Source organism: Vibrio bivalvicida, from assembly GCF_001399455.2.
Lineage (GTDB): Bacteria > Pseudomonadota > Gammaproteobacteria > Enterobacterales > Vibrionaceae > Vibrio > Vibrio bivalvicida.
In genome coordinates this window covers 1-57,671 of sequence record NZ_LLEI02000013.1, presented here as the reverse complement: position 1 = coordinate 57,671, position 57,671 = coordinate 1, and the positions used below count along the sequence as shown (strand labels likewise).

The 57,671-nt window shown below is 44.6% G+C and carries 47 protein-coding genes, 1 rRNA gene and 1 other annotated feature (1 of these 49 running past the window's edge); of the genes, 28 read left to right on the top strand and 20 right to left on the bottom strand.

The window, feature by feature from the left end:
• The 3 genes from lysS to APB76_RS01585 form a co-directional block, all read left to right on the top strand.
• On the top strand, positions 1–1,454 hold the 3' portion of the coding sequence (gene lysS, locus APB76_RS01595) for a lysine--tRNA ligase (RefSeq protein ID WP_054962738.1). 79 nt of this gene lie to the left of the window's left edge; only the last 1,454 of its 1,533 coding nucleotides appear in the window; its start codon lies off the left edge, out of view; the stop codon is at positions 1,452–1,454.
• 319 nt (positions 1,455–1,773) lie between these two features.
• Positions 1,774–3,108, top strand: coding sequence for a cyclic-di-GMP-binding transcriptional regulator VpsR (gene vpsR / locus APB76_RS01590; RefSeq protein WP_049845687.1), 1,335 nt, complete (start codon positions 1,774–1,776; stop codon positions 3,106–3,108).
• A 498-nt stretch (positions 3,109–3,606) separates the two neighbouring features.
• The gene (locus APB76_RS01585; protein WP_049845688.1) at positions 3,607–3,858 is read left to right on the top strand and encodes a hypothetical protein; all 252 of its coding nucleotides are present in this window, start codon (positions 3,607–3,609) and stop codon (positions 3,856–3,858) included.
• A 47-nt stretch (positions 3,859–3,905) separates the two neighbouring features.
• On the opposite strand, the gene APB76_RS01580 is transcribed toward APB76_RS01585, so the two are convergent.
• Positions 3,906–4,940 carry an NADP(H)-dependent aldo-keto reductase gene (locus APB76_RS01580; protein ID WP_049845689.1) on the bottom strand — a complete coding sequence of 345 codons (1,035 nt, stop codon included), beginning with the start codon at positions 4,938–4,940 and terminating at the stop codon, positions 3,906–3,908.
• A 128-nt stretch (positions 4,941–5,068) separates the two neighbouring features.
• Between APB76_RS01580 and APB76_RS01575 the strand changes: the two genes are divergently transcribed.
• Positions 5,069–5,380: a DUF6482 family protein gene (locus APB76_RS01575; RefSeq protein WP_049845690.1), complete on the top strand. Its 312-nt coding sequence runs from the start codon at positions 5,069–5,071 to the stop codon at positions 5,378–5,380.
• Here APB76_RS01575 and mutH read toward each other — a convergent pair.
• Positions 5,377–6,042, bottom strand: coding sequence for a DNA mismatch repair endonuclease MutH (gene mutH / locus APB76_RS01570; protein ID WP_049845691.1), 666 nt, complete (start codon positions 6,040–6,042; stop codon positions 5,377–5,379). The two genes, APB76_RS01575 and mutH, sit on opposite strands and share 4 nt — an antisense overlap.
• A gap of 621 nt (positions 6,043–6,663) precedes the next feature.
• Here mutH and rppH point away from each other — a divergent pair.
• Genes rppH through APB76_RS01545 form a run of 5 tightly spaced genes read left to right on the top strand, consistent with a single transcriptional unit; the run spans position 6,664 to position 11,971 of the window.
• On the top strand, positions 6,664–7,182 hold the full coding sequence (gene rppH, locus APB76_RS01565) for an RNA pyrophosphohydrolase (RefSeq protein WP_049845692.1): 519 nt from the start codon (positions 6,664–6,666) through the stop codon (positions 7,180–7,182).
• A gap of 2 nt (positions 7,183–7,184) precedes the next feature.
• Entirely contained in the window at positions 7,185–9,431 is a 2,247-nt protein-coding gene (gene ptsP / locus APB76_RS01560; RefSeq protein ID WP_054962737.1) for a phosphoenolpyruvate--protein phosphotransferase, read from the top strand.
• A gap of 35 nt (positions 9,432–9,466) precedes the next feature.
• On the top strand, positions 9,467–10,231 hold the full coding sequence (locus APB76_RS01555; protein WP_371717951.1) for a sulfite exporter TauE/SafE family protein: 765 nt from the start codon (positions 9,467–9,469) through the stop codon (positions 10,229–10,231).
• A 57-nt stretch (positions 10,232–10,288) separates the two neighbouring features.
• Entirely contained in the window at positions 10,289–11,110 is an 822-nt protein-coding gene (gene lgt, locus APB76_RS01550; protein WP_049845695.1) for a prolipoprotein diacylglyceryl transferase, read from the top strand.
• Positions 11,111–11,119: 9 nt separating this feature from the next.
• Positions 11,120–11,971, top strand: coding sequence for a thymidylate synthase (locus tag APB76_RS01545; RefSeq protein WP_054962735.1), 852 nt, complete (start codon positions 11,120–11,122; stop codon positions 11,969–11,971).
• Between the two features lie 45 nt (positions 11,972–12,016).
• On the opposite strand, the gene APB76_RS22880 is transcribed toward APB76_RS01545, so the two are convergent.
• Together APB76_RS22880 and APB76_RS01540 are read right to left on the bottom strand one after the other, a co-directional pair.
• On the bottom strand, positions 12,017–12,247 hold the full coding sequence (locus APB76_RS22880) for a hypothetical protein (RefSeq protein ID WP_157633175.1): 231 nt from the start codon (positions 12,245–12,247) through the stop codon (positions 12,017–12,019).
• A 141-nt stretch (positions 12,248–12,388) separates the two neighbouring features.
• Positions 12,389–13,534 (bottom strand): Na/Pi symporter, encoded by a 1,146-nt coding sequence (locus APB76_RS01540; RefSeq protein ID WP_049845697.1) that lies wholly within the window; start codon positions 13,532–13,534, stop codon positions 12,389–12,391.
• A gap of 410 nt (positions 13,535–13,944) precedes the next feature.
• Between APB76_RS01540 and nhaR the strand changes: the two genes are divergently transcribed.
• On the top strand, positions 13,945–14,835 hold the full coding sequence (nhaR, locus tag APB76_RS01535) for a transcriptional activator NhaR (RefSeq protein ID WP_049845698.1): 891 nt from the start codon (positions 13,945–13,947) through the stop codon (positions 14,833–14,835).
• A gap of 171 nt (positions 14,836–15,006) precedes the next feature.
• Positions 15,007–15,309, top strand: a complete 303-nt coding sequence (locus APB76_RS01530) for an ArsR/SmtB family transcription factor (RefSeq protein WP_049845699.1) — start codon at positions 15,007–15,009, stop codon at positions 15,307–15,309.
• A gap of 92 nt (positions 15,310–15,401) precedes the next feature.
• On the opposite strand, the gene rpsT is transcribed toward APB76_RS01530, so the two are convergent.
• Complete coding sequence (rpsT, locus tag APB76_RS01525) at positions 15,402–15,662, bottom strand: 30S ribosomal protein S20 (RefSeq protein WP_004410238.1); 261 nt, start codon at positions 15,660–15,662, stop codon at positions 15,402–15,404.
• Positions 15,663–15,909: 247 nt separating this feature from the next.
• Between rpsT and murJ the strand changes: the two genes are divergently transcribed.
• The 7 genes from murJ to APB76_RS01490 all read left to right on the top strand — a co-directional run bounded on the left by murJ (position 15,910) and on the right by APB76_RS01490 (position 26,591).
• The gene (gene murJ / locus APB76_RS01520; RefSeq protein ID WP_054962734.1) at positions 15,910–17,472 is read left to right on the top strand and encodes a murein biosynthesis integral membrane protein MurJ; all 1,563 of its coding nucleotides are present in this window, start codon (positions 15,910–15,912) and stop codon (positions 17,470–17,472) included.
• A 92-nt stretch (positions 17,473–17,564) separates the two neighbouring features.
• Complete coding sequence (gene ribF / locus APB76_RS01515; RefSeq protein WP_054962733.1) at positions 17,565–18,509, top strand: bifunctional riboflavin kinase/FAD synthetase; 945 nt, start codon at positions 17,565–17,567, stop codon at positions 18,507–18,509.
• 55 nt (positions 18,510–18,564) lie between these two features.
• Positions 18,565–21,393: an isoleucine--tRNA ligase gene (gene ileS / locus APB76_RS01510; RefSeq protein WP_049845702.1), complete on the top strand. Its 2,829-nt coding sequence runs from the start codon at positions 18,565–18,567 to the stop codon at positions 21,391–21,393.
• Between the two features lie 66 nt (positions 21,394–21,459).
• A complete protein-coding gene (gene lspA / locus APB76_RS01505; RefSeq protein ID WP_049845703.1) occupies positions 21,460–21,963 on the top strand; it encodes a signal peptidase II in 504 nt (167 codons plus the stop codon).
• Positions 21,964–22,200: 237 nt separating this feature from the next.
• Positions 22,201–22,632, top strand: a complete 432-nt coding sequence (gene fkpB / locus APB76_RS01500) for an FKBP-type peptidyl-prolyl cis-trans isomerase (RefSeq protein ID WP_054962732.1) — start codon at positions 22,201–22,203, stop codon at positions 22,630–22,632.
• Between the two features lie 26 nt (positions 22,633–22,658).
• A complete protein-coding gene (ispH, locus tag APB76_RS01495; protein WP_054962731.1) occupies positions 22,659–23,624 on the top strand; it encodes a 4-hydroxy-3-methylbut-2-enyl diphosphate reductase in 966 nt (321 codons plus the stop codon).
• A gap of 201 nt (positions 23,625–23,825) precedes the next feature.
• On the top strand, positions 23,826–26,591 hold the full coding sequence (locus APB76_RS01490) for a M16 family metallopeptidase (protein ID WP_054962730.1): 2,766 nt from the start codon (positions 23,826–23,828) through the stop codon (positions 26,589–26,591).
• 102 nt (positions 26,592–26,693) lie between these two features.
• Here the strand turns inward: APB76_RS01490 and APB76_RS01485 are convergent, their stop codons facing one another.
• Positions 26,694–28,178 (bottom strand): carbon starvation CstA family protein, encoded by a 1,485-nt coding sequence (locus tag APB76_RS01485; RefSeq protein WP_054962729.1) that lies wholly within the window; start codon positions 28,176–28,178, stop codon positions 26,694–26,696.
• Positions 28,179–28,383: 205 nt separating this feature from the next.
• Between APB76_RS01485 and APB76_RS01480 the strand changes: the two genes are divergently transcribed.
• Positions 28,384–28,725, top strand: coding sequence for a DUF2799 domain-containing protein (locus APB76_RS01480; RefSeq protein WP_054962728.1), 342 nt, complete (start codon positions 28,384–28,386; stop codon positions 28,723–28,725).
• A 49-nt stretch (positions 28,726–28,774) separates the two neighbouring features.
• Here APB76_RS01480 and murQ read toward each other — a convergent pair whose 3' ends face one another.
• Positions 28,775–29,701: an N-acetylmuramic acid 6-phosphate etherase gene (murQ, locus tag APB76_RS01475; RefSeq protein WP_054962727.1), complete on the bottom strand. Its 927-nt coding sequence runs from the start codon at positions 29,699–29,701 to the stop codon at positions 28,775–28,777.
• Positions 29,702–29,709: 8 nt separating this feature from the next.
• Positions 29,710–30,825 carry an anhydro-N-acetylmuramic acid kinase gene (locus tag APB76_RS01470; protein WP_054962726.1) on the bottom strand — a complete coding sequence of 372 codons (1,116 nt, stop codon included), beginning with the start codon at positions 30,823–30,825 and terminating at the stop codon, positions 29,710–29,712.
• A 99-nt stretch (positions 30,826–30,924) separates the two neighbouring features.
• Between APB76_RS01470 and nagZ the strand changes: the two genes are divergently transcribed.
• On the top strand, positions 30,925–31,911 hold the full coding sequence (gene nagZ, locus APB76_RS01465; protein WP_054962725.1) for a beta-N-acetylhexosaminidase: 987 nt from the start codon (positions 30,925–30,927) through the stop codon (positions 31,909–31,911).
• Between the two features lie 50 nt (positions 31,912–31,961).
• Here the strand turns inward: nagZ and btsR are convergent, their stop codons facing one another.
• Positions 31,962–32,681 (bottom strand): two-component system response regulator BtsR, encoded by a 720-nt coding sequence (btsR, locus tag APB76_RS01460; protein ID WP_054962724.1) that lies wholly within the window; start codon positions 32,679–32,681, stop codon positions 31,962–31,964.
• A 9-nt stretch (positions 32,682–32,690) separates the two neighbouring features.
• On the bottom strand, positions 32,691–34,367 hold the full coding sequence (locus APB76_RS01455) for a sensor histidine kinase (RefSeq protein ID WP_054962723.1): 1,677 nt from the start codon (positions 34,365–34,367) through the stop codon (positions 32,691–32,693).
• Between the two features lie 237 nt (positions 34,368–34,604).
• Here APB76_RS01455 and APB76_RS01450 point away from each other — a divergent pair, with 237 nt between their 5' ends.
• On the top strand, positions 34,605–35,678 hold the full coding sequence (locus tag APB76_RS01450; RefSeq protein WP_004744837.1) for a 3-deoxy-7-phosphoheptulonate synthase: 1,074 nt from the start codon (positions 34,605–34,607) through the stop codon (positions 35,676–35,678).
• Between the two features lie 22 nt (positions 35,679–35,700).
• Positions 35,701–36,828: a bifunctional chorismate mutase/prephenate dehydrogenase gene (tyrA, locus tag APB76_RS01445; RefSeq protein WP_054962722.1), complete on the top strand. Its 1,128-nt coding sequence runs from the start codon at positions 35,701–35,703 to the stop codon at positions 36,826–36,828.
• A gap of 63 nt (positions 36,829–36,891) precedes the next feature.
• On the opposite strand, the gene APB76_RS01440 is transcribed toward tyrA, so the two are convergent.
• From APB76_RS01440 to ettA, 3 genes are all read right to left on the bottom strand, one after another.
• Complete coding sequence (locus APB76_RS01440) at positions 36,892–37,884, bottom strand: M23 family metallopeptidase (RefSeq protein ID WP_054962721.1); 993 nt, start codon at positions 37,882–37,884, stop codon at positions 36,892–36,894.
• 12 nt (positions 37,885–37,896) lie between these two features.
• Positions 37,897–38,268 carry a PilZ domain-containing protein gene (locus APB76_RS01435; RefSeq protein ID WP_054962720.1) on the bottom strand — a complete coding sequence of 124 codons (372 nt, stop codon included), beginning with the start codon at positions 38,266–38,268 and terminating at the stop codon, positions 37,897–37,899.
• A 166-nt stretch (positions 38,269–38,434) separates the two neighbouring features.
• Positions 38,435–40,102, bottom strand: coding sequence for an energy-dependent translational throttle protein EttA (gene ettA / locus APB76_RS01430; protein WP_049845717.1), 1,668 nt, complete (start codon positions 40,100–40,102; stop codon positions 38,435–38,437).
• A 258-nt stretch (positions 40,103–40,360) separates the two neighbouring features.
• On the opposite strand from ettA, the gene sltY reads away from it, so the two are divergent.
• The gene (gene sltY, locus APB76_RS01425; protein WP_054962719.1) at positions 40,361–42,316 is read left to right on the top strand and encodes a murein transglycosylase; all 1,956 of its coding nucleotides are present in this window, start codon (positions 40,361–40,363) and stop codon (positions 42,314–42,316) included.
• 14 nt (positions 42,317–42,330) lie between these two features.
• On the top strand, positions 42,331–42,627 hold the full coding sequence (gene trpR / locus APB76_RS01420) for a trp operon repressor (protein ID WP_054962718.1): 297 nt from the start codon (positions 42,331–42,333) through the stop codon (positions 42,625–42,627).
• 26 nt (positions 42,628–42,653) lie between these two features.
• Here the strand turns inward: trpR and yjjX are convergent, their stop codons facing one another.
• From yjjX to APB76_RS01385, 7 genes are all read right to left on the bottom strand, one after another.
• Complete coding sequence (yjjX, locus tag APB76_RS01415; protein WP_049845720.1) at positions 42,654–43,187, bottom strand: inosine/xanthosine triphosphatase; 534 nt, start codon at positions 43,185–43,187, stop codon at positions 42,654–42,656.
• On the bottom strand, positions 43,153–45,498 hold the full coding sequence (locus APB76_RS01410) for a putative bifunctional diguanylate cyclase/phosphodiesterase (protein ID WP_054962717.1): 2,346 nt from the start codon (positions 45,496–45,498) through the stop codon (positions 43,153–43,155). Before APB76_RS01410 ends, yjjX begins: the two co-directional genes overlap by 35 nt.
• Complete coding sequence (locus tag APB76_RS01405; RefSeq protein ID WP_054962716.1) at positions 45,482–46,522, bottom strand: polyamine ABC transporter substrate-binding protein; 1,041 nt, start codon at positions 46,520–46,522, stop codon at positions 45,482–45,484. The genes APB76_RS01410 and APB76_RS01405 overlap by 17 nt, the downstream gene beginning before the upstream one ends.
• Before the next feature lie 170 nt (positions 46,523–46,692).
• Positions 46,693–47,871 carry a prephenate dehydratase gene (gene pheA / locus APB76_RS01400; RefSeq protein WP_049845723.1) on the bottom strand — a complete coding sequence of 393 codons (1,179 nt, stop codon included), beginning with the start codon at positions 47,869–47,871 and terminating at the stop codon, positions 46,693–46,695.
• A gap of 13 nt (positions 47,872–47,884) precedes the next feature.
• Positions 47,885–48,005 (bottom strand) — a sequence feature (Phe leader region).
• Between the two features lie 113 nt (positions 48,006–48,118).
• Positions 48,119–48,445: a ribosome hibernation-promoting factor, HPF/YfiA family gene (hpf, locus tag APB76_RS01395; protein ID WP_054962715.1), complete on the bottom strand. Its 327-nt coding sequence runs from the start codon at positions 48,443–48,445 to the stop codon at positions 48,119–48,121.
• Positions 48,446–48,790: 345 nt separating this feature from the next.
• Positions 48,791–50,212 (bottom strand): MltF family protein, encoded by a 1,422-nt coding sequence (locus APB76_RS01390; RefSeq protein ID WP_054962714.1) that lies wholly within the window; start codon positions 50,210–50,212, stop codon positions 48,791–48,793.
• 115 nt (positions 50,213–50,327) lie between these two features.
• Complete coding sequence (locus tag APB76_RS01385; RefSeq protein ID WP_054962713.1) at positions 50,328–51,053, bottom strand: outer membrane protein assembly factor BamD; 726 nt, start codon at positions 51,051–51,053, stop codon at positions 50,328–50,330.
• Positions 51,054–51,188: 135 nt separating this feature from the next.
• On the opposite strand from APB76_RS01385, the gene rluD reads away from it, so the two are divergent.
• The 4 genes from rluD to APB76_RS01365 all read left to right on the top strand — a co-directional run bounded on the left by rluD (position 51,189) and on the right by APB76_RS01365 (position 57,664).
• Positions 51,189–52,169, top strand: a complete 981-nt coding sequence (rluD, locus tag APB76_RS01380; RefSeq protein ID WP_054962712.1) for a 23S rRNA pseudouridine(1911/1915/1917) synthase RluD — start codon at positions 51,189–51,191, stop codon at positions 52,167–52,169.
• A gap of 4 nt (positions 52,170–52,173) precedes the next feature.
• The gene (gene pgeF / locus APB76_RS01375) at positions 52,174–52,902 is read left to right on the top strand and encodes a peptidoglycan editing factor PgeF (RefSeq protein ID WP_054962711.1); all 729 of its coding nucleotides are present in this window, start codon (positions 52,174–52,176) and stop codon (positions 52,900–52,902) included.
• A gap of 111 nt (positions 52,903–53,013) precedes the next feature.
• Positions 53,014–55,587 carry an ATP-dependent chaperone ClpB gene (gene clpB / locus APB76_RS01370; RefSeq protein WP_054962710.1) on the top strand — a complete coding sequence of 858 codons (2,574 nt, stop codon included), beginning with the start codon at positions 53,014–53,016 and terminating at the stop codon, positions 55,585–55,587.
• Positions 55,588–56,111: 524 nt separating this feature from the next.
• Positions 56,112–57,664, top strand: a 16S ribosomal RNA gene (locus APB76_RS01365).
• Positions 57,665–57,671 lie beyond the last annotated feature (7 nt).

Below are 57,671 nucleotides of genomic sequence, written 5' to 3'. Positions count from 1 at the left end.
GCAAACTGGATCATATCCGCCAAAGCTGCAAAGCAAACGGCCACCCAAACGACTTCCGTCGTGACGCACTAGCGGGCGACCTTCAAAAAGAGTTCGGTGAAAAGACTAAGGAAGAGCTGGAAGAACTAAACCATGTAGTCGCGATCGCGGGTCGTGTTATGGCTAAGCGTGGCCCATTCCTAGCGATTCAAGAAACATCAGGCCGTATCCAAGCGTATGCAGCGAAAGATGTTCAAAAAGTACTAAAAGAGAAGTACCAAGGCTTAGATATCGGTGACATCATCGGAGTTAAAGGTGCACTACACAAGTCAGGTAAAGGCGATCTTTACGTGAATATGGAAGAGTTTGAACTGTTAACCAAAGCACTTCGTCCTCTACCAGAGAAGTTCCATGGTCTGACAGACCAAGAGATGCGTTACCGTCAACGTTACGTTGACCTGATCGTGAACCAAGATTCTCGCGAAACTTTCATCATTCGTTCTAAGCTCGTTTCTTCTATCCGTAACTTTATGAGCGCAAAAGGTTACCTAGAAGTAGAAACGCCTATGATGCACGTGATTCCGGGTGGTGCAACGGCTCGTCCATTTATCACTCATCACAATGCACTTGATATCGACATGTACCTACGTGTTGCGCCAGAGCTTTACTTGAAGCGTCTAGTGGTTGGTGGTTTTGATCGTGTATTTGAGATCAACCGTAACTTCCGTAACGAAGGTCTTTCTCCACGTCACAATCCAGAATTCACTATGATGGAATTCTACCAAGCGTACTCTGACTACAAAGATCTAATGGATCTGACTGAAGAGATGCTAAGCACAGCGGCTATGGACGTTCTTGGCTCTACTTCAATGCCTTACGGTGACGAAACGGTAGAGTTTGGTGGTAAGTACGCACGTATGAGCATGTTCGATGCGATTAAGCACTACAACCCTGAGCACGCTGAGATTCAAGCGCTAACAGAAGCAGACCTACAAGACCGTGAGAAGATGCTAGCAATCGCGAAATCTGTACACGTAGAAGTAGAAACGTTCTGGACATGTGGTCAGCTTCTTGAAGAGATCTTTGGTGAAACGGCTGAGCCTCAGCTAATCCAACCAACGTTCATCACTGGCTACCCAGCGGACATCTCTCCTCTAGCACGCCGTAGCGATGACAACCCGTTCTTCACAGATCGTTTTGAGTTCTTCATCGGTGGCCGTGAAGTCGCGAATGGCTTCTCTGAGCTTAACGATGCACAGGACCAAGATGAGCGTTTCAAAGCGCAAGTTAACGCGAAAGACGCAGGCGATGATGAAGCAATGTACTACGATGCAGACTACATCACAGCACTAGAGCACGGCCTACCGCCAACAGCGGGTCAAGGTATCGGTATCGACCGTCTAGCAATGCTATTTACCAATACGCACACAATCCGTGATGTGATCTTATTTCCGGCAATGCGTCCTCAAGCTTAAATTTGAGCAACAATAAGACAGTAAAAGTCACCTTCGGGTGACTTTTTTGCTTTATGCAATCTACAACTTTAGTTGGCTTGTATAACCGCAATGAATTTGGAGCAGCGTGTTGATGGCCTTTTACTAAGCTTTTGAGTTCGTTGAGAAAGAATTTTTTTTACGAGTAGCCTCTCACAACGTATGGAAAAAGTATCATTCCCTAGCTAGTCTTATATTTGAGACAGATTATCTCTTCAAGTCTCTATAATGTAACGACATATATTTTTATGTGTGTTTAAGCGCACAGCATTTACATTATCAATAAAAAGGAACTAGCTTCATGGGTAGTCAATTCCGGATGGATTCCGTTCCAGGTTCATTGGTTGTTGTGGGGGGGACCTATGAGCCTTGGCTGTCAGTTTTAGAGCAAGTAGGTTGGAGGTGTACTCAGTGCGGTGATTTGCGTAAAGCCGATGCATTGTTTACTGAAACAGGTCCTTGTATCGGTATTGTTGACCTCAGTCATGATGAGTTTAGCCTCAATGGTATTGCTAATTTGGTGAGTAAGCATAAACAGGTGCGTTGGTTAGCATTCATTCGTGAATCTCAATTAAGCTCAGATACGATTTGCCAATTTATCGTTAACTTTTGTATCGACTTTTTTACCGCTCCAATTCCAGATGCCCAGCTTCTAAGCACTATTGGTCACCAGTTGGGCATGCTTAAACTAGAGAAGAAAGTCTGGCCACATTATGGCAATCAGAGTGACATGGGGCTAATTGGTGATTCCATTCCAGTTAAGCGCTTACGAGATCAGATTAAGCGTATTGGACCAACCGATGTCAGTATTTTGATTTATGGTGAAAGCGGTACAGGTAAGGAAACCGTTGCCCGAGCGGTACATCGAACCTCTGCGCGAGTAAACAAAGAGTTTATTTCGGTCAACTGTCGTGCAATGTCGGAGCGTCGTATCGAAAGCGATCTGTTTGGTATCAACCGCGAAGACACCAGTGCGCCCTCTATCTTAGAGAAAGCTGATGGTGGCACCATATTGCTCAATGACATTCTGACTTTACCTAAATCGCAACAGTTTAATCTGCTGCGTTTTCTCCAAGAAGGTATGGTCGATACTGCGTCTGGACGCAAAGAAGTGGATGTGCGTGTGTTAGCCGCAAACTCGGCTGATATTGAAAAAGCCTTGATTGATGGCGACTTCAATGAAGAACTGTATCACTACATCAACGTACTGCGTATTAACGTCCCAAGTCTGAAGGAGCGTGCTGGTGATATCACTATCCTTGCGCGTCACTTCTTACAGGAGTACTCAAAAGAGTACAACGCTCAAGCGCGCAGTTTTACTGAAGAAGCAGCAAGAGCACTTACTAGGTATCACTGGCCTGGCAACGTCCGAGAATTAATGAACCAGATAAAACGTATTGTTCTGATGTCAGATACAGTCATGCTTGATGAGCTACATTTAGATTTGCCTAAACGCAGTGATAGCCGTCGTAGTTTAAAGAGTATCCGTGAGCGAAGTGAGAAAGATGCCCTATTGCTTGTGTTGGAGTCTCATGCAGGTCAGGTGTCTATGGCAGCCAAAGAATTAGGTGTATCTCGTGCAACTATGTATCGATTGTTAAACAAACACAACTTGATCTCTGATATTCCTGTATAGCTGGCTGATTTGTAAATAAAAAGCCGTACTATAATTGGTGCGGTTTTTATTTATATAACCGACACGATCTATCGATTGATATATATTCCTTGGTTGAATATCTTATATGAAAAAGCTTGTAAGGGGTGTTTTTAGGTTAAAAAATTGTTTTGTAATTTGGGCGAATAAAGTGGTTGAAATATCACCGTGCATGCATAGAATTTAACCATGAGCTAAGGCTCGAACCCATCAAACCATTTTGGATTAATACATTAGTTAGGAGGCGCACAATGAAACATTTCACCGTTAAATCATTTATCTGTGCGTCTAACGATCAAGCCGTCTCTGCGATGGATGCTACAAAAAACAATGCCTTTGTAGCTGATCGAAACCTAGATAAAACAATGTAATTAATCCGTATCCTTTTTTAATTGGCTGCGGAAAAGCAGCGAATTAAAACACTCTCGATCTATCGATTCGTTGATCTTTTCCCAGCTTAAACTCAACTGGAGAAAACTCATGAGTCATTCTGTATATCTAAAACTAGCCACTCTTTTGGTAAAAGCGGATCTTCGCCGAGAAGAACGTCAATGGAAACGTAAACTGCGCCGCAGTGCCTTTGATATTCCATGGAATAACGAACATCTATTGCGTGACATTGGTCTTGAACAAGATGGTCGTCCAGTCGGCTTTTCAGAGCCTGATAGTGTCAAAGCCGAACGTCGCATTCGTCATCTTCGCCGTGTGTTAAGTGCGCGAATACCAACGTAACAAAAGGGGCAGGCGCTTCACCTGCCCCGCTATTCTGCAACGACAGATTATGGACAAGGGTTGGAGTAAGTCGTACCAATGTCTTGAATCCCTTGAAGCAATTCCTCTGTTAGTACGACATCTAAGCTATCAATATTTGATTTAAGCTGTTCTAAGTTCGTCGCTCCAATTATGTTGGATGCGACAAACGGCCGTTGGTTAACAAAAGCCAACGCCATTTGCGCTGGATCTAAACCGTGCTTTCTCGCGAGATCGACATACGCTTGAGTGGCTTGTTTTCCTTGCGGGGTAAAATAGCGAATAAAGCGTTCGAATAGAGAGCATCTAGCCCCTTCAGGACGCGCTCCATTGAGGTACTTACCACTTAAGCAGCCAAACGCGAGTGGAGAATAAGCAAGGAGCTGAACCCCTTCATAATGGCTAATCTCAGATAAACCAACTTCAAAACTACGATTGAGTAGGTTGTACGGGTTTTGAATCGATACAATTCGTGGTAGCTCGTGCTTTTCAGCTAAACGAAGCAAAGTCATAACACCCCAGGGAGTTTCATTAGAAACGCCGATATAACGTACCTTACCCGCTTTAATCAGCTCTGCGAGCGCTTCGAGAGTTTCTATTAAGGTGACTTCTTCCTGATCGTCTGGGTAGGGATAGTTGAGTTGGCCAAAACAGTTGGTTTGTCTTTGCGGCCAATGCAGTTGGTAAAGATCAACGTAGTCTGTCTGTAGGCGTTTCAAGCTTTCATCAATGGCAAGATGGATATTTCTTCTATCTAAGCACGTATTGTCGCGGATATGCGGAATGTTTCGTGGTCCTGCGACTTTGGTTGCTATGACGACCTTTTCACGATTCGCTGATTTTGCTAACCAGTTTCCAATGTACTGTTCAGTCAATCCTTGCGTGTTGGCTTTAGGCGGTACAGGGTACATTTCCGCAGTATCAATAAAGTTTACACCTCGCTCAAGTGCGTAATCCAGTTGACTAAAGGCATCTTGCTCAGTGTTTTGTTCACCAAATGTCATGGTGCCAAGACAGATCTTACTCACTTCCAGAGTGGAGTGGGGTAACTTGTTGTATTGCATCGATCTTCCTTGTCGTTACGGGCATGAGATCCCACTATAGGGGATTTGACTACGATTAGAAAAGAGCGTGTGGTAACAAATTCGCAAATTTTGCAAAGTTGGCTAATACTGATTTATGGAGGTGAACTATGCAAAAAAGTCAGTTAGATAAGTGGATTCATGGTCATCATAAAGATAGCTACCAGCCGCCAAAGGTGTTTGTCATCGGTTGCTCAGATCTGTCACAGTATCTTTTAGCTGTCGAGTATAAGCACAAATTAGAGCCAGTTAAAATCGATGATGAACCGGTACACTTTGAGTCGCTAGAGCGAGTAAAAGAAGAGCTACTGCGGTTAGGAGTAGAGCGGGCTTACTTGCGTTTACACAATGCTTACGATGAGTGCGGAGCTGGTGATGGCCCACTATATCATGATGTGGAGATGTCACTTACTACGCACTAAACATAGTAATCTTGCAAAATACGCGCTGTGAATTGAGTCCTTAGATAGAACCCTCTTGGCAGCGTTTTTATTGGCTTGCCACTTGCCCCATAGGCTTCAGTTAACACACGGCTATTTGCCGCTTTGGGGCGCAGTTGCAATACTTCACCATGGCGAGCGTTGATCTGTTCAACACGGCCCAATACGATGAGTTCCATTAACTCTTCCCAATCGGCTTTTAACTGCTGCTCTTCTTCTTGGCTAGGAGACCAGATCAAAGGCGAACCAACGCATCTTTCTGCCAATGGAATCTCTCTTTCTCCTTCGACCGGAATCCACAATACCCGTGAAAGCTTATTGCGCACATGGCTGGTTTCCCATGTCAGTCCATGTACACCGATCAAAGGAGCAACACAGACAAAGGTGGTCTCTAGAGGTTTACCAGAGTAGCCAATAGGGATGGTTTTTAGCTCTATACCTAGTCTTTCGAAGTCTTGAGTCGGTTTGCTGCCAGCGGTGGCGCCCAAGTGCCATTCCAACAATTGACCCACCCAGCCTTTGTCACGACGAAGGTCTGGTGGAACATCTATATCAGCTTCTGCGGCGAGTTCGGCAAAGTTGACACCTGCGATGCTTTTAGCGCGATCCAGCAGTTCTTGTTCGGAGGATGGTTCTGGCTTCATTGTGGTTTCGTGCGATTGGACAGTGTACTCATTGTAACCTAATGGAAGAAAAATTCGACTGTAGAGAGATTGATCATTGTGAGTGAAAGATCGTCACTTTTATGGTTATCCACAGCTTGGTTGTGAAAATTTGCAATCTAACACTGTTATGTATGAATAAACAGGGGTTTGGTGGTGAGAAAATACTTGAAATTTTAATCATATACCTAGCTTTGACTTAAGTGGTGTGGATAAAATCAACTATGGTTGATCTTTGACCGATCTGTGTGAGGGAGGGGCAGAAAGAGCTATTGTATAAAGTTGCTTAGTTCATGTGTTTATTAAGTTATTGTTTTTGAAGCATCTGCTCTTATCTAGTTTGATCCTTTTAGGCGACCAATTTTGTCGTTGCTTAGCTATTGATCACTTTCACATTGATTTTTCACATAGTTATACACAGAAAAGGTGAATAAATGTGGGCTATGTCTCACTGCGGTGTGAGTAACCTTTGTTTCGGTTAAAAGTTATCCATTGGTGGGTGGGAAAGCAATATTTTCTGCCCTAGTCACACTAGTAAGTTTGCTCCTACTGGGGATATGTGGAAAAATCACTGTAATTAAAGATTTTATTAGAGGTTGGCCAGTGATAGATGGCGATGGTTACCGCTTAAACGTGGGAATTGTAATCTGTAACAGCCATGGTCAGGTCTTCTGGGCTAAACGATACGGACAACACTCTTGGCAGTTTCCTCAAGGTGGAATTGATGAAGGTGAGACCCCTGAACAGGCAATGTATAGGGAGTTGTATGAAGAGGTTGGTCTTACAAAGAAAGAGGTTAAGATCGTTGCGACAAGTCGTCATTGGTTGAGGTACAAGCTACCAAAACGTCTTGTTCGTTGGGATTCAAAACCTGTTTGTATCGGACAGAAACAGAAGTGGTTTCTGCTACGACTCGATTGTGATGAATCACGAATTGATATGTTGCGTGGCAGTTCCCCTGAATTTGATGGCTGGCGTTGGGTAAGTTATTGGTATCCAGTCAGACAAGTGGTTTCTTTTAAACGCGATGTATATCGTCGTGCGATGAAAGAGTTTGCATCAATGGCAATGCCATTTAAACAACGTAAAGTAAAAGGCAAACGTAAGCACCGAAGAGGATAGACATGCTTTCTCAACTAAGGGAAATAGTTGAACAAGTATCTAAGGTAGAAGAAGTTCATCAAGCCTTAGATATTTTAGTTAAACAAACGTGCAGTGCGATGAGTACTGAATGTTGCACTGTCTATCTTGCTAACGAAGAAATGCAGCGTCTTGAGTTAATGGCTACTCAGGGGCTGCGTTTTAAAGGCGACAAAATTCATATCCAATTTAACGAGGGCTTAGTTGGTCTTGTTAAACGCAGCGCTGAACCGCTCAACTTAGCGGAAGCATCTAAACATCCTAACTTTAAGTACTTCTCTGAGCTTGGCGAAGAAGTCTACCAAAGCTTTCTTGGCACCCCGATTATTTACCGTAAGCAAGTACTTGGTGTTCTCGTTGTGCAACAAAAAGCACCACGTCAGTTCGATGAAATGGAAGAGTCTTTCTTAGTTACACTTGCCGCTCAGCTTGCTGTCATTATCGCTCATGCTCAAACTCAAGGTCATTGGCGACTAGAGAAAAAGCAGCAAGCGATCCGTGGTGTCCCAGCTTCGTCTGGCGTTGCAATTGGCGAATTTTGGTGGGATGACACTCAGCCTGAACTGAGCAATGTTTATCCCGCATCAACGTTAGATATTGAACGTGAGCAGGAGTGGTTGTTACTGGCGATAGAAGAAGCGTTGAATGATTTTCGCCGTATGCGTAAAAAACTCGATAGCGAGATAAACAAAGACGCTTTAGCAATATTTGACCTTTTTACCCATTTGCTTAACGATCCCATGCTACGTAAAGATCTTAAAGCGCAGATTCAAAAAGGCGATCGCGCCGACTGGGCGCTTAGACAAGTGGTTGAGAGTTATTCAAATCGTTTTGCTCGCATGTCTGATGTTTATTTGCGGGAGCGAGCACAAGACATTCGTGAGCTAGGCCAACGGTTACTGTTTTTTTTACATAATACTGACCAAGAGAAGCAACTCTTTGATAATCCGGTTATTCTGGTCGTTCGCGAGCTGACCGCAAGTTTACTAGCCTCAATTCCTAAAGAAAAAATTCTTGCCGTTGTCTCCTTAGAAGGAGCGGCAAATTCACATGCGGCAATTCTGTCTAGAGCATTAGGGATCCCTGCGGTGATGGGGGTTGCCCTGAATCTCAAGGCGCTGAATGGGAAGCGAGGAATTGTTGATGGCTATAGCGGTAAGATTTTGGTCTCGCCAAATCGGCAACTGCTACGTGAATATCGCTCACTTGCAAACGAAGAACGTGAATTGGCCAATATGGTCAATCAGCGCATTGAAGAGCCTGCGTTCACTAGAGATGGTCAACGTATTGAGGTAATGCTTAACGCAGGGTTGAGTGCCGATACTAATATTGCCATTAACCAAGGGGTTGATGGGGTTGGTCTGTATCGAACTGAAATTTCTTTTTTGCTTCAGCATCGATTCCCATCAGAGGAAGAACAAACCCAACAGTATCAGGCGGTGTTGAGTAGCTATCCCAATAAACGCGTGGTAATGAGGACTCTTGATGTTGGTGGTGACAAAGCCTTGCCTTATCTCCCTATTGAAGAAGATAACCCATTCTTAGGATGGCGTGGTATTCGCTTTACCCTCGATCATCCTGACATCTTCTTAATGCAGATACGCGCGATGATGAAAGCGAGCTCAAAGCATCAGAATCTAAGTATTTTGTTACCTATGGTCTCTGGCGCCCAAGAGCTCGATGACGCGATTGAACTGATTACTCGCGCCTATGAAGAGGTGGCAGAGCTTGATGATCAGATTACGATGCCTCAGATCGGTGTCATGATCGAAGTTCCGTCAATGATCTATTTGCTGCCATTGATTGCCAGTAAAGTTGATTTTGTTTCTATCGGCACTAACGATTTAACCCAGTACCTGCTTGCGGTTGACCGAAATAATGCTCGAGTTGCAGATGTTTATGAGTCAATGCACCCATCGGTTATTATGGCTTTAAGTCATATTCATCGTACCTGCCAGCAGTTAAACCTGCCTGTATGTATCTGTGGTGAACTCGCTGGTGATCCAATTGGCGCGCTTTTAATGGTTGGCTTAGGCTACCGTAGCCTGAGTATGAACACTTCGAACGTGGCAAAAGTAAAGTACCTGTTGCGTCATACTGAAACGGAAGAATTACGTTCGCTTGCTGACAAAGCGCTGATGCAATCTTACGGCCGCGACATTTATGCTATGATGCAATCATTTTTTGAAAGCAAAGGCTTTGCTGGCTTTATTCGAGCAGGCAAAAAATAAGGATTATTGTGTCTATAGAATTACTTGTTTCTTTTATGCTGCTGGGTGCCTTTGTTGGAGTGATGGCAGGATTACTGGGTATTGGTGGTGGCTTAATCGTTGTACCTGCGCTGTTGTTTCTGTTACCTGCTGCTGGTATCGATGCCAATATCAGCATGCAGATTGCGCTAGCAACATCGCTGGCCACTATTATTGCTACCTCTGGTTCCTCCGCGTTTAATCATTTCAAGCTCGGTAACGTCGATATGTTTGTTGTTAAATGGTTAATGCCGGGCGTTGTGGTGGGAGGTTTCTTAGGTGCCAATGTTGCCGAGTGGATTCCCGCTCAATACCTACCAAAAGTCTTTGGTGTGATTGTGTTGTTACTTGCTATTCAAATGCTATTTTCTATCCGAGGTAAGTCACAAAAAAACATGCCTGGCAGTACCTCTACTATGGTTTATGGCACTGGGATTGGCATCGTTTCGAGCTTAGCAGGTATCGGTGGCGGCTCGTTGTCAGTGCCGTTTCTCAACAGCCATGGCATTGAAATGCGCAAAGCGGTAGGCTCTTCTTCGGTTTGTGGTTGTATGATTGCTATCTCTGGCATGGCGGGTTTTATCTTACATGGCTACAAAGTTGATGCTCTACCTGACTACAGCATTGGTTATGTTTATCTACCAGCCTTGGTGGCCATTGCCTCGACCTCTATGTTAACCACGCGTATTGGCGCGAGGTTGGCGACATCATTACCTACACCAACATTGAAAAAAATATTTGCAGTTTTTTTAATGTTTGTTGCCGGAACTATGTTGTTGTAGTGCACTCTCATCTATACAAATTAAAATTGTCAGAACTTCAAAAAGAGTAATCCTCCTATGTCTCAGGGATATCTAACTTTTCCAAATATTGATCCTGTACTTGTTTCCATTGGGCCGCTTTCTATCCGTTGGTATGGCCTAATGTATCTTGTAGGCTTTGCTTTCGCGCTATGGCTTGCGAATCGCCGTGCCGATCAGGCTGATAGTGGCTGGACGCGTGAACAGGTCTCAGACCTGCTTTTCGCCGGCTTTCTTGGTGTAGTAATTGGTGGCCGCGTTGGCTATGTGATCTTCTATAACTTCGATCTTTTCCTCCAAGATCCGCTTTACCTGTTTAAAGTGTGGACGGGGGGGATGTCATTCCATGGCGGTTTGTTGGGTGTTATCAGCGCAATGTTCTGGTATGCAAAAAAGAACGGTCGAACTTTCTTTGGTGTCGCTGATTTTATCGCTCCTCTTGTTCCTTTCGGTTTAGGGATGGGAAGATTAGGTAACTTTATGAACAGTGAGTTGTGGGGACGCGTAACTGATGTTCCATGGGCATTTGTCTTCCCTAATGGTGGGCCACTTCCTCGTCACCCATCTCAGTTGTATGAAATGCTTCTCGAAGGTATCGTTCTCTTCTTTATCTTGAACTGGTTTATTAAGAAGCCTCGTCCTCTTGGTGCGGTATCAGGGCTATTTTTAGCGGGTTATGGTACATTCCGTTTCCTAGTAGAATATGTACGTGAACCTGATGCACATCTAGGTCTATTTGGTGGGTTTATCTCAATGGGACAAATCCTATCCCTACCTATGGTGCTGATTGGTATCCTGATGATGGTTTGGGCGTATAAGCGCGGCCATTACAAAGATGAACTACCACAACAAACGAAGTAAGGAATTGGTGTGAAACAGTATTTAGATCTCTGTCAGCGTATCGTTGAGCAAGGTGAGTGGATTGAAAATGAGCGCACCGGCAAGCGTTGCCTAACGGTGATCAATGCAGATCTAACTTACGATGTCGCGAACAACCAGTTCCCTTTAGTGACGACACGTAAAAGCTTCTGGAAAGCCGCGGTTGCTGAGTTACTAGGCTACATTCGTGGTTACGACAATGCCGACGATTTTCGCAATCTAGGAACCAAAACTTGGGATGCCAATGCAAACCTCAATGAAGCTTGGCTTAATAATCCTTACCGTAAGGGTGAAGATGATATGGGGCGCGTATACGGCGTTCAGGGGCGCGCATGGGCTAAGCCTGATGGCGGTCATATCGACCAGTTACGTAAGATAGTTGATGACTTAACGCGCGGCGTCGATGACCGGGGTGAAATCCTAAACTTCTACAACCCAGGTGAGTTCCACATGGGCTGCCTGCGTCCATGTATGTACAGTCACCATTTCTCTCTATTGGGTGACACTCTGTACCTAAACAGTACGCAGCGCTCTTGCGATGTTCCTCTAGGTCTTAACTTCAATATGGTTCAAGTATATGTGTTTCTTGCGATTATGGCTCAGATCACGGGTAAGAAAGCGGGGCAGGCATACCATAAGATTGTTAACGCGCATATCTACGAAGATCAACTAGAGCTAATGCGTGATGTTCAATTGAAGCGTGAGCCACTCCAGGCTCCGACCTTCCATATCAACCCTGAGATTAAGTCTTTAGAAGATTTGGAAACTTGGGTAACACTGGATGACTTTTGGGTTGAAGGGTATGAACACCACGATGCTATTAAGTACCCGTTTTCGGTATAGCGAATACGCTTGATTGTCTAAGCCGCCCAAGATAGGGCGGCTTTTTTATACGTGATAGAACGGACTGCGCCCTGTGGAACGCTGCGCTTTTGGAAAACGGGAACGGACTTCGTCCTGATTGAGGTGATCAACACCATATTGGGTCATTCCATAGAGTGACGAAGGAGCGAGTAGGGAATCTATCAAGGTTTTCAACTTGCTATAAGAGATCCCCAACTCTTTCGTTCCTCGTTCTTGAGGATGACGGTAATAAAAACAAAAGGTTGGTATGTACATTGTGCCAACCCTTTAGGTTCTCTCCAGCTCCCCGTAGGGCGAAGCCCGTTCCCTTATCCCTCTTTCCATAGCGCAGCGTTCCTAAACGCAAAAAGCCCGCTACCTTAGTAGCGGGCTTTCAAATAAGCGATGGTCTTTGTATTAAGCTGTTAGCGCTAGGATTGTGCCTGGCAGTGCAACGAACACTGCTAATAAGTAACCAGCTACAACCGCTTTGTTCTTCACAGCCATGTCAGAGATTATGTCTGCACCTTTTACAGGTAGTTCACGTAGGAACGGAATACCGTAGATGAATACTGTCGCCAAGATGTTGAACACTAGGTGTACTAGAGCAATCTGTAGTGCGAATACCGCAAACTCACCTGATACTGCTGTCGCTGCTAATAGAGCGGTAATACAAGTACCGATGTTTGCACCTAGAGTGAACGGGTAAACGTCACGCACTTTAAGTACACCAGAACCGACCAGTGGAACCATTAGACTTGTAGTCGTAGAAGAAGACTGTACAAGTACTGTTACGATAGAACCAGAGAAGATACCGTGGATTGGGCCACGACCAATTGCGTTCTTTAGAATCTCACGAGCACGGCCAACCATTAGGCTCTTCATTAGCTTACCCATTACAGTGATTGCTACGAAGATAGTCGCGATACCTAATACGATAAGTAAGATACCACCCATTTGGTCACCAAATGTTGCTAATGGCTCTTTAACTGCGCTTACGACTGGTTTAGTTAGAGGCTTAATGAAGTTCAAACCTTTAATGCTCATATCGCCAGTTGCTAGGAATGGAGATACTAACCAGTGTGAGATCTTATCAAGAATACCAAACATCATTTCGATAGGTAGGAAGATCGCTACCGCTAATAGGTTAAAGAAGTCGTGGATAGTCGCACTTGCAAATGCGCGCTTAAATTCTTCTTTGCAACGAACGTGACCTAGAGAAACTAGAGTGTTGGTTACTGTTGTACCGATGTTCGCACCCATCACCATAGGGATAGCTGTTTCTACCGGAAGACCGCCGGCCACTAAGCCCACGATAATTGAAGTTACTGTACTTGAAGATTGGATAAGTGCTGTTGCGACTAAACCGATCATCAAACCTGCTACAGGGTGAGAGGCAAACTCAAATAGAACCTTGGCTTGATCACCTGTTGCCCATTTGAAACCACTGCCTACCATAGATACCGCTAGAAGTAGCAGGTACAACATGAACGCCAAGTTAGCCCAGCGCAACCAGCGAGTAGTGCTCGAAATTGGTGCCGCTGCAGTAGTAGCTTGGTTCATAATCATTTTCTCCGTGGACCGTTAATGTCTTAGTTATGGTCTGTTGTTGAAACTGAGGGCGATGTTAGAGGGGAAATATTTCAGTAATATTACAGTTATATGTAATGAAATTTTTTTTATCTAGATAGGCGATTGTTAACTGTCTTTTGAAATTTACAATGAGCTTAAGTATTTGTTATTAAGCCTTTTTTCTGTGGCTTTTAGGCCAAGTGTAAGATGTGATTAGAATCGAAAAAATCGCAGAAAAATTTCGACTATCGACAGCTTTATGACAGTTAATTGTCATATTACCAGTCCTGATTTCGGTAAAAGTTACAATAAGCAAAATTAATGTAGGTATTCTCGAGTTATTGTTGTCATGCGCTGCATTTGCTATAACCTACTCACTAAAATAAGAAGAGTATTTCTCTATGTCACACTTAAACTACAACCACCTTTATTACTTTTGGATGGTATGTAAACAAGGCTCTGTTACCAAAGCTGCCGATGCGCTGTTTCTGACTCCGCAAACTGTTACTGGTCAGATTAAAGCACTCGAAGAGCGTATGGATGGTAAGCTCACCAAGCGCAATGGGCGAAGTGTCGAACCGACAGAACTTGGCCAATTAGTGTTTAAGTATGCTGATAGAATGTTTGGCCTTAGCTATGAAATGCTCGATATTGTTAACTACAGTCAACGCTCTAACATTCTGTTTGATGTTGGAGTCGCCGACGCGCTATCTAAAAGGCTAGTCAGCAAGGTATTGCTAACAACGGTTCCAGATGACAACAGTATCCATTTACGCTGCTTTGAATCGACTCACGAAATGCTATTGGAGCAACTAGCGCAGCATAAGTTAGATATGATTCTATCGGACTGCCCGGTTGATTCGAGTCAAAGCCCTGGCCTCTACAGTAAGAAGCTTGGTGAATGTAATATGAGTTTCTTCTGTTCGGGTAACGTTGACGATGTGAGTTTTCCTGCGGTATTAGAGCAACGCAAATTGCTGATTCCGGGCAGCCGGACTGCGATGGGGCGTAAAGTTCTGCAATGGTTTGATCGTCAAGGCTTGCAGCCAAATATCTTAGGTGAGTTTGATGATGTGGCTTTGATGAAGGCCTTTGCTCGCTACCATCATGACGTAATTTTCCTAGCTCCCTCTATCTACATGTCTGAAGTTGAAAGCGACCTTCCTCTACAACTTATCGGCCATATTGATGAGTTAAAAGAAGAGTACTATGTCATATTCGCAGAGCGAATGATTCAACATCCAGCGGTGAAGAATGTTTGTGATGCAGACTTCCCAACCCTATTTAATTAGACGACGATCTATTTGAACAAATAGATTAGTTGTTACAATTCGATTAATATCTGAAATAGTTCACTCTAAAATAATTAAATATACAGTGAATCTCGTAACCGTTCGACAGCGTTACTTATTGTGTAAGGCTGATGTTTGTAGAAGTATTGTTGTAGGAAGAGGTAGTGGCCGATGAATCTACAAGAGATGGAAAAGAACTCTGCTCAGGCTGTAGTCCTGCTTAAGGCGATGGCCAATGAGAGGCGTCTTCAGATCTTGTGCTTATTACACAATCAAGAGCTGTCAGTAGGGGAGTTGTGCAGTAAGTTGGAGTTAAGCCAATCAGCGTTGTCGCAGCATCTAGCGTGGCTACGTCGAGACGGCTTAGTGCACACTCGTAAAGAGGCGCAGACAGTTTATTACACTTTGAGCAGTGAAGAGGTGAAGGCAATGATCCAATTGCTGCACGATCTTTATTGTTCAGAAAAGCAATAAATGTATCGAGGTTTGTAGTTTAACCTCGAAATTTTGATATAAAAAAACCGGCTAATGCCGGTTTTTTCTTTCACTGGGTAATCAGAGTTCTATTAAAGAGCTTTGATTGCAGCAGCGAAACGAGACTTATGACGTGCAGCTTTATTCTTGTGAATAAGGCCTTTAGTTGCCATGCGGTCTAGGATTGGTGTAACTGTAGCAAACGCTTCAGTTGCAGCAGCTTTGTCGCCTGCTTCGATAGCAGCAACAGTTTTCTTCATGTAAGTACGCATCATTGAGCGACGGCTAGCGTTGTGCTGACGACGTTTCTCAGCCTGGATAGCGCGCTTCTTAGCAGATTTACTATTTGCCAAGGGTCTAACTCCCAAAAACTTAGTTCAGTGACAATTTAAGGGCGAGGAATATCCCTCATTTGCGCTTAAATGTCAAATAATTTGTGCAAAAACCAATCGCGTCAAACTAATTTTGGTTTGAAAGGTCTTCACGGTTAAGATGGCGGGGATTCTAACAGCATTTTTTTTTCAATGCTAATACTAATCTGCTCTGGTTATGACATTCCTGTTGTAAAGTAGAGCAAATTTTTTGATTCCCGAGGTAAATGTGAGTAAACGCCTACTCAAGTCAGGCATGATAGTCAGTGCTATGACCTTGATCTCTCGAGTTTTAGGCTTAGTTCGAGATGTTGTTGTTGCCAACCTGATGGGGGCAGGAGCCAGTGCCGATGTCTTCTTCTTTGCTAATAAGATTCCTAATTTTCTAAGGCGCCTATTTGCGGAAGGCGCGTTTTCACAAGCCTTTGTTCCGGTTTTGACGGAATATCATGCCGCTGGGGATATGGACAAAACTCGTCAGCTTGTCGCAAGAGCTGCGGGTACATTAGGTGTTATTGTCTCTATTGTCACTGTGCTGGGCGTACTGGGGTCAGGCGTGGTGACGGCTCTGTTCGGCTTTGGCTGGTTCTTGGATTGGTTAAACGGTGGACCTTCGGCAGAAAAGTTTGAGCTTGCAAGCTTAATGCTCAAAATTACCTTCCCTTATTTATGGTTTATAACCTTTGTTGCTTTATCGGGAGCGATTCTCAATACCTTAGGCAAGTTTGCGGTTTCTTCCTTTACCCCTGTTTTCCTTAATGTAATGATTATTCTGTCGGCGTGGTTTATTGCTCCGCAGTTATCTCAGCCAGAAATAGGGCTCGCGATGGGGGTATTTCTTGGAGGCTTAGTTCAGTTTTTATTCCAGATACCATTTCTGATTAAAGCTGGCGTGATGGTTAAACCGAAATGGGGTTGGCGCGATCCTGGGGTAGTAAAGATTCGCACCCTAATGATTCCTGCCCTGTTTGGCGTATCGGTGAGCCAAATTAACCTGTTATTTGATACATTTATTGCCAGTTTTCTTCAAACGGGCTCCATCAGTTGGCTTTACTATTCAGACCGCCTGTTAGAGTTTCCACTGGGTTTGTTTGGGATTGCAATCGCAACAGTCATTCTACCGGCGTTATCTCGTAAACATGTCGATGACCATAGTGATGGTTTTGCACAAACCATGGACTGGGGGATACGCATGGTTACATTGCTCGGTATTCCTGCCATGCTGGGTTTAATGGTATTGGCGAAACCTATGCTAATGGTGCTGTTTATGCGCGGTGAGTTTACCCCTCAGGATGTTAATCATGCCTCGATGTCTCTTGTTGCTTATGCTTCTGGCTTGCTCAACTTTATGTTGATTAAAGTACTGGCACCTGGTTACTACTCTCGTCAAGATACTAAAACGCCTGTTAAGTACGGCATCATTGCTATGGTAACCAACATGGTCTTCAATGCCATCTTGGCATGGTTTTATGGTTACGTGGGTCTTGCTATCGCAACGGCGCTGTCTGCCTTCGTTAATATGTCTCTTTTATATAGAGGGCTACATATTGCAGGTGTGTATCATCTGACCAAAAGAACCTTGTTATTTATCGGCAGGCTAGTGATTGCTGGTGGCTTCATGGTTGCTGCTATTTTATGGCAGTTAGAAGAGATGAATGTGTGGCTAACGTGGTCATTGCTAGAACGAGTTTTATGCCTTACCGCTCTGATTGGATTGGGAGCAGGGATCTACCTTGCAACGCTGCTTGTTCTGGGAGTGCGTTTAAAAGACTTAAAAGCAGCGACAGAGTGAACATGATTAGTATATAATCCGTCAGTTTCACGCAACGTTAATTCTTTTTATTGAGAATTTTTTGCCAAATTAACAAGTTTTAGTAGTCTCCAATGGAATTGATTCGAGGTATTCACAATATCAAACCACACCATCAAGGGTGTGTATTGACGATCGGAAACTTCGACGGTGTTCATCTCGGGCATCAAGAAGTGTTACGTCAAGTGTCTGAACAAGCCAAAGAACTGGGTTTACCTTCAACAGTAATGACATTTGATCCTCAACCATTGGAGCTTTTTGCTAAAGGTAGAGCGCCAGCGCGTTTAACACGTCTTAGAGACAAGTTTGTTCAATTGAGCAAGCTCAATATTGAACGATTGCTTTGCGTGAACTTTAATCATCAATTCGCTAATCGATGTGCTGACGAGTTTATTAGTGACTTGTTGGTGAAGCGTTTGGGTGTTAAGTTTCTCGTCGTAGGTGATGATTTCTGCTTTGGTCGTGGCCGAAAAGGCAATTTTGCTATGCTGCAAGAAGCAGGCAAAAAGTTCAATTTTGAAGTGGTCAGCACTCAAAGCTTTTGTTTACAACAATTGCGTGTAAGCAGTACTGCGATTAGAGAAGCCTTAGCGCAAGATCAGCTTGAGCAAGCAGCAGAAATGTTAGGGCGTGATTACAGTATTAGTGGGCGAGTTTCACATGGGAGAAAGCTGGGTAGAACCATTGGCTTTCCTACGGCTAATATCCCACTAAAACGTTGCGTGTCGCCAGTTTCTGGCGTGTATACCGTTCAGGCTTTAGGCTTGGGCGAAGAGCCTGTAGGCGGTGTCGCTAATATTGGTAATAGGCCAACAGTTAACGGCGTACGACAACAACTCGAAGTACATTTATTCGACTTTAAAGCCAACTTATATGGCAAACAGCTAGAAATCGTACTTTTAGATAAGATTCGCGACGAACATAAATTTGAGTCGTTCGAAGCTTTGAAACAACAAATTGAATTGGATGCTGAAGCAGCAAGGGTGTGGCTGCGTCAGTATAAAGCCCAAGCGGTTTAGTTCGCTGCTTGGCATAATGTCTAACTGTCACCCAACACAACGGAATTAAGAATCGATGAGTGAGTATAAAGATACCCTGAACCTTCCTGAAACAGGGTTTCCGATGCGTGGCAATCTGGCAAATCGTGAGCCAGAAATGCTTAAGCGTTGGTACAAAGAAGACCTTTACGGTGAGATCCGTAAAGCGAAGAAAGGCAAAAAATCTTTCGTTCTACACGATGGCCCTCCATATGCGAATGGTGACATTCACATTGGTCACGCACTAAACAAGATTCTTAAAGACATTATTATTAAATCCAAAACACTTTCTGGTTTTGATGCACCGTACATTCCTGGTTGGGACTGTCACGGTCTACCAATTGAACTAATGGTAGAAAAGAAAAAAGGCAAGCCAGGCCAAAAAATCTCTGCGGCTGATTTCCGTGAAGAGTGTCGTAAGTACGCGGCAGGTCAGGTAGAAGGTCAAAAAGAGAGCTTCAAGCGCCTAGGTATTATGGGTGAGTGGGATAAGCCTTACCGCACCATGGATTTTGCTACTGAAGCAAACATTATCCGTGCTCTCGGTAAGATTGCTGATAACGGCCACCTGCTAAAAGGTTTCAAACCTGTTCACTGGTGTACAGACTGTGGCTCTGCGCTTGCTGAAGCAGAAGTAGAGTACAAAGATAAAGTTTCTCCATCTATCGACGTTCGCTTTAAAGCAGCAGATGAAGCGGCACTTCTATCTAAGTTCTCATTGAACGAAGGCCATGAAGGTGAAGGCGACATCTCTATTGTTATCTGGACAACTACGCCTTGGACACTGCCAGCAAACCGTGCAGTATGTCTACGTGATGATCTAGAGTACGTATTGATCCAAGTAGAAGGTGAGTTGAAGGAGCGTATCATCGTTGCTTCTGAGCTAGCCAAAGACGTGATGGACCGTGCGGGTATCGAGCACTTCCATAACCTTGGTTTTGCAAAAGGTAGCGATCTTGAGCTATCTCAGTTTAATCACCCATTCTACGACTTCACTGTTCCAGCGATCCTTGGCGATCACGTCACAACTGATTCTGGTACTGGTGTCGTTCACACCGCACCTGGCCACGGTCAAGAAGACTTTGCAGTCGGTAACAAGTACAACCTAGAAGTGGCAAACCCAGTAGGTTCAAACGGCGTTTACCTGCCAGATACTGAGCTATTTGCTGGTCAGCACGTATTTAAAGCCAATGATGCAGTTGTTGAAACGCTAAAAGAGAAAGGCGCGCTTTTACATCACCACGCATACGAACACAGCTACCCGCATTGTTGGAGACATAAAACGCCAATCATCTTCCGTGCAACACCACAATGGTTCGTATCTATGGACCAAGCGGGCCTACGTGCAAAAGCACTAGAGTCAATCAAAGGTGTTGAGTGGATGCCAGAGTGGGGACAAAGCCGTATCGAAGGTATGATCGAGGGTCGCCCAGAGTGGTGTATCTCTCGTCAACGTACTTGGGGTGTGCCAATCGCTCTATTCGTTCATAAAGAAACAGCAGAGCTTCATCCAAACACGATCGAACTAGTCGAGAAAGTCGCTCAGCTAGTTGAAGAGAAAGGCATTCAAGCTTGGTGGGATCTAGAAATCTCTGACCTACTAGCTGAAGAAGCGGATAAGTACGAGAAAGTACTCGATACGCTAGACGTATGGTTCGACTCCGGTGTGACTCACTACTCAGTTGTTGATGCTCGTGAAGAGTACAACGGCGCGTCGGCAGACCTATATCTAGAAGGCTCTGATCAACACCGCGGTTGGTTCCAGTCTTCACTAATTTCATCTATCGCGATGAAAGACGAAGCACCATACAAGCAAGTACTTACTCACGGTTTCGTAGTTGACGGCCAAGGCCGTAAGATGTCGAAATCTATCGGTAACGTTGTTGCGCCAAAAGATGTGACTAACAAGCTAGGTGCAGATATCCTGCGTCTATGGGTTGCTTCAACTGACTACACGGGTGAAGTTGCGGTTTCTGATGAAATCCTAAAACGCTCTGCAGATGCATACCGTCGTATCCGTAACACAGCGCGTTTCTTCCTTGCTAACCTAAGCGGCTTTAACCCAGCAACGGATCTTGTTCCTGCTGAAGAAATGGTTGCTCTAGACCGTTGGGCTGTAGGTCGTGCACTAGCTGCACAAGAAGAGATCGTTAAAGCTTACGGTGAGTACAATACTCACGCCGTAACACAGCGCTTAATGCAGTTCTGTTCTATCGAAATGGGTTCATTCTACCTAGACGTAATTAAAGACCGTCAGTACACAGCGAAACTTGGTGGTCACGCTCAACGTAGCTGTCAGACTGCACTTTACTACATTGTAGAAGCGCTTGTTCGTTGGATGGCGCCAATCATGTCGTTCACTGCAGACGAGATCTGGAACGAAATGCCAGGCGAACGTGATAAGTTTGTTTTCACAGGCGAGTGGTACGAAGGTCTGTTCGGTCTAGCTGAAGGCGAAGAGCGTAGCAACGAATTTTGGGCTGAAATCCAAGCGGTTCGTGGCGGTGTGAACAAACTGCTAGAAGACGCTCGTAAAGAGAAGGCAATTGGTGGTTCTCTGCAAGCTGAAGTTACACTTTACGCTGATGATGTACTAGCGGCGAAACTAAGCAAGCTTGAAGATGAGCTACGCTTTGCGCTACTGACTTCAGCGGCGGTTGTTAAGCCCCTAAGTGAGAAGTCAGATGCTGCGCAAGCAACAGATGTCGAAGGCTTATTTGTTGAAGTGAAAGCAACTGAAAACGAGAAGTGTGATCGCTGCTGGCACCACACTCCAGATGTTGGCACCATCGAAGGTCACGAGAAGATCTGTGGTCGTTGTGTGTCTAACGTTGATGGTGAAGGCGAAGTACGTAAATTCGCTTAAGATTAGCGGAACTTTATTGAAAATTCATAGCCCCAGTATCTACTGGGGTTATTTTTAGGATCCAAAATGTCAAATATTCCATTAAAACAATCAGGTGTACGTTGGCTGTGGCTGGCGATTGTGATCTTCTTTGCTGATATTGGCATCAAGCTGTTTGTTATGGATAACATGGGGTATGGTTGGGCAAACCGCATTGAAGTATTGCCTTTCTTTAACTTATTGTATGTTCACAACTATGGCGCCGCATTTAGTTTCTTGAGCGACCAAGCAGGTTGGCAGCGTTGGCTGTTTACCGGTATCGCCTTTGTAGTAACAGCTATGCTGACTTACTGGATGAGTAAGCTCACCGCAAAGGAAAAGTGGAACAACATTGCTTATGCGATGATTATCGGTGGTGCGGTGGGTAATGTGTTTGACCGTGTCGTTCATGGCTTTGTAGTCGATTACCTCGATTTCTTCTGGGGCAACTATCATTGGCCAGCATTCAACTTAGCTGATACCACCATTTGTGTTGGTGCTGCGATGATCATTCTTGATGGTTTCCGCAAGAAAGAAGATGCCAAAGCCTAATTCGTGATATATCGAATAACCCTAGGCGCTGTCGGTTGATTCCGATGGCGCTTTTTAGTATACCCGTCATATTTAAAAGCTGCAGCGTTGCTGACTGCGATAATTCCCCGGTTCGCCGGCCGCCCAAATAACATAGCGCACTATGCTCATAGGGTTGAATCATCTTGTCGCCTAGCTGCAACTCCAACTATTTAGGGTATGCACCTATAAAAATAACGACCTCAAGGAAGCAATAACGTGACTACAATTGCCCAAGATTCAGCAGTAACTCTGCACTTTACCATTAAAATGAAAGATGGCTCTGTTGCCGACAGTACCCACAATATGGGAAAACCAGCCAAGCTAGTGATTGGTGATGGCAGCTTGAGTGAGAACTTTGAACAGTGTCTTCTCGGGCTAACTACTGGCGAAAAAAAGGCAATTGAGCTTAAAGCGCAAGATGCGTTTGGTATGCCTAACCCAGACAATATCCACCATATGGACAGAACTAAGTTTGTCGGTGATGCAGAAGTTGAAGTCGGGACGATTATGGCGTTTTCAGGCCCAGATGGAATGGAAATTCCTGGAATCATTAAAGAAATTGCTGGGGACTCAGTGACCGTTGACTTTAACCACCCTCTAGCAGGACAAGATGTGACTTTTGAAGTTGAAATTTTGTCAGTAGAATAGCGAGCCAAAGCGAAAATATAATCATCATGAGCAATGAAATGAAAATTAAGTTAGCTAACCCACGTGGCTTTTGTGCCGGTGTTGATCGCGCGATCAGCATTGTTGAGCGAGCACTCGAAATGTACCAACCACCTATCTATGTACGCCACGAAGTTGTACACAACCGATTTGTGGTGGAAGGGCTAAAACAACGTGGTGCTATCTTTGTTGAAGAGTTACATGAAGTACCTGATGACAACATTGTAATCTTCTCGGCTCATGGTGTTTCTCAAGCGGTACGCAAAGAAGCAAAAGAGCGTGATTTAACCGTATTTGACGCAACTTGCCCATTGGTGACTAAAGTTCATATGGAAGTGGCGCGTGCAAGCCGCAAACACATGGAAGTCGTGTTGATAGGACACGTAGGCCACCCTGAAGTTGAAGGGACTATGGGGCAGTATGCAAGCGAGCAAGGCGGCATGTACTTAGTTGAAACTCCGGCAGACGTAGTTAGCTTAAAAGATAAAGTGAAAGATCCAAGTCACTTACACTATGTTAGCCAAACAACGTTGTCTGTGGATGAAACCGCGGATGTGATTGAAGAGCTGCGACGCGTATTCCCTGATATTCAAGGCCCTCGTAAAGATGACATCTGCTACGCAACGCAAAACCGTCAAGATGCGGTTCGTGAAATGGCGACAGATGTGGATGTAGTGATAGTGGTGGGTTCTAAAAACTCATCCAACTCTACTCGTCTTAAAGAGCTTGCAGAGAAACTAGGCACACCTGGTTACCTGACCGATTGCCCTGAAGACATCGAGCCGGAGTGGTTTGAAGGGAAAGTAAGAATCGGCGTAACCGCCGGGGCTTCTGCGCCAGAAGAGCTAGTTAACAAGATACTAGATCGTATTAAAGATCTGGTAGGTACTCGCTCTGTCGAAGAGATTCAAGGCCGTGAAGAAAGCATGTTCTTTGAAGTGCCTAAAGAGCTGCAAATTAAACAAGTAGACTAAATTAGTTGAATCTAGCCCCTAACTTACTCTTAAGTTAGGGGCTTTTTTGTACCTGCTGCTAAACATCTAGCTTGTTAATAACCATATAACTTTCAAGATTATCTGTTGTGAGTCGTATTTTCTTGCCATTGCATCTGGTGTATTACACTTGAGCCACGCTGAACGATATAGTGCGGTTAGTAATTGGACTAGGAGCTGTTCATGCAAGTTATTAAAAAGTGGCTTACTTTTTTTATCGTTTTACTTATCGTCGGTTGCAACAGTGAACTCGATAAGCCCATCCCAGAAGATGCTAATTGGAGCCAGTATCAACTCGATAATGGGTTGCGCTACCATCTCTATCCAACAGAGGATAAAGAGGTTTCTATTCGCCTCATGATTCACGCAGGCTCGATTCAAGAGGCTGATACTCAGCAAGGTTATGCCCACTTCGTCGAGCATATGGCGTTTAATGGCAGTCGTAACTTTACAGGTAACGATGTAATTAAGCTGTTCGAGAAAACAGGCGGCAGCTTTGGTGCTGATATTAACGCGTTCACTGGATACCAACTGACAACGTATAAAATGGATCTATCCAGTCAAGAACACCTCACACTAGCCTTGACTTGGATGAGAGATGTTGCAGACGGTATTAAGTTTGAACCTGAGCAGGTTGAGCGCGAGAAAGGCGTTATTCTTGGTGAGTTCCGCGCTACTCGACCAGAGAATGAGCCTTTGTTTACTAAAGCTTATCTAGAAGCAATAAAAGGTACGCTTATAGAAGGTAAAGATCCTTTAGGGACTCAAGAGTCAGTGAAACAGGTGTCGGTTGAAGGGCTGAAAAACTACTACCAAACATGGTACCAACCGCAAAATGCTGAGTTGATAATCTCTGGCAACATTAACAGTGAGGATCTTTCAAAGCTTATTTCACAGCAATTTTCAACTTGGCAAAGTGACGGCAAGTCAGCGGTTAACAAGCAACGTGATTACCGTATTAACGATGAGTCGTACACTTTGTTAGTGGGAGATATGGAGTCACCAAGCTTACATTTCCTGGTTGATAGAGGTCCTATCTCCATCACCACCTTTAAGCAGCAGTATCAATACTGGTTAGATGATGTTGCTCAGCAGTTAATCTCTCAACGACTTCACGCCGCGTTCAACAATGCAGCTCAGGCGGTGCAATATTCTGGCAGTTACACCCAATGGATAGAATACAATCGATATTCAGCAGCGAGTATCGCTTTTTCTGCTGATAACAGAGAGGCGAGTCAGCAACTGTTTTTAGAGACTTTACGCTCTTTAAGAGACTATGGGGTTAGCCAAAGTGAGCTAGAGAGTATTATGACTGGCTATAGCAATAGTCTGTCTAACTTTGACAGCGAGTGGGATAAGCGTAAGCCATTGCAAATTGTGGATGACAAGGTATTCGCTATTGAACAAGCAATGCCAGTGCAAAGTAGAGAGACAAATCGTAAAGCCTTGACAGAGTTTGTTACTCATGTTGATTTAAAGCGAGTCAATGAAAACATAGATGACCTGCTTTCGTCTGATCTCGCTTGGCTTCAGGGCTATAGTGCAGATGAATCTTTAAGTGAGTTAGAGCAGCCGTTCGATAAACTCCCTGAGTTGTATGCTCAAGCCGGATTTAAGCCATTGGCGCTGCAGCAAGTGACCTCTGAACTTAAACAGCCAGCGACACAGGGCGAGATAGTGTCGCAATTGGATCGAGAACGTGACTTCACCGTATGGCAGTTGAGTAACGGTGTTGAAGTATGGTACCAGCGTGATCCGAAAGCAGGTAAGAGAGCGCATCTTGTTTATGCGAGCCAAGGCGGTAAAGCTGCCCTTACACCTGAGTTGTACGCAGCAAGTGACTTACTACCTCAGTCTGCCACCCGGAGTGGGATAGGTGAGTTTAGCGGCGCACAATTGGACAGCTACTTGCGTAAGAAAGATATCGCGGTTTTTCCATTTATTGGTCTGACGTTCCATGGGTTAGAGATAAACACAGCGGCGAAAGAGTTACCGTTAGCTCTGAATACTATCTTTAACATTTCAACAGAAGTGAAGGTTGAGCCGCGTCAACTCGAAGCCGTGAAGCAAGAGTTTTATGAGAACAATAGCGCTTATTACAACTCTCCTGAAGGGAAATGGTATAAAGCGATTAATGCTGGCACTTATCAACCAGATAGCCGACACCGTTACGTATTAAATCCAGATATTGCTGGAGTCACTAGCGAGCAAGTACTAGAAGTTCATCAGCGCTTGTTCCGCTACAACCGCGATAATAAGTTGGTCATTATTGCCGATCTTGAGCCTACGCAAATTGCTCCTATGCTACGCAAGTACATAGCTTCGATTTCGCTGCGAAAAGATAAGCCTTCTCCGTTGAACTTTGACAATGGTTACAACACAGAGTTAGCGTCTTTGATTGAAGTTAATGAAGGCATTGAAAAAGGGACTATGCTGTTAACTCGCCTAATTAACACGCAACAAAGAGCGAAAACAGCCAAGGATGTTTTTGCTGAGGATGCGTTAAAACGCATCGCAAGTGCACGCCTTCTTGAAGAGGTCAGAGAAAAACGTGGCTTAGATTACTCTCCAGAGATTTACCCTGTGACTCAAGATGGAGAGCAAGTCTCTGATTGGTTTGTAACGGCAAAAGTGGCAAGCGAAGATGTCAAAGAGGTACAGCAAGCTTTAGATACCATGTTTGATGGATTAGCTAAGTCTATTACTGAAGAAGAGGTGTCTACCGCGGCTAAGCAACTTGCCGTCGCCGTTGAGCCAATTAATGATGATCCGATTCTGCGCGCTTGGTTTTATAGCCGTTACCTAATCCATGGCTATGGTATTGATGCGCTACTCGATATTGAAGGTACTGCGAATAGCATTACTTTGAATGATATTCAGCAGCGAGCGGATTGGACATTTGGTGCCAACAGTCAAAAAATTACAGCGACCTTATCTCCAAAAAATTAAACTGTGTGCTAAGGTGAAACTTGGCCTTTCTGCATTTGGTATTTCTGTATATAGAACAAAGGCTCCCGAAGGAGCCTTTTTCGCAGCAAAGATATTGTTGGTTTAGGCAGTTTCAGTGACTGCTTTTGGTTTCTCTTCGTCTGCTAGCTCTGTTTCACCTTTGCCTTTCGACGTTTTAATCACGTAACCGGCAACGGCTAGAGCAAACAAGATACCTGAGATGGTTGAAACTTGGATTGGCAGACCAAAGCCTAGCGTGCTGTTGTTCAAAATGAAGGTTGCACACACAGTTGTCATGAAGATAGCCGGTACGGTCGTAATCCAGTGCAGTTTGTTGTGACGAAGTAGGTAAGCTGAAGCTGTCCATAGCATCATGACTGCGGTTGATTGGTTAGCAAAACCGAAGTAACGCCAGATGATGCCAAAATCTACTTGAGTTAATACACCACCAATAATGAACAGTGGGACGGCCATCATTAAGCGATTACGCAGTGCTTTTTGGTCAACGTTAAAGTATTCAGCTAGGATCAGGCGACTAGAGCGGAAAGCCGTATCACCAGAGGTAATTGGTAGAATCACTACACCTAGGAAAGCAATTACACCACCAAACACACCAAGTAGGCCAAATGATGCGCTGTAAACAACATTGCCTGGGCCACCATTGCTTACTGCCTCAGACAGTGCATCTAGGTTACCAAAGAAAGACAGCGCAATAGCACACCAGATTAGCGCGATAACACCTTCACCAATCATTGCTCCATAGAATACAAAGCGGCCGTTCTTCTCATTTTCCATACAGCGAGCCATCAATGGCGATTGTGTTGCGTGGAAGCCAGAGATTGCACCACAGGCGATGGTAATAAATAGCGCTGGCCATAGCGGCATATCGTTAGGGTTTAGGTTAGTGAACATGTCGCTCACTTGGAAATCACCCATTACTGTATGTTCGCTTGAAAAGGCAACCGCAGTCATCAAGCCAACAGACATGAAGATCAGTAGCGCGCCGAACAGTGGGTAGAAGCGGCCAATGATTTTATCAACAGGAACAATCGTTGCGATGATGTAGTAAGCGAAAATCGCGATGACCATAGTCGTCATGCTAACCGATAGGCTAGTTTGATCATTGATTAGGTTAGTAATCATGCCTGCAGGCGCTGATACGAATACCACACCAACCAATAGCAATAGAACAATGGCAAAGATATTCATAAAGTGTTTTGCGCCATTGCCTAGGTAGCGGCCAGTAATGGTAGGAACAGAGGCACCGCCGTTACGAACAGACAGCATACCTGAGAAGTAATCGTGTACTGCACCAGCGAAAATACAACCGATAACAATCCACAGCATAGCCGCAGGACCGTATAGGGCACCCATGATAGGGCCGAAGATTGGACCAACGCCAGCAATGTTAAGTAGCTGAACGAGGTAAACTTTCTTGGTAGACATTGGCACGTAGTCGACACCATCGGTTTTGGTATGCGCAGGAGTTTGACGTTTTTCGTTAATGCCAAAGACTTTTTCTACAAAAGCCCCATAAATAAAGTATCCGCCGATTAGGGCTGCAACACAGGTTAGAAACCACAACATAGCACTTGTTCCTTAGTGAAATTGATTAAGCTCACCATGCATATTATGGGGTTACTTGGCTATCATCATCTGGTTATGGAGTGAGTGGTCGTATAACGAAGTGAGTGGTTTGCTGAGAAAATAAGTGGTTTTTACATTTGGTGAGTGGCAATTATTAGGATTTAGTGGTTTGATTAATAGAAGTCTGCAAAAGCAAGGAAAAACAATGAGAAACATCGTTATCGCAGCGTTAGTGTCAGTATTGGCGGCTTGTAGCAGTAGCCCTGAGCAGTTAGCTGAGCAAGGGGATTGGTATCAAATTGGTTATCAAGATGGCATCACTGGTCACACTCAACGCTCTTACACTGAATTGGCGAGTTTAGGCAGTGTTAAACACTCGGATTATGAAGAGGGTTATTTAGAAGGGGTAGGCGAGTATTGTAACCCTGATTTTGCTTATCAGATCGGGTTATCTGGTCAGTATTACGAGGGTGTATGTGAAGGTACCGAAACAGCACAAAGATTCCGCATGGAGTGGCAGCGTGGTTGGAATGAACACCAAAATTAACGCTTTATAGAGTTGAGGGAGAAGAGTGATCTTCTCCCTTTTTCATTTTCTATTCACCTTGGTGGTGTTGAACCGCTTTACGTAAGAAACCATCTTGCTTTTCTAGCTGATTCTTAGCTTGAGATAACTCCATACCAGTCAGTAGCATCAAAATTGCCAGTTTCACATCATAATCGGTTTTCTCTAGCGTTTCGGTGGCTAAGCTCTTGTCACAATCTGTCGCTTGCATAACGATTCTGGCGGCGCGTGCGACAAGCTTCTTATTCGTCGCTTTCACATCGACCATCAGGTTCTGGTAGCTCTTACCCAAGCGAATCATACTGGCTGTGGTAAGCATGTTGAGCACGAGCTTTTGCGCAGTCCCTGATTTTAAACGCGTCGAGCCAGTCAGTGCTTCTGGGCCTACAACTGGGCTAATGGCTATTTGGGCAATATCGGCAATCGTTGAATCTGGGTTACAAGACAGAGCAACTGTTGTCGCACCAATGTCATTGGCGAATTCCAAAGCACCGATGACGTAAGGGGTTCGGCCGCTAGCCGCAATACCGACCACCACATCTTTAGCGCTAAAGTTAATCGATTTGAGGTCTTCAACACCAAACTCAGGGGAGTCTTCCGCTCCTTCCTTTGCTTTTAAAATCGCTTCTGGCCCGCCAGCAATCAGGCCAATCACCATTTGGTCTGAAACGCCAAACGTTGGAGGACACTCCGAGGCATCTAACACACCTAAGCGACCGCTAGTGCCAGCACCCATATAAACAAGTCGGCCACCTACTTTAAATGCGGCAGTGATCTTATCGACCGCTTGGGCTATCTCGGGTAGGGCTTTTTCTACCGCTAATGGGACTTGTTGATCTTGCTGATTGATTCGCTTAACAATTTCCAAAGAAGGCAATAAGTCGATATCCATCGTTTCTGGGTTGCGTCCTTCAGAAACGAGATGAGAAAGAGCGGCGATTAACGCATCGTTAGTCATAGTGGTCCTTATTTATCAGCAAAGTACATCACACCAAGGGAGACAGCTTTACTGGCTCCGGTGACTTCAGGCAGATTGCTTGGCAAATTGTGAATACGGCGATAGGCGAGCCAAGCAAAGGCCATCGCTTCCATATTGTTGCTGTCTACACCCTTGTCATCGGTCAACATGACCTGCCAATTAGGTAGCTGCTGGGTGAGACAACGCATGAGAAGAGGATTGTGTGCTCCTCCTCCGCATACCGATAGTTCTGGTGAGCTACCAACGGCGAACTGACTTACCTCGTTAGCAATTGTCATCGCGGTATACTCACACAAAGTCCGTTGTACATCTGCAGGCTTAATAGAGAACTTAATGAGGATAGCTTCTAACCAAGGTAAGTTAAACAGCTCGCGGCCCGTGCTTTTCGGAGCGCTGACCGCAAGATAAGGCTCACTGAGTAATTCACTCAGCAATTCTTGATTGAGCTTGCCTTGCTGAGCGAATTGAGCATTGTAGTCATAGGCATTGCCAGTGTTTTTAGCACACCATGCGTCCATCAGCATATTACCTGGGCCAGTATCATACCCAACAACGGCTTGCTCAGGTCGCAAAACGGAAATATTGGCGATTCCTCCAATATTAAGCACTACCACACTAGACTCTGTAGAACCAAAAATCGATTGGTGAAATGCAGGAACCAGTGGCGCCCCTTGACCTCCAAGAGCCATGTCCTTGCGTCTAAAGTCCGCAATGGTGTCTATTCCTGTTAGAGCGGCAATAATATTGGCGTCACCTAGCTGGGTAGTAAATGGAGTATCTCCGCTCGGCTGATGATAAACGGTCTGACCGTGATTGCCGATAGCTGTGATCTGCTCGGCAGCATAACCTGTTTTGTTTAGCAGAGCTTGAACGGCTTGCACATAGAGTTGCCCGAGCAAATAATCAAGTTGACCAATTTCAACTAAGCTCGTAGCCTGACCTAGGCAAACATTTAATAGGCGCTGCTTAAGCGATTGCGGAATGGGATAGTCGAGGCTATCTAGCAAGCGAACTTGATTGTGTTCGATCTCAACCAAAACCGTATCGATACCATCAAGGCTGGTACCAGACATAATGCCAATATATAACTCTTTCGTATTCATGGATAATTTTCGTCGACTCGATATTCTAATCATTGTAAACCTATAGTAATCCTAATACTCTCGTTAACTTAGCGAATTTCATATAGATGTGGAGATAGCATGGGACCGTTATGGTTAGACGTAGCAGGCTGTGAATTGACTGCGGAAGATAAAGAGATTCTTGAGCACCCAACGGTTGGCGGTGTGATCTTATTTGCCCGCAACTATCATGACAGTGAGCAGCTACTGGCTTTGAACAAATCGATTCGCCAAGCGGCTAAGCGCCCAATTTTGATTGGTGTTGACCAAGAAGGAGGCCGTGTTCAGCGCTTTAAAGAAGGTTTCTCACTGATTCCTGCGGCTCAAAAATATGCTCAGTTTGATAATGGCGAGCAACTTGCTGAGCAAGGTGGTTGGTTGATGGCAGCAGAGTTGGTTGCTCATGATATTGATCTGAGCTTTGCGCCTGTTCTTGATAAAGGCTTTGATTGTAAAGCGATTGGTAGCCGTGCGTTTGGTGATGATGCTGACACCATAATCCGCCACAGTCTGGCTTACATGAAAGGGATGAAAGCGGTTGGAATGTCGACGACGGGTAAGCATTTTCCTGGACATGGCGGCGTTGTGGCTGATTCACACTTAGAAACGCCATTCGATAGCCGAGACATTATCTTTGAACAAGATATGGCGATTTTTAAAGCTCAGATTGAATCGGGAATTTTAGACGCAATGATGCCTGCGCATGTTGTTTTCCCACACTATGATGCTCAACCTGCAAGTGGTTCGGAATACTGGCTTAAGCAGATACTGCGTGAAAAGCTAGGTTTTAAAGGTATTGTTTTCTCCGATGATCTGACAATGGAAGGTGCGTCGATCATGGGTGGCCCAGCAGAGCGTTCACATCAGGCATTAGTGGCTGGGTGCGATATGATTTTGGTCTGTAATAAACGTGACGCTCAGGTGGAAGTGCTAGACAATCTGCCTGTGATGGAAACTCCGCAAGCAAGTCGCTTATTGAAAACACAGAGCTTTAGTTTGTCTGAGCTACATAGCAGTGAACAATGGAAACAGGCTTCCGAGGCCATGAAGCGTATTGTTGACGCTTAATCTCATAGATTCAATCAACAAGCCGCACATCAAGTGCGGCTTTTTTGTTGCTAATGAAAACCTAACTTCTCTTTTAAGGTCTTCAAATAACGTCGACTCACCGGAAGTGGATGGTCACTGACGGTGATAATTTCTGCTAAGCCGTTTTCGAGCAGCTTTATCTCTTTGATTGCTTTAATGTTAACTAAAAACTGGCGGTGGCAGCGAACCAAAGGCGTTTTTTCTTCAAGTACTTTTAACGTCAGCTGAGATGTGGCTTTCTGTTCATGGGTTTGAACATGGACGCCACTGATATCACTGTAGGCAAACTCAACGTCTTGGGTTGGAATAATGACGATGCGGTTTAAGCCAATGCATGGCACTTGATCTAAGCTCTGAGGGGTAATGGCGGCAAATTGATGAGTGTCGGCTTGTTTTGATTTGAGTAATCGTTTGACGGTTTTCTCCAAACGACAGGTATCAACGGGCTTTAGCAAGTAATCAAAGGCATTATCTTCAAATGCTTGGACAGCAAATTCATCATAAGCGGTGACAAACACAACGTTCGGCATAGTTTCAGGGTCAAGCATCGCTAATAGCTCAATCCCAGTAATCTGCGGCATTTGGATATCAAGAAACACCACGTCAGGCTTTAGTTGATTAATTTTCTTCAACCCTTCAATCGCATTGCTGGCTTGATCTATCACTTCAATGTGACCCGTTTCTTCGAGTAGCTCGGTCAGTTCCTCGCGAGCAAAAAGTTCGTCATCTATGACTAATGCCGAAAGCATGTTGATACCTTAGTACATGTTCTTATTTGGGATGATAAAGCTCATCCGAGTAAAATGGTTAGGCTCGACTTCAATATTGAGAGCTGAAGCGCGACCAAATTTGTTGCTCAGTCGTTTGTCGACAATCTGCATCCCCAGACCCGCATGGTCATCGGCTGGTGGCGTGTAACTGCCAGCATTATCTTCCACCACGATTTGGAATCCTGACTCACTTATTTGACTGTAGATGTGAATCTTACCGCCTTCCAGAAGATTAGAGATACCGTGTTTAATGGCGTTCTCAACTAATGGCTGGAGGGTAAAGGTCGGTACTTTTCGAGTTAACAGTGCTTCGTCAATATCAATCGTCACTTCTAAGCGGTCGGTAAAGCGCGCCTTCTCTATCGTGAGGTAGGCGTTTACGTGGGCGAGCTCTTCTTGCAGCGTGACCGTTTCAATGTCTTGCTTCAAGTTGCTACGAAAGAATTGCGAAAGGTGCTGAATAAGCTCCCGAGCTTTAGGTGGGTCGCGCCTGATAACGGCACTGATAGTATTGAGTGCATTGAATAGGAAATGTGGATTGACCTGAGCGTGCAGCAGTTTGATTTCGGCTTGAGATAACAGCGTTTGTTTTTGCTGATAATCGCCAAACAGAATTTGGCTCGAAAGCAGCTGAGCTATCCCTTCCGCCATCGACATATTGATGGTTGAAAAGAGCTTACGTTTAGGCTCATAGAGTTTAATGGTGCCGATGACATTGTCGCCTGCGCGAAGTGGAATAATCAGCGCTGAGCCTAGCTTACAATCTGCTGAGATAGAACATTGATACGGTTTTTCTGCCCCGTCTAGGTAGATGATGTCATCTTGTTGAATTGCATCTAAGGTGCTTTGTGAAGAGATCGGGGTGTTGGGTTTGTGGTGATCATCACCGATACCAACAAAGGCAAGAATCTTTTCATCATCGGTAATCGATACCGCACCGACATTGGTCTCTTCATAGACAATACGGGCAATCTTCTCAGCATTCTGTACATTGAATCCAGAGGCCAAAATACCAACAGATCGCTCTGCAATGTTTAGCGCGCGGCGAGAAAAGGTTGCCGAGTATTCTTCGAAGATGGTTTTCCTGTCCTGCAAAATACTCATAAACAGCGCAGCACCTACCGAGTTAGCGATGATCATTGGCGCCGCAATCGCAGAAACCAAGGCATAGGCCTGATCAAACGGTTTAGCGACGATCAATATGATCAGCATCTGGACAATTTCAGCAACGAGAGTAATGGCGAACACGACGCTTGGGTTGAACAGTTGGTCAGATTTGTTCTTACGCACGAAGTAGACATGAAACAAGCCGCCAATCAGCCCTTCTGCTGTGGTCGAGATTGCGCAGGCGAGGTCGGTAAATCCACCTAAAGTATAGCGGTGTAGACCTCCGGTTAGCCCGACAAAGAAACCAACGACCGGTCCACCAAACAGTCCTCCCATCACAGCGCCAATCGCGCGCGTATTGGCAATCGCATCATTAATCTGCAAACCGAAGTAGGTTCCCATGATACAAAATAGCGAAAACAGCACATAGACGCTCAGTTTGTGACTAAGACGGTTAGAGATATTGAGCAGAGGCAAAAAGATAGGCGTCTTGCTTAGCATATAAGCTAAAACCAAATAGACACACATTTGCTGAAGAAGAGAGAGGATCAGATCCATAACGAGTCAATTAGCGGGATTTAGGCTTATTTTAGTTAAGAATCCTTCTAGAAAACATGCTTATCTCATACTTTGACAATAAAGAGAGTTAAAATACAAAGTGTAAATTTAATTTTACGTGTGTGTTTTTTTATATTTACACCTTGAAATCTATATTCAGCCTGTTATTTTATGCCTATTCCAACCTAGCAAACACGGATATAGCTAGGTGTAAAAAATAATATACAGGTTAGAGTTATGCAAAAAAGTGAATTGAGCAATATTAACATTAGCGATGAACAAGTTCTTATTACACCTGAAGAGCTAAAAGCGAAACTACCTTTGAGCGACAACGCTCGACGTTTTATCCAAGAGTCTCGTCAAACCATTGCTGATATCATTCATAAGAAAGATCACCGTTTACTTGTCGTATGTGGTCCATGTTCAATTCACGATGTTGATGCAGCAAAGGAATATGCTAAGCGTCTAAAAGTACTCTCAGAACAACTGAGTGATCAACTGTATATTGTCATGCGTGTTTACTTTGAGAAGCCTCGTACTACTGTCGGCTGGAAAGGACTGATTAATGACCCGCATCTAGATGGTTCATTCGATATCGAGCATGGCCTACATGTTGGTCGTGAACTGTTAGTAGAACTCGCTGAAATGGAAATTCCACTCGCGACGGAAGCGCTTGACCCAATTAGCCCGCAATACCTAGCTGATACCTTTAGCTGGGCCGCAATTGGCGCCCGTACCACGGAATCACAGACCCACCGTGAAATGGCGAGTGGTCTTTCCATGCCAATTGGTTTTAAGAACGGTACTGATGGTAGTTTAGCAACGGCAATTAATGCGATGCAGGCAGCCTCTTCAAGCCACCGTTTCATGGGTATCAACCGTGAAGGCCAAGTCGCACTACTAACGACCCAAGGTAACCCAAACGGTCATGTTATCCTTCGTGGTGGTAAGCAGACTAACTACGATTCCGTTTCTGTCACTGAGTGTGAACAAGATATGGCTAAGCACGGCTTAGAAGCGTCACTGATGGTTGACTGTAGCCATGCAAACTCGCGTAAAGATTTCCGTCGTCAGCCGCTCGTAGCAGAAGATGTGATCCACCAAATTCGCGAAGGCAACAAGTCTATCATCGGCTTGATGATTGAAAGCCATATCAATGAAGGTAATCAATCTTCAGATATTCCTCTCAATGAAATGCAATATGGCGTATCTATCACCGATGCGTGTATCAATTGGGATACAACTGAGGCACTATTACGTCATGCACATGAAGAGCTAGTCCCTTTCCTAGAAGACCGCTTGAAAGGGTAAGTAGAGAGCACAAGGAATATCAATGGCAGTTGAATTGAATGAATTGCGTGATCAGATAGACGCAGTCGATAAACAAATTCTTGATTTATTATCCCAGCGACTTTCTTTAGTTGAGAAAGTTGGTGAAGTAAAAAGTGAGCACGGTTTGCCAATCTATGCTCCGGATCGTGAAGCCGCAATGCTAGCTTCGCGTCGTGAAGAAGCCGAGAAAAAGGGCGTACCACCTCAGCTGATTGAAGATATTTTGCGCCGTACTATGCGCGAGTCTTATGCGAGCGAGAAGGATTCTGGCTTTAAGTGCCTCAACCCTGAATTACGCTCTGTTGTCATCGTTGGTGGTAATGGTCAACTGGGTGGATTGTTTGGTCGCATGTTCACACTGTCTGGCTACGATGTAAAAGTACTTGGCAGCAAAGATTGGCACCGCGCTGATGAGCTGCTAGAGAATGCTGGCATGGTTGTGGTGACCGTGCCAATTCACCTGACTGAAGGTGTGATTGAGAAGTTGGGCAAGCTGCCTGAAGACTGCATTCTGTGTGATTTAACCTCGATAAAGTCAAGGCCGTTACAAGCGATGCTGAACGTCCATAAAGGGCCTGTTGTAGGTTTGCACCCTATGTTCGGTCCAGATGTGCCAAGTTTAGCTAAGCAGGTGATTGTCTACTGTGATGGGCGTGGTGAACAGCATTATCAATGGCTGTTAAAACAGTTCTCTATCTGGGGCGCGAGCTTATGCCAGATTGATGCAAGTGAACATGACCACGGTATGACTTTGATTCAGGCGCTAAGACACTTTACGTCGTTCGCCTACGGTCTACACCTAAGCCGAGAGAACCCAAATATCGATAAGCTACTGCAGCTTAGCTCACCTATCTACCGTTTGGAGTTAGCAATGGTTGGTCGTCTGTTTGGCCAAGATCCTAACCTATACGGAGACATTATTCTCTCTTCTCAGGAAAACATCGATATGATTAAGCGTTTCCATCGCTGTTTTGGTGAAGCGCTAGAGATTCTGGATGGCAATGACAAACAAGCATTTGTTGAGAGCTTTGATAGAGTGAGTGACTGGTTTGGCGACTACTCAAAGCAGTTCCTTGATGAGAGCCAGAACTTGTTAAAACAAGCCAATGACTCAATTCATCGCGGCTAATCAGTCGAGAATGAATAGAGAAAGAGCGACCAAACGGTCGCTCTTTTTGTTTACTCAGGAAGACTATTGCACTGTAAGATTATCAACCTGTGGCTCTTGGTCGTTTTTTACCGTGCTGACAGAACTGTCTTGATAAGGGTTGTTGGTCAAATTAACTTGCAGCCTGACTGTATCATCAATCAGTTTAACTAGTGGCGCCCACTTTACCTTTTTCTCTTTCTCAAACAGATAGTTAAAGTTCTCTGGCGTCCAGTCCATGGTGTATTGCGGATTCAGAGCCCGTCCGAGGAAGCGCACTTCATAATGCAAATGAGGGCCAGTGGAGTTACCAGAGTTACCACAAGTGGCAATCAGATCACCTTTACTGACAAACTGTCCGCTACGCACTTTAAATTGATGCAAGTGGGCATAGGAGCTCATAAAACCAAACGAGTGGCGAACGGTTAAGAAGTTGCCAAAGCCCTTTTTACTTGGTCGGACGGTTTCAATCACGCCATCGGCAGGCGCATAAATCTCTTCACCACGCTTACAGGTAAGATCGATCCCGGTATGGGTATGTCTTTTGCCTGTGATTGGGTTAGTACGACGACCAAAGGAAGACGAAATACGCTCGTAGTTCATTGGTGTGTCGTTTGGAATTAAACGAAACATGGTAGCGCGAACCGCAGAGTCGACTGCCGCTGCATCAATGCGGTTTTCTAGGCTAGCATCATCCGTTAAGGATTCATCAGCAAGACCAAGAACGGATTCCACATCGTAGACGCGTTTGCCCAATACATGTATTTGATTGCGCTTATCTTCCAGCTCTTGGGAAAGAGAGTGAGTGGTATCAACCTGTTCCTCATAAAGCACTTCAAGCTCGCTGAGCTTATCGACGAGCGCATGGTACTTTTGTTGAGTGGTTTGTTCTTGATGCCACTGGTAGTAGCCATAACCGACACCTGAAATAAGGGTGCCAGCGATGACCGCTATAGAAGTAAACAGAGTCTTTCTTGAAACATCAAAAGTTTGTACCCCCGATGAATCGGGGATAGAAATGGTAATTTTCTTCGACATAAACTAGTTAGTTTAGGTGTATTCACCTAAATCAGAGAGGTGTTCGATATCCCTATGTAACAGGTCATCATCACCTACATTTAATTCAACTAATCGCTTCAAGTGTCCGATACTCTCAATATCAATATGATCAATGCTGACACGAATCACATTGTTATTAAGCCCAACGATATTTCCTACAAGTTGGATCGTGACATCACTTCCTGCAAGCGAAAATTCAACATCTACTTGTTTATCTGTATCGAGCTGGTCTGACTGTTCGCTGGTGGCTAGAAGTCCATGTAGCGATAAATCACACACTAAGGCAGTTACCTCGGTGGATTCTTGAGTCAGTGTTGCTTGAGTTTGATAAACAATGCGCGAAAAACGACGACGTTCGATCATAATCTTCTCTCTATATTTCAACTCATAAGAGTAACAAAACAAAAGTGGCTACTATGCGCGGCTGTTCGCATTCTTCGCTTTAATCAATACCAGAAATTATCTGTATTGTGAGCTATATAATAAAGGCCGCTAATACTAGCGGCCTTTGCACAAATTTCAAGCGTATTTACTTAGCAATACGTTTGTATTTGATGCGATGCGGTTCCGCAGCCTCTGGGCCGAGAGTCTTCTTCAGCCACTCCATGTATTCAGTATAGTTACCTTCGTAGAAGTTAACTTGACCTTCATCGCGGTAGTCGATGATGTGTGTTGCAACACGGTCTAGGAACCAACGGTCATGCGAGATAACCATGGCACAGCCAGGGAACTCAAGTAGTGCTTCTTCTAGAGCTCGTAGTGTTTCAACGTCTAGGTCGTTGGTCGGTTCATCGAGTAGCAATACATTACCACCCGCTTTTAGCAGCTTAGCAAGGTGAACACGGTTACGCTCACCACCAGACAACTCACCGATCACTTTCTGTTGATCTGAGCCTTTGAAGTTAAAGCGCGAACAGTAGGCACGAGCTGGGATCTCAAAGTTGTTGATCTTGATGATATCTGCACCTTCAGAGATTTCTTGGTAAACGGTTTTCGAATCATCCATAGAGTCACGGAACTGATCGACAGACGCCAGTTTCACCGTGTCACCCATCTCGATAGAGCCAGAATCAGGTTGCTCTGTTCCACTTAACATCTTAAATAGGGTCGACTTACCTGCACCGTTGGCACCGATGATACCGACGATAGCGCCTTTAGGCATGCTGAATGATAGATCATCAATCAGTACGCGGCCGTCAAACGATTTCGTTAGGTTATTTACTTCGACAACCTTATCACCTAGACGCTCACCTGGTGGAATGAACAGCTCGTTGGTTTCGTTACGTTTCTGGCGATCGCCGCTTTGCAGTTCTTCAAAGCGAGCCATACGTGCTTTAGATTTAGACTGACGACCTTTAGGGTTTTGACGAACCCATTCAAGTTCTTTCTCAATCGTTTTCTGACGTGCTTTCTCTTGAGATGCCTCTTGCTGCAGACGCGCATCTTTCTGCTCGAGCCAAGAAGTGTAGTTACCTTGCCATGGAATACCTTCACCACGGTCAAGTTCAAGAATCCAGCCAGCTGCATTATCTAAGAAGTAACGGTCGTGGGTGATTGCCACAACAGTACCTGTGTAGTCCACTAGGAAACGTTCTAGCCATGCAACCGATTCTGCATCCAGGTGGTTGGTTGGTTCGTCGAGTAGCAGCATGTCTGGCTTTGAAAGAAGTAGGCGACAGATAGCGACACGGCGACGTTCACCACCAGATAGGTGCTCAATCTTCTGATCCCATTCAGGAAGGCGAAGTGCATCAGCAGCACGCTCTAGAGCATTCTCTAAGTTGTGACCCTCTTTCGCTTGAATTAGTGCTTCAAGTTCACCTTGCTCTTTTGCTAGCGCATCGAAGTCAGCATCTGGTTCTGCGTAAGCAGCGTATACTTCGTCAAGACGCTTCATCGCACCTGCAACATCGGATACTGCTTCTTCAACGATTTCACGCACCGTTTTAGATTCGTCCAGCACTGGTTCCTGCGGTAGGTAACCGACATTAAGGCCTGGTTGCGGACGAGCTTCACCATCGATATCAGTATCAATACCAGCCATGATGCGTAGCAGGGTGGATTTACCTGCACCATTGAGACCCAAAACACCGATTTTTGCGCCAGGGAAGAAGCTTAGAGAGATGTCTTTAAGAATTTGTCGCTTTGGTGGCACAATTTTGCTCACTCGCGACATGGTATATACGTATTCAGCCATTGCCGATCGTTCCTAAATAGTCAATTCACGTAAAAGGTTATTTTATACTAACCGAGCTCAGTTTGTTACCAGAGAAAGTGAGTCTCTTAAATAGAGATACTTTGCTGATGAATTACTAATCAACAGTTTGCCCAAAGCAAGCTGAATGTCACAGTTGTGTGAATTTATTATTATTTACATCTACACCCTTTACAGCGCTGATTACAATAAGCATAAATAAGGAACACCAAAGATTTCTAATCTCAGGATGAGACTCTTATGACGCTGACTTTTCTCAAGTCGCTGCATCGTATTCCTTCATCGATTTTGTTTGTTTCTTCGATGGTTTGCAGCGCAAGTTTTGCCACATCAGCCGTGGCTTTTGAACTCCAACAACAGCGAGACTTATACGATCAAGCTCAGTCATTGCTTGATGAAAAACAAGTCTCTCAGTATAAAAAACTAAGACCTAAAATCGCGGATTATCCTCTCACGCCTTATATCGACTACCGTAGTTTTCTGGTCGATATTGGTGACCGAACACCTAGTGAAGTGGATCAATTTATTGCAGGGCATCGCTCTTTCCCTTTCTCAAATCGAATGCGAGCGCCGTATATCGATGCGTTGGCAAGGAAAGGCAAATGGCAGACGCTATTGAAGTTCCAAACCGAGGAGCCAAGAGGAGAAACCTATCAATGTTACTTCTACAATGCTCATGCTAAAGCGGGTGACAAAAAAGTAGCATTTGCTGGGGCTAAAAAACTGTGGTTATCAGGGCACAGTATTGCTGATGCTTGTGACCCACTATTTGAAGCTTGGGATAACGCGGGGCTTAAAACAGACCAGCTAGTGCTTGAGCGAATGTTATTGGCGTTTGAGGCAAGAAATGGCAGCTTGATGAATTACCTAAAGAAGCAGCTCAATTCGTCGAGCGCAAAACGACAAGCCGATGAAATGAAAGCACTGTTTAGTAAGCCCGAATCGGTTCAGGCGTTTGCCAAGAAACATAAAGTCACTGAGTTTTACCAAACCCAAACCAAGCTCGCTTTTAAGAAGCTGGCACGCAAAAATGTGGAAATGGCCCAGAAACAGTTCGATGGGGTGGTTAAGGGCCAGCACTTCGACAAAGCCACGGCGCAGCATCTTGCTGATTATGTTTCGTTTCGTTTGATTAATACGGATTCAGGGGCGTTGGCTAAGTGGCGAGATAAGAAAATTTCCACCTCTTCTAGTGTGCCGTTGATCGAGCGCCGAGTGCGTCTTGCGATTCAATATGCGGATTGGCAAGGGGTTGAACTTTGGATTGCAGAGCTGCCGCAAGATAAGCAAACAAGCTTACGTTGGCAGTACTGGCTTGGACGCAGTGAAATCGCACAAGGCGACCGCCAATCAGGTCAGAAACGGATGGAATCCCTTATCGGTCAACGCAACTTCTATAGTGTTGCTGCTGCAAAAGAACTTAAGCGTTCTATCGAATATCCAACTTCAGTAATTGCGCTCAACCAAGACATGATTAAACAGTATCGTGTAGAGTTGTTACGTATCGAAGAGTTAATCGACCGCGACAAAATCGCCGCAGCGAAAAGTGAATGGCGTTGGTTGTTGCAGCGAGCGGAAAAGTCACAAAAAGAGATGCTAGCAGCATTTGCTTCATTTAAAGGCTGGCATCACTTGACGGTGGCCGCGAGTATTCAGGCAAAAATGTGGGATAACTTAGCTGTTCGTTTCCCAGTGGCCCATCGCTGGTGGTTTAACTTCTACGGAGATAAACACAGCATAGATCCGATAACCTTAATGTCTCTCGCTAGGCAAGAAAGCGCACTCGATATTGAAGCGAGATCGCCAGTTGGCGCGCGCGGAATTATGCAAATCATGCCATCGACGGCGAAGTATACCGCGAAAAAATATAAGATTGATTATCAAGGGTACAAAGACCTTTACCAAGTAGGTAAGAACATTGAGATAGGCAGTCACTATCTCGACGGCTTACTCAAACGCTACGATAACAATCGAATTTTCGCGTTAGCTGCGTATAATGCAGGACCTCATCGAGTGAAAACTTGGCGTGAAAGAACGCAAGGAAAACTAGATGCTTATGCGTTTATCGAGGCAATTCCGTTTAAAGAAACTCGCGGATATGTACAAAACATTCTGATGTTTGAAACCTATTATCGTGAGGTACTCGGTGTTGATGGAGCCTTCTTAAATCCGCATGAGCTGAACGCGAAATATTAGCGAGCACCGAATAGATGTCTTTGGAACCTGAGTATAAAGAGTGGCAACAGATCTTAGACCTGATTGAACATAGTACAGAGTCGCAGCAACACCAGATGCTGCTGACCATGTTATTGACACCAGATGAGCGTGAAGCGCTTGTGGCACGAGTCAATATTTTTCGTGAATTGCTAAAAGGTGAGTTGTCGCAAAGACAGATTAGCCAAATGCTAGGTGTTGGTATTGCAACCATCACTCGCGGCTCAAATGAGCTTAAGTCAAAAAGTGAAGGTGAAAAACAACAAATTGCCTCTCTACTAGAAACAAAATAAGGATGCTGAGGCATCCTTATTTCTTTCTATAGATTCGCAGGGAAATGCTCAGGGTTGGCAAACGGAATCAAGGCCAGTATTAACGCTTGATGGTAGACTGAGCTGCGGGTGAGCAAATCGTGAGTGAGCAAACTTATTGCGCCACCTTTCTGTTTGATATTCTCTGTACCGAAGACTTCGTCCATGACATCTCCAAGTTCATTAGCGTGCTGAAGCTTGTCGATGACTACTGGTGGCAACATTAGACTTGCCGAACGAGATTCACCACGTTGGGTTTGTGATTCAATGACCATCCAAGCGAAGGTGACAGTGCCTTCAATGCCAGCCTCTAAGCCTACATAGTAGTCTGCATTTGGGTGCTCTGCTTTTGCGTTAGCGACGCGGTTGAGCGCGCCTGCATGAGTCTCTTCATTCGTCATCGGCTGATCAGCGACCCCACTGTCGACACTCACTCCAGAAAAATGAAATGTTTGCAGAGGGAATGTGGCTTCAAATGCACTTTTCACCGCGTTGATCTTAGCGGGATTAAGCGACGCTACAATAACCGTCTTCTCCGGCATGGATATTTCCTTTAGGGTCTGTGTAGATAAAACTCAATTGCGTAAGTGAAAGCGGTGGAGATAAATGATAACCCTGCATATAGTCACATTTATTCTCTGCAAGCCAGCGATGCATCTCTTCAGATTCAATCCCTTCCGCGGTCACCATCATAGATTGCGAGTGGCAAAGGTCAACCAGAGGTTTCACTACCTGATGATTATTAGTTTTAATCAAGGTTTCTAAGAATTCGCGGTCAAATTTAATCTTCTGTACAGGATACTCTACTAACTGAGTAATAGAGGTATAGCCAGACCCAAAATCATCAATGGTTAATTTAAAGCCCATTTGAGCCAGTTCATGAAGGAGTTGATAACTTTGTGAGTCTGAGGCGAAAGTTTCGGTAATTTCAAAATCGATCAAATGTGGTTGAATTGGATACTGATCCATCAATGTCTGAATATCCGCCGCAAGTTGTAAAGAGTCTAGCTCTGCAGACGATAAGTTAATCGATAGTTGGACTGGACTATCAAAGCATTCTTGTAGCTGTTGGAAGTCAATAAATGCCTGTCTAATAACCCAGCGGTCAATGGTGCCAAATAGGCCAATTTGTTCTGAAATTGGAATGAACTCACTAGGGGTTACTTTGCCCAATTTAGGCGAGTCCCATCGAAGTAGCGCTTCAACCCCTTTGAGCTTCTTACCTGCACGATCATAGTAAGGCTGATAGAGTAATGTAAACTCATTTTCTAGATCGCCTTTTCGTAAAGCACGTTCTACTTGAGTGCGTCGACGAACAATTTCATCCAGTTCTTTGGAATAATGGGCTATTTGGTTTTTGCCAGCTCGTTTAGCTTGATACATGGCGGTATCTGCATGAGAGAGCAGTTTGGCTAAATCCACTCCATCGTCAGGGTAAGAGGCGATACCAATACTCGCAGTAATTGGGAAACGACCAATAGAGGCATTGGTATGATTCTGAATCGGGTCCAATACGGACTGAGCTAACACATCGGCGAAAGTACCTGCCTTATTTGTGGCAATAAAGATGGCGAACTCATCGCCAGACAATCTAGAAGCCAGTGATTTTATTCCATATTTAAACTCGCTTTCTAAGCTGAGTGTTTTGATGTGTTCGGCAAAGTTAACCAGTAAAGAGTCACCGACGTGATGACCATATTTGTCATTCACATACTTGAAATTATCTAGGTCGATATACAAAATCCAAGCGTGGCTGTAGTTAAATTTATTGGCCAAGGTACGCTCAACGTAGATCTGAAACTGGTAGCGATTAGCAAGCTGGGTTAGGTGGTCATTTTCGGCCATCGCTTTGGTTTTTTGATAGCTAGAGTTGAGTTCTTTATACATGTCATAGAAACGCACTGACAAACGGCCAATTTCATGGTCGCTTTCAAGTTTTTCAATATTGGCGCGTTTACGCAGTTCGACTTCTCTCAATTGGCGATCAAGGTGCGTAATCGGTTGAATAACATGGCGGTAAAGTAAGAACAAAAGAATCAGCACAGTCACTAAAGATGAGGCCCCAAATGACAACATGAGCCGCTGTTCGATCTTTGCCAGCTTCTGTGTTGTAAGATATTGCGCAGGATCGAGGACTGCGTATAAGCCTGACATGAGTTCCACTGATTGCGTTAGGCCCGATTTGATAATCGGCGTTGCAGAGAAAAAGATACTGCTGTCGTTGTCGAACTCAAGAATATGTTTTAGCTGATCAAACTTCTCCAACGAGAGAGAAACAACAATAAAGAACACCTGATCTTTGTTATAGCTAAGTGGAGAGACCAGTGTGCTGTCATCTAGAACATCATAGCGTATGAGGATATTTTGACCCTGATAACTTTTAGCAAACCCAGTATGGCTCATCTGCCCAGTTGTTTTATAAGTGTACTGTACGTATTGACGAACATTGTCATCCAGTGCCGAAAAGGGGTCGTTTTGGTTGTCAGCATAAAAGCGTACTCTGTGCTGACTGTCGACGATAGCCACCGCAATGTCATCCTGCTTACTAGGCTGCAGGTTTTCGATGGTGGTTTGCAGGTTGTCTATTAATTTCATCTCTCGATAAGGGTTCTCTGGCTGGCCAAAGTAGTGACGGATAATATCGCTTTTGGTTAAAGTCAGAGAGTAGCTATTGATCAAAGCCATTGATTGACGAAAGTGACCAGCGAGTTTTTCCATTGAGAGTTGAAGATAACTTTGCTCGCGCTTTATCAGTGCGTCTTTTTGATTGAAGTAGATGCTATAGCTAGAGATAACAGCACTCAACAGAATGACAGGCGCAACGAGTAATAATACTCTAGTGTTTAGCTTCATGACGTTTAAGTATTTGGTTAATTATTTTTGCTCTTAGGCTTATATTTTCTGCAGAGAGCTCGCTATCTATGCGTGCGTTTTTAATTCTTTCTGCAGGTGGGAACAATGATGCATCATTTAAGTACCAATCGGGCAATAGTTTCGTTGCACTTAAATTCGGAGTAGCGGCTTTGATATCGATTGCATTTGTTGCAGCCACTTTGGGAGACATAAGGTACTCTAAAAAGGCAAATGCTTGCTCTTTCTTTTCTGAATGACTGGTGATCGCCAAACAGTCTACCCAAAGAAATAGCTCACCTTCAGGTATCACGTAGTCCCATTTGTCTTGTTGGAACGAGCGGTTTAATGAGTATTGGTCTCCGCTGTAGGCCAGCGTCATTTGCATTTGATTGATATTTTCTTGGCTACGAACGTAGCTCAGAATGTACTCGTAAGTTAGAACCTTTTCGCTAAATTTAATCATGGCAGGATAAGCTGCTTGTAGCTGTTTAGGGTCTTCTGTTGCTGGTGAAATTCCTAGGCTGTATAAGACGGGTAGGAAACTTTCCACACTGTCGTTGATCATACCAATCTTGCCAAACAGCTCTATGGGAGGATCTACAAATTCTTGCCAAGTTGCCGGTGGTTGGCTGATTTTATCTTTTCGATAAGCAATCCCAACCGTTCCCCAGAAATAAGGCACAGCATATTGACCACATGCTCGATTCCATTTTGGATCGTTGTTTGAACGATTTTTTAGTTCGGATAAGTCTTCAAATGAGCCAAGACGTCCATAGATTTGTGCCGAGACATTGTCCAAGACCACTACATCAAAGGGTAACTGAATACTCTTCATCATCAACAAGCTACGTTCATCATCATTGTCAAAGTGAGAGAGTGTAAGTGATGCGCCAGACGTACTTTCCCAATCGGAACGAACATTTGGTGAGAGTGTATCTTCCCACATGTAGATATTCAGTCCTGTTTCTTGAGCGCTAACGGTTGAGTTGAATAGGGCGAGTAAAGATAAGAACGAAGCTCTCATACTGACTAAGAGGTACCTTATAAGATAAATCAGAAATATACTGCTTATCAGAGTCAGTTTAATAAGGGCCGACACAACACTAATATGCAACTAAATATCCTGCGATATTAAGAATATTAATAAATTGTGTCAGCTACTAAGTGGTATTTATTTGAGCTATGTAGATATATTTATTGCAGTTTTACTTGCGTCGGTTTCACATTTTCACTTGGATAGCAGCCAAGAACTTTAAGATGTTTTGTGATCTTAGTAAGTTCATGAAGCGCTTGTTGCATTGCTTGTGAGTCGAGGTGAGCTTCTAGGTCTACATAGAACATCTCTTCCCAAGGGTTGCCCATGATTGGGCGCGACTCAAGTTTGGTCATGTTGATACCATAACGTTGCAGAACCAATAGCGTTTCAACTAGTGAACCTGCTTGCTGTGATGTCGACATAATCAAGGTGGTCTTTGCTGGGATTTGCGCTGATACCTCGACAGGCTTGCGTGCAACCACGATAAAGCGAGTGTGGTTTTCTGTCTGATTAGCAATATTGCTCTGGATCGGCTGCAAGCCGTAAAGCTTGCCACTCGATGCATTACCAATTGCTGCGACATCAGAGCGATTCATTTGCTTGATTTTCTGCATCGCGTCTGCTGTGCTTGCGCAAGACTCAAGCTTCACGCCATCAAGTTTGCTCAAAAACTCACTGCATTGAGCATGGGGTTGAGGGTGTGAATAGAGTGTCTTGATCTCTTCTAAGCGTAGCTCTGACGTGGCAACTAAGCAGTGCTCAATCGGGAGAGTTAGCTCACCAACGATATAGAGCGTGGTGTGCTGAAGTAGGTCGTAGACTTCGTTGATCGAGCCCGAGCTGGTATTCTCGATTGGTAACACACCAAAATCGGCATGGCCCGACTCAACGGTATGTGTCACTTCCTTAAAGTGTTCGCAGTTTAACTCGATGAGTTCCGTGTTCTTACGGCTAAAGTACTCACGACTTGCCAGGTGCGAGTATGAACCTTTTGCACCAAGGAAAGCGACACGAGCAAGCGGCTTACGGCTCAATTCAGGATTAGCTAAGTTTTGCAGGTAAGACTGTTGAAGAAGCACTGAGTCTTCAATAATGGTATGGAATAACTTGGTGATGTACTGAGCATCAAGTTGGTATTTTTGATGACCATTATTAATGAGCTTGACTAACAGTTGTTGTTCACGATCGGCATCGCGTACCGGTTTAGAGGTTTGTACTTTGCTTTTCGCTACTTCAATACTCATTTGGCGACGCTCAGATAACAACTGGAGTAGTTGGTCATCCAGTTCATTTAAACGCTGTCGTATTTCTTCAAGTGAGTATTTTTGGTCAGTCATCCTGGTATTCCTTATAAAAAAAGCCTCCCTTTGGGAGGCTTTCTGTTCGTTTTTGACTTATCTTTCGAAAACGAGAGAGCCTCCAAGCTTAGTGGAGAAAAAATAAGTCGAAAAAGAACAGTGTAGGTTGGTGCATATTAATCAACTAAGTAGTAAATCCTTGAACACAATAAGCAACAGGTTATGGGGCGTCAAGCAAAAAAATAGCGCCAATTGGCGCTATTTTTATAAACCTCTTATTTTGTTTTTATTCTACTTCTTCTTCAAGCTCTGGTTTATCAGTACGACGTGCTTCTGGCTTGTGACGTAGTTTGTTTAGCTGACGTTCTAGTTTCTGTTCTACCTCGTTAACGGCAGCGTATAAATCTTCGTGAGTAGCAGAGGCAATTAGTTGTCCTTTCGGTACGGTAATCACAGCTTCAAATTTCTTCTGTTTATTTGGCTCCTCGCTAAAGGTTGCCTGACAACCAATAATGTCTACTTGCCACTTTTCTAGTTTTTTAAACTTGCTCTCAATGTGATTGCGGATTGCAGAGGTGATGTCGATATTTTTACCAGTGATGTTTACTTTCATAAATGTTTTCCTCTGTGTCATCCCTCATGGGTTAACTCCAGATTACGTATCCAAGGGTAAAATAATGTGATTTGCATCACTCTTTGGCGGGTGTTTTTAGGCATTGAAATTAAACGTGATCTATCTCAAATAGTCTACCGATAGGGAGTCGAAAAAGCTTGTGTCAGTAAAAAATCTCATTAGATTGGTAGAGGTAACCAGCTAAAATTCAACTGTTTTTTAGGGGCTTTGTACGACCTGATAAAAACACTTGATTGCAAATTAATCATCTGAAAAATGTGAATTAAATTCCATTTCCTATTCTGGCCTCATTTCCGCTGTTTTTACCTTTATGGAATTGTAGTTTTATCGTTCTTTCGCAGTGTTGCGCGCTGCCTGATTTTCTCTTAACAGTTTCAAAGAATTGAGTTGTTTGTAGATGATAAAGTAGCGATTAATGTTAGACACATAGTGAACGGGCTCTCTTCCAATATTTCTACGGGCCATGATTTCTACATTGCGAAACCACTTGTTGGGGTCGTAACCATTTTGCTGTGCAAGACGGCGCATTTTTCGGATATTTGCAGGACCAGCGTTATAGGCTGCAAGTGAGAAGTAGACCTGATCTTCTGGCATGATATCGGGCTGACTAAAATAGCGATCTTTAATAAATCGCATGTACTTTACACCCGCATGAATGTTGTTATCGACTTGGTAAATATCCGGAATATTGACGTTGGGATCTTTTGCAGTACTTGGCAGAACTTGCATCACTCCTACTGCACCTTTGTGGGATACCTTACTCTGATCGAGCCCTGACTCCTGAAAACCTTGGGCAGAAATCATTAAAGAATCGAAACTGTATTGGTCTGAGTACAGCTCAAATATTGGGGTCAGGGATTCAAGTTTATTGATGTGGTTGGGATTCAAAATGCGCTTAAGCCATGTCGTGTTACCAAGGTATTTACCATAGATAACATTGCCAAGTAAGGTGCCTGAGCGATAGTTCTTGAGGTATTGATTAACGAAGGACTCGAGTTTAGGACTGTTTTTTCGCATCGCCCAAGCGATCTGTCCTTCTGCACGTAAAGGAATCTGTGCGTGAATTTGAATGTTCTCCATGACCTTTAGCCACAGCTCTGTTTTGTGGCTATCGAGTATGGTGGCGGGAATATGTCCTTGGTTAACCATCTCAACCAGTTCATAGTCTTGTAAGGTTTCTTCAATAAATCGAATTGTTACGGGTTGCAACGATTTCCTGTCTAATTCCTTGTTGAGTTTCTGCAAACTCTCGAAATAGCTTGAGCTTGCTCGTACCCAGATTTCTTGACCACTTAATTGGTGCAAAGAGGTAATAGGTTCGATGGCATTATGGGTGATAAGTAGCTCTTGAACACCTTTCAAAACAGGTGCACTAAAGTCGATTTTTTCTCGCCTAGATTGAGTAATGGTTAGGTTGGCAACGGCTAAGTCTCCGTAGCCTTGTTCAAGAGATGGGAGTAATTCGTCGCGATGGACCGGAATTACTTGCAGGTTAAAATACGAGGAACGCTGTCTCAGCTCTTTTTCGAAATGGTATAGAAGCTCAGCAAGTATACCTTTGGGTTTACCTCCTTCAACATAGTAGAAGCCCAAGTCAGCAGCGACTAGGACTCTTATGACTCCTTTCTTTTCGAGTACGGGAAGGTCACCAAAGTATGGCTGCTTTTTCAATGGCGACAATGAAAGAGCGTGGGCGCATTGAAATGAAAGTGCTAATAATAAGATCGAAACAAAGGATCGCAGCATGACTAACCTCTAATCAATATTGATTAAAATGTAGTTGCTAAATGGTACAGGTGCCAAGAAGGGATACAAAAAGCGCCTTCAAATGTGAAGGCGCTTTTTCTATTAAATTAGCAAGTTACTCTGGATTGAGTTCTATCAGTTCTTCCGTTCGCTTAACTGCATCTTCAAGTCCAAGCTGTTGGTAGGCTTCGAGTTGAATCTCTAAAGATTTACGTGCGGCTTCTGTATCTGGGTAAGTTTTCTGTAGCTCTTGAGTGCGATTGATTGCGGCAATCCAAGCTTCACGGCGGAGATAAAAATCAGCGGTAGCCAAATCATAATTCGCTAAGCGATTCTTAAGTGCATACATACGTTTTTGCGCATCTTCAGCATAAGGACTAGTTGGGTATCGCTCTAGTAGCTTTTTAAAGTCAGCAAATGCTTTCTTAACCGGTTCAGGATCGCGATCGCTACGATCCATGTTAAACACGTCGTGCATAAAGTTACGATCTTGCGCCATATGCGTAAGGCCACGCATATACAATACCCAATCTAGTTTTTCATGGGTTGGGTTAAGGCGCATAAAGCGTTCAATCGTTGCTAAACCTAAGGCTAAATCGTCGTTTTTGTAGTACGCGTAAATGAGGTCAAGTTGCACCTGCTCTGAGTAAGCACCAAACGGGTAGCGAGAATCTAGCGCTTCCAGTTTGCTAATTGCTGTCAGCCAGTTGCCACTTTGGAGCGAAACCTGTGCTTCTGAGTAAAGCTCAGATGGTGGCACATCTGGCACAACTTCTTCGCTGCTAGAGCAGCCTACCAGTACAGATAATGCCAACAAGCCAGATAAAGTATGCTTTTTCATGTCAGGATTCGATTCCTTGAGATAAATATTTCTATTGCTTCCGTTACTTTCTACCGTGTAACAGATACAATGTCCAAATAGTATATTTTTCCACAGTAGTGGCAATTAGTCTCACATTTTTAAAAAAAGTTCGATATGGCTCAGCAGATTGAATTAACAAATACAGTAAAAGATAGCCAATTAGGTCAGCGTTTAGACCAAGCTATCGCCGAATTATTCGCCGACTTCTCCCGTTCTCGCCTCAAAGAGTGGCTTTTGAATGGTAACGTTCAAGTAAACGGAGAAGTCATCACTAAGCCACGTACCAAAGTAATGGGCGGTGAAGAGATTACTCTGCAAGCGGAACTTGAAGATGAAGAGCGTTGGGAAGCGCAAGATATCCCTCTTGATATCGTTTATGAAGATGACGATATTATGGTGATCAATAAACCGCGCGGTTTTGTGGTCCACCCAGGCGCAGGTACACCAGATGGAACAGTGTTGAACGCATTGTTGCATCATTACCCGGATATCGCTGAAGTACCGCGTGCAGGTATTGTGCACCGTCTTGATAAAGATACAACGGGTTTGATGGTGGTAGCCAAGACGGTTCCTGCTCAAACACGCCTCGTTCGTGCATTACAGAAAAAGCGCAACTTTGTTCGTGAGTATGAAGCAATTGCAATTGGTCGTATGACGGCTGGTGGTCGAGTTGAACAGCCTATTGGACGTCACTCTACTAAGCGAACGCTAATGGCAGTCAGCCCTATGGGTAAGCCTGCTATTACTCATTACCGAGTAGCAGAGCATTTTCGCGAGCACACTCGCATTCGTTTGCGCCTTGAAACAGGTCGTACTCACCAGATCCGTGTTCATATGTCTTACCTGCAGCATCCTCTATTAGGTGACACCGCATATGGTGGTCGCGCTCGCATACCTAGTGGTGCTTCGCAAGAGTTGGCAGAGCACATCCGCTCTTTTGACCGTCAGGCTCTGCATGCTGTCATGCTTAAGTTTGAGCATCCGATTACTGGTGAAGAAGTGGAGTTTCATGCGCCGGTGCCAGATGACATGGTAGAAATGGCTGAAGCGCTTCGCCAAGACACCCGCGAACACGGATTAGAAGACGAGTTTTAGTTTCATGGAGATGATCGTTCCTAACTGGCCCGTAGCAAAACAGATAAAAGCCTTCTCTTCAACACGAGTGGATGGCTTTTCTACTGGTGTGTATCAAGGTTTGAACCTAGGTATGCATGTTGGGGACGAGATCTCAAAGGTGGAACAAAATCGTCAGTGGCTCATAGAGCAAGCAAAATTGCCAAGTGCGCCAGTTTGGTTGAATCAAACTCACTCTTCTGTCGTAGAAGAAATTAAAGCCCCAACAGCTCTCGTTTTAGATGCTGATGGAGTCTTTACTCAAAGTTCTGGGGTGGTGTGTTCTGCCATGACCGCAGATTGTTTGCCGGTTTTGCTTACTAATGTACAGGGAACGCAAGTGGCGGCAGTACATGCTGGATGGCGCGGCCTAGCCAGTGGTATTGTTGAAAATGCGCTTGAAAAGTTTGACGGTGAAGTGATGGCTTGGATTGGTCCAGCCATTGGATCTCAGGTGTTTGAAGTTGGGAAAGATGTTGTCGATGCATTTGTATCTGTAGATACTGGTGCCATGGCAGCATTTGCTCCACGTGAGCTGCAAGGCAAATGGCTAGCTGACATGAATCAATTGATTACTCAAAGGCTACAACGCGCCGGAGTGAGTCAAGTTTATTACAGTAACCTTTGTACTTACTCAGATGCAGAGCGTTTTTACTCTTATCGCCGTGATGGAGTTACTGGGCGCCAAGCAACTTTTATCTGGATAGAAAATTAATCGTCTGTTTTCATAGTGGAAACAGGTATCGTCCCCTTGAAAATTACCTCTAGCGTATCCATCTTTCATACTGATTAGTTAATTTTTCTCAGTTGAGGTAGGAAGGTAGTTATGCGTCTTGACAGATTTACTAGCAAATTCCAAATCGCAATATCTGACGCTCAATCATTGGCATTAGGCCGTGATCATCAATATATAGAGCCAGTGCATTTAATGGTGGCACTGATGGATCAAAACGGCAGCCCGGTTCGCCCTCTTTTGACTATGCTCAACGTTGATGTGACTCACTTGCGCTCTAAGTTAAGCGAAATTCTCGACCGACTGCCCAAGGTAAGCGGTATTGGTGGGGATGTTCAGTTATCTAGCGCTATGGGCACCATGTTTAATTTGTGCGACAAAGTGGCACAGAAACGTCAAGATTCATATATCTCCTCTGAAGTGTTCCTGCTCGCGGCGCTAGAAGATAGAGGTCCACTAGGCTCACTTTTAAAAGAACTGGGCTTAACTGAGGCTAATGTTTCTGAAGCAATAGATAAAGTGCGCGGTGGGCAAAAAGTGAATGATCCAAATGCAGAGGAGCTTCGCCAAGCGCTAGAGAAATTCACCATTGATCTGACCGAGCGAGCAGAGCAAGGGAAACTCGACCCCGTCATTGGACGTGATGACGAAATTCGCCGTACGATTCAAGTCTTACAACGACGTACTAAAAATAACCCCGTTATCATTGGTGAACCTGGCGTGGGTAAAACTGCGATTGTGGAAGGTCTTGCTCAACGAATCGTTAATAATGAAGTACCTGAAGGTCTACGCAGTCGTCGAGTACTCTCCTTAGATATGGGGGCGTTAGTTGCGGGGGCTAAATATCGAGGTGAGTTTGAAGAACGCCTTAAGTCGGTACTCAATGAGTTATCTAAAGAAGAGGGCAATATCATCCTCTTTATCGACGAAATTCATACCATGGTTGGTGCGGGTAAAGGCGAAGGCTCAATGGATGCAGGTAACATGCTTAAACCTGCCCTTGCTCGTGGTGAGCTTCATTGTGTTGGTGCCACAACTCTTGATGAATATCGTCAATATTTAGAGAAAGACCCAGCATTAGAGCGTCGCTTCCAAAAAGTGATTGTCGATGAACCTAGCGTTGAAGATACAGTCGCTATCTTGCGTGGTTTGAAGGAACGCTATGAACTCCACCATCATGTAGAGATAACCGATCCTGCGATTGTCGCAGCGGCAAGCTTGTCACATCGCTATGTTTCGGATCGTCAGCTTCCGGATAAAGCCATTGACCTTATTGATGAGGCGGCTTCAAGCATTCGTATGCAGATCGATTCAAAACCAGAATCTTTAGATAAGTTAGAGCGCAAGATCATTCAACTTAAGATCGAGCAGCAAGCATTGACCAATGAACATGATGATGCGAGTGAGAAGCGCTTAACTATCTTAAACGATGAATTGACAGAAAAAGAACGTGCCTTTGCTGAGTTAGAAGAGGTTTGGAACGCCGAGAAAGCAGCGCTGTCGGGCACTCAGCACATAAAGTCTGAGCTGGAGCAAGCTCGTATGGATATGGAGTTTGCCCGTCGCGCAGGTGATCTCAATCGAATGTCAGAGCTTCAATACGGCCGAATTCCGGAACTAGAGAAACAGCTAGACCTTGCTACCCAAGCTGAAATGCAAGAAATGACTCTGTTACGTAATAAGGTCACAGATAACGAAATCGCTGATGTACTCTCTAAGCAAACTGGGATTCCAGTTTCTAAGATGCTTGAAGCGGAGAAAGAAAAACTACTGCGTATGGAAGATGTCCTACACAAACGTGTCATTGGGCAAACTGAAGCGGTAGAAGTTGTCGCAAATGCAATCCGTCGAAGTCGAGCTGGTCTATCTGATCCAAATCAGCCTATAGGCTCTTTCCTGTTCTTAGGGCCAACAGGAGTCGGTAAAACTGAGCTATGTAAAACATTAGCCAGCTTTATGTTTGATAGTGAAGATGCGATGGTACGTATCGATATGTCAGAGTTTATGGAAAAACACTCTGTCGCTCGTTTAGTCGGCGCACCTCCAGGTTATGTCGGTTATGAAGAAGGGGGCTACTTAACTGAAGCGGTTCGCCGTAAGCCATACTCGGTAATCTTACTTGATGAAGTGGAGAAGGCGCATCCAGACGTATTCAATATCTTGTTACAAGTATTAGATGATGGTCGCCTAACTGATGGGCAGGGGCGAACGGTCGACTTCCGCAATACCGTTGTCATTATGACCTCTAACTTAGGCTCTACTCGGATTCAGGAAAATTTCGGTTCTGTTGATTATTTGGGTATGAAAGAGCAAGTCATGGACGTGGTAAGCAAGCATTTCCGCCCAGAGTTTCTTAACCGTGTCGATGAAAGTGTCGTGTTCCACCCACTAGGCCAAGACCACATCAAGTTGATTGCGTCTATTCAATTAACGCGTTTATCGAAGAGAATGGAAGAAAAAGGTTATTCACTTGATGTGTCTGAAAAGGCACTAGATGTGATTGCTCAAGTCGGCTTCGATCCTGTTTTTGGTGCTAGACCGCTTAAGCGAGCGATTCAGCAGAGCGTAGAAAACCCATTAGCCAAAGCAATTCTGGCTGGAAAAGTGATACCAGACAAACCAGTTAAACTGCTAGTCAACAATGATCAGATTATTGCACACCAATAATTTCATTCATTGAATGTTTAAAAGAGCCCAATTTAGGGCTCTTTTGCGTTCTTTTTAGACTTATTGGTCGTTTGCTGACCGAACGGCCTGAAGTGGCCACTTTTTTTTAATTTAACCCTTGTGCTTCGAAGCTAACTCTCTATAATGCGCCTCCGTTGTCACGGGAAACCGAGCTGAAGAGTAATGACAACCGAGGCGGTGAAAGTTAAGCATTAACTTTCGAAGAAATAACGAAAAAAGTGTTTGACACTAGAAGTTATCTCGATAAAATGGCCGTCCGTTTTGAGCAGAGCCCAAAACGAAGCTCTTTAACAATATAAACCTATCAATCTGTGTGGGCACTCGTTGATGATAATCCAATTAGTTTCTTCGGAAACAAATTAGGTTTCAATGAACTGAGTGACCAATTTGATAACTTCGGTTATCGAGCACAGTCAATTCATTATCGTTCTGTTGGAACGATAATAGCTTTAAAATTACACAGTAGTTTTGAAGTCAGTATTCATTGAGCCGAACAAAATCTTAAATTGAAGAGTTTGATCATGGCTCAGATTGAACGCTGGCGGCAGGCCTAACACATGCAAGTCGAGCGGAAACGAGTTAACTGAACCTTCGGGGAACGTTAACGGCGTCGAGCGGCGGACGGGTGAGTAATGCCTGGGAAATTGCCCTGATGTGGGGGATAACCATTGGAAACGATGGCTAATACCGCATAATGCCTTCGGGCCAAAGAGGGGGACCTTCGGGCCTCTCGCGTCAGGATATGCCCAGGTGGGATTAGCTAGTTGGTGAGGTAATGGCTCACCAAGGCGACGATCCCTAGCTGGTCTGAGAGGATGATCAGCCACACTGGAACTGAGACACGGTCCAGACTCCTACGGGAGGCAGCAGTGGGGAATATTGCACAATGGGCGCAAGCCTGATGCAGCCATGCCGCGTGTATGAAGAAGGCCTTCGGGTTGTAAAGTACTTTCAGTCGTGAGGAAGGTGGTGTTGTTAATAGCAGCATCATTTGACGTTAGCGACAGAAGAAGCACCGGCTAACTCCGTGCCAGCAGCCGCGGTAATACGGAGGGTGCGAGCGTTAATCGGAATTACTGGGCGTAAAGCGCATGCAGGTGGTCTGTTAAGTCAGATGTGAAAGCCCGGGGCTCAACCTCGGAATTGCATTTGAAACTGGCAGACTAGAGTACTGTAGAGGGGGGTAGAATTTCAGGTGTAGCGGTGAAATGCGTAGAGATCTGAAGGAATACCAGTGGCGAAGGCGGCCCCCTGGACAGATACTGACACTCAGATGCGAAAGCGTGGGGAGCAAACAGGATTAGATACCCTGGTAGTCCACGCCGTAAACGATGTCTACTTGGAGGTTGTGGCCTTGAGCCGTGGCTTTCGGAGCTAACGCGTTAAGTAGACCGCCTGGGGAGTACGGTCGCAAGATTAAAACTCAAATGAATTGACGGGGGCCCGCACAAGCGGTGGAGCATGTGGTTTAATTCGATGCAACGCGAAGAACCTTACCTACTCTTGACATCCAGAGAAGCCAGCAGAGATGCAGGTGTGCCTTCGGGAACTCTGAGACAGGTGCTGCATGGCTGTCGTCAGCTCGTGTTGTGAAATGTTGGGTTAAGTCCCGCAACGAGCGCAACCCTTATCCTTGTTTGCCAGCGAGTAATGTCGGGAACTCCAGGGAGACTGCCGGTGATAAACCGGAGGAAGGTGGGGACGACGTCAAGTCATCATGGCCCTTACGAGTAGGGCTACACACGTGCTACAATGGCGCATACAGAGGGCAGCAAGCTAGCGATAGTGAGCGAATCCCAAAAAGTGCGTCGTAGTCCGGATTGGAGTCTGCAACTCGACTCCATGAAGTCGGAATCGCTAGTAATCGTGGATCAGAATGCCACGGTGAATACGTTCCCGGGCCTTGTACACACCGCCCGTCACACCATGGGAGTGGGCTGCAAAAGAAGTAGGTAGTTTAACCTTCGGGAGAACGCTTACCACTTTGTGGTTCATGACTGGGGTGAAGTCGTAACAAGGTAGCCCTAGGGGAACCTGGGGCTGGATCACCTCCTTATACGATG

Excerpts from the sequence above, each read along its gene's own strand:
- vpsR (WP_049845687.1), top strand. The coding sequence starts at position 1,774 with ATGGGTAGTCAATTCCGGATGGATTCCGTTCCAGGTTCATTGGTTGTT.
- APB76_RS01585 (WP_049845688.1), top strand. The coding sequence starts at position 3,607 with ATGAGTCATTCTGTATATCTAAAACTAGCCACTCTTTTGGTAAAAGCG.
- APB76_RS01580 (WP_049845689.1), bottom strand. The coding sequence starts at position 4,940 with ATGCAATACAACAAGTTACCCCACTCCACTCTGGAAGTGAGTAAGATC.
- APB76_RS01575 (WP_049845690.1), top strand. The coding sequence starts at position 5,069 with ATGCAAAAAAGTCAGTTAGATAAGTGGATTCATGGTCATCATAAAGAT.
- mutH (WP_049845691.1), bottom strand. The coding sequence starts at position 6,042 with ATGAAGCCAGAACCATCCTCCGAACAAGAACTGCTGGATCGCGCTAAA.
- ptsP (WP_054962737.1), top strand. The coding sequence starts at position 7,185 with ATGCTTTCTCAACTAAGGGAAATAGTTGAACAAGTATCTAAGGTAGAA.
- APB76_RS01555 (WP_371717951.1), top strand. The coding sequence starts at position 9,467 with ATGCTGCTGGGTGCCTTTGTTGGAGTGATGGCAGGATTACTGGGTATT.
- lgt (WP_049845695.1), top strand. The coding sequence starts at position 10,289 with ATGTCTCAGGGATATCTAACTTTTCCAAATATTGATCCTGTACTTGTT.
- APB76_RS22880 (WP_157633175.1), bottom strand. The coding sequence starts at position 12,247 with ATGTACATACCAACCTTTTGTTTTTATTACCGTCATCCTCAAGAACGA.
- APB76_RS01540 (WP_049845697.1), bottom strand. The coding sequence starts at position 13,534 with ATGAACCAAGCTACTACTGCAGCGGCACCAATTTCGAGCACTACTCGC.
- nhaR (WP_049845698.1), top strand. The coding sequence starts at position 13,945 with ATGTCACACTTAAACTACAACCACCTTTATTACTTTTGGATGGTATGT.
- APB76_RS01530 (WP_049845699.1), top strand. The coding sequence starts at position 15,007 with ATGAATCTACAAGAGATGGAAAAGAACTCTGCTCAGGCTGTAGTCCTG.
- ribF (WP_054962733.1), top strand. The coding sequence starts at position 17,565 with ATGGAATTGATTCGAGGTATTCACAATATCAAACCACACCATCAAGGG.
- ileS (WP_049845702.1), top strand. The coding sequence starts at position 18,565 with ATGAGTGAGTATAAAGATACCCTGAACCTTCCTGAAACAGGGTTTCCG.
- lspA (WP_049845703.1), top strand. The coding sequence starts at position 21,460 with ATGTCAAATATTCCATTAAAACAATCAGGTGTACGTTGGCTGTGGCTG.
- ispH (WP_054962731.1), top strand. The coding sequence starts at position 22,659 with ATGAGCAATGAAATGAAAATTAAGTTAGCTAACCCACGTGGCTTTTGT.
- APB76_RS01490 (WP_054962730.1), top strand. The coding sequence starts at position 23,826 with ATGCAAGTTATTAAAAAGTGGCTTACTTTTTTTATCGTTTTACTTATC.
- APB76_RS01485 (WP_054962729.1), bottom strand. The coding sequence starts at position 28,178 with ATGTTGTGGTTTCTAACCTGTGTTGCAGCCCTAATCGGCGGATACTTT.
- APB76_RS01480 (WP_054962728.1), top strand. The coding sequence starts at position 28,384 with ATGAGAAACATCGTTATCGCAGCGTTAGTGTCAGTATTGGCGGCTTGT.
- murQ (WP_054962727.1), bottom strand. The coding sequence starts at position 29,701 with ATGACTAACGATGCGTTAATCGCCGCTCTTTCTCATCTCGTTTCTGAA.
- APB76_RS01470 (WP_054962726.1), bottom strand. The coding sequence starts at position 30,825 with ATGAATACGAAAGAGTTATATATTGGCATTATGTCTGGTACCAGCCTT.
- nagZ (WP_054962725.1), top strand. The coding sequence starts at position 30,925 with ATGGGACCGTTATGGTTAGACGTAGCAGGCTGTGAATTGACTGCGGAA.
- btsR (WP_054962724.1), bottom strand. The coding sequence starts at position 32,681 with ATGCTTTCGGCATTAGTCATAGATGACGAACTTTTTGCTCGCGAGGAA.
- APB76_RS01455 (WP_054962723.1), bottom strand. The coding sequence starts at position 34,367 with ATGGATCTGATCCTCTCTCTTCTTCAGCAAATGTGTGTCTATTTGGTT.
- APB76_RS01450 (WP_004744837.1), top strand. The coding sequence starts at position 34,605 with ATGCAAAAAAGTGAATTGAGCAATATTAACATTAGCGATGAACAAGTT.
- tyrA (WP_054962722.1), top strand. The coding sequence starts at position 35,701 with ATGGCAGTTGAATTGAATGAATTGCGTGATCAGATAGACGCAGTCGAT.
- APB76_RS01440 (WP_054962721.1), bottom strand. The coding sequence starts at position 37,884 with ATGTCGAAGAAAATTACCATTTCTATCCCCGATTCATCGGGGGTACAA.
- APB76_RS01435 (WP_054962720.1), bottom strand. The coding sequence starts at position 38,268 with ATGATCGAACGTCGTCGTTTTTCGCGCATTGTTTATCAAACTCAAGCA.
- ettA (WP_049845717.1), bottom strand. The coding sequence starts at position 40,102 with ATGGCTGAATACGTATATACCATGTCGCGAGTGAGCAAAATTGTGCCA.
- sltY (WP_054962719.1), top strand. The coding sequence starts at position 40,361 with ATGACGCTGACTTTTCTCAAGTCGCTGCATCGTATTCCTTCATCGATT.
- trpR (WP_054962718.1), top strand. The coding sequence starts at position 42,331 with ATGTCTTTGGAACCTGAGTATAAAGAGTGGCAACAGATCTTAGACCTG.
- yjjX (WP_049845720.1), bottom strand. The coding sequence starts at position 43,187 with ATGCCGGAGAAGACGGTTATTGTAGCGTCGCTTAATCCCGCTAAGATC.
- APB76_RS01410 (WP_054962717.1), bottom strand. The coding sequence starts at position 45,498 with ATGAAGCTAAACACTAGAGTATTATTACTCGTTGCGCCTGTCATTCTG.
- APB76_RS01405 (WP_054962716.1), bottom strand. The coding sequence starts at position 46,522 with ATGAGAGCTTCGTTCTTATCTTTACTCGCCCTATTCAACTCAACCGTT.
- pheA (WP_049845723.1), bottom strand. The coding sequence starts at position 47,871 with ATGACTGACCAAAAATACTCACTTGAAGAAATACGACAGCGTTTAAAT.
- hpf (WP_054962715.1), bottom strand. The coding sequence starts at position 48,445 with ATGAAAGTAAACATCACTGGTAAAAATATCGACATCACCTCTGCAATC.
- APB76_RS01390 (WP_054962714.1), bottom strand. The coding sequence starts at position 50,212 with ATGCTGCGATCCTTTGTTTCGATCTTATTATTAGCACTTTCATTTCAA.
- APB76_RS01385 (WP_054962713.1), bottom strand. The coding sequence starts at position 51,053 with ATGAAAAAGCATACTTTATCTGGCTTGTTGGCATTATCTGTACTGGTA.
- rluD (WP_054962712.1), top strand. The coding sequence starts at position 51,189 with ATGGCTCAGCAGATTGAATTAACAAATACAGTAAAAGATAGCCAATTA.
- pgeF (WP_054962711.1), top strand. The coding sequence starts at position 52,174 with ATGGAGATGATCGTTCCTAACTGGCCCGTAGCAAAACAGATAAAAGCC.
- clpB (WP_054962710.1), top strand. The coding sequence starts at position 53,014 with ATGCGTCTTGACAGATTTACTAGCAAATTCCAAATCGCAATATCTGAC.